Below are 43,862 nucleotides of genomic sequence, written 5' to 3' on the forward strand. Positions count from 1 at the left end.
CCGGAAACTGGCGGCCCAGGAACCGGGGAATATCGAGTTTCAGACGGATCTCATTGTCAGTCTTGTGCGCTTGGCGTTCGCCGGGGAACGACCCGAGAAGCATTATTCCGAAGCACTGGCGATCCTATCGGATTTAAATGCGCGCGGCCTTTTAAGCGCGGATCAAAGCACTTGGGTTCCTGCGGTCACGGCGAAACTGGCTGAATTCTATGGCAGCCAAGCCTACGAGGCGCTTTTCGATAAAGATTTTACCGGTGCCGAGCAGCGCGCAAACGCGGGGTTAGGGCTCGATGCCCGTCTCGATTGGATCAAGAGCAACCTTGCTCACGCCCTGATGTTTCAAAACCGGATTGCCGAAGCGGATGCGATTTATCTCGGCCTAAGGGGGACGGCGGTTCAGGGCAAGCCCTGGGAGCAACTCATTGAAGAGGATTTTAAGGCTCTGCGCGACAAAAATATCCAGCATCCCCATATGGCAGAGATCGAAGCGGCCTTTCGCAAGCGGCGGTAATACGGTCGCTGACCCGAACCGCCCAACCCGTGCGCCTAGGCTTTGGGGCGCTCCTCCTTCAGCCACAGCGCCTGCCAACTCTTGGTTTCGGCCGCGATTATGGCTTCGGCGGCAGCGGCGATTTCCGCAGCACCCGCCTCGGGGGATTGGGTTGCCTTTAAATGGGCGAGCCGCCGGGCTGTGATCCGGTAACTAATTATCAGCGCGTCATAGCGTGCCGCTTGGCCGTGGGCGAGAACCGTTCCGGCCACCGTCGTGATAACGGCGGTCAAGGCCGCCAGATCGAAGCCGCCTTTCGCCGTAGTCGCAGCGACGGCTGTAATAACGGCAGCGGCCCCCGCCAAAAGAAATTCAGCACGATGTAAAAGCCGTGACGGCAAGGTCAGGCGGTCGGCGGTCTTGCGATAAAAGGCAATCTGCTCATCTACCCGCGATGTCATGTATGCTGCCGCATCGAGAAAGCCGCGCGGACACGTGCCGGTTCCCTGCGCTTTCTGCTCCTGAAGCGCGAGGCCTTCGGTTGTGATTTCGACCGCTTCGATGCGGTCGGCAAGAAGCTGATCCCGCGTGCTGCTCTCACTATAAGGGTCGGCCCCGGTTGCATAGAGGAAGGCTTCGCGTTTTAACGCCTCGGAGGCCATGCGCGCGGTCACATGCTGCGCGACCGCGTCCTGCCCCAACATGCGGGCGGTCAAGAAAGTTCCCAGCGCCAGCATACCGGTTGCCGTCCAAGTCAAACCGGCGCGGCCGGCATCGCTCGGCAAGCCCCCCGCAACCGCTGCCAGTGCGGCCCCTGTGATCGACAGCCCAAAGCAGGTGAGACGTATGCTCTCTAACCGCCGTTTCAAATGATTGCCCGTTGCCGAGAGTTCGGCTTGGCGCTCGGCTAGCCGATCCAAAAGGGGAATAATGCTATTCGTCATTGTGAACGGGCCCACCGACCGTAGGGTTGAATGAGATAAGAGGCGTCGATCTGCATCAGAGGGTCACGTGATCGTTAACCGAACCCGCCCGCGATTATTCCCGTAAAAGCCCCAAGCATCATTGGCGTAGGCATAGAAATATCCCGACTCGAGCGGGGTATAGGTCACGGGGCCGCTTCCGATGCGAAAACTCTCGTGCGGGATGATCTTCTCTTTCTCCACCCTGCCATTGCCAATCGCGCCGACCAAATAGAACCAGGGCCAATCGTGATGGCGGCGCGAAAAGCGGAAATCGGCGTTTTCGTTGCCGGTGAGGCGTTTCAGGAGGGGTTCGATCCGATCCCCCAAACCGCCTACGCCCTGAAAAAACCGCCCCCAGGTTAAGCGCCGGTCGAGCGGCCCATCAGGGGAGCAACGCATCTCGGCGTCCAGCCACTCGCCTTCGGCGCTGAACGTATAAGGCTGACCGGCGGTGAGATAGACGCCGGTATCGTTCCACGGTTGATTGGCATAAATCTCGAGCGTTAGCGGGCTGCCCGGCGTGAAGGGCGCTGTCGGTCGATAGGGAGCCTGGGTTATCGGTGGTGCCGCCCTGCGTTGCGCCACCGAAGGGTGCAGATCAGGGCTGCCAACCACGGGCACGGCGCGTGGCATCGTGGGGAGAGCCGAGAAAATCCCCTGGTCTGAACGGTGCTGAACATCCGACGGGTTGGGATGGATTTGCGCGGTGAAATGGGGATCGAAGGCCAAGCCTGCTGCACTCGCCTCCTGGATCATCCACTCTAGGGGGCCATCGGACAGGCCGGTTTCCTTATAGCCGCCGCCAACATCGGCGTGGCTGCCGGGGAACCAAATTTGTTTGACGTCCCGCCCCTCAAACTTGGTCCAGAGGGTTGGCTGGAAGCTTTGTCGCCGCTCGTCCATCGCAACCGCGTGGCGGGCGGTGCGGACATTTTTGCCCAAGTCCGTATCGTGAAAATCATGGTCGCGCGGATTATCGAAAATATTGGCGACGGCCAGTTCGTCCGGCACGCCCAGGGCCCCGACCGTATCCCAAACGCCGATAAACCGGATGGGAAGGACCACCTGCCCCTCGGGAAGGGGTAAGAATGTCCACCCCGACTGCGCCGCCCATCCGTCGCGTTTTTTCCGGTATCCCTGATCGAAGGCTTCGCCAATGCGGCGCCAGATTTCGCGATCCGCCAGCCCCGTGAGGTCCAGCAGCCCGCAGCGGCCCACGAAACCGCCGAGGCTGCGCACGGTATAGGCCCCCCGGCTGAACCCGAATAAAAAGATATCCGTGCCAGGGGTATAGTGATCACAGAGCGTTCGGTAGGCGCTCATAATATTTTGATCGAGCCCAAGGCCGAGCGCGCCGCCCCAAACCCGCCGGACCAATCCCGCATTCGTGCCAACGCCGGGATGGTAATGGCTTTTCTGGGGGACCCCTGCCCCATCACTGGCGGCCACGGAATTATGCAGCCGAACTACATTGGTGGGTGATGGCACGCCGCGATCTTCCATATCGGGCGTATTCCAGGTGCCATCACAACAAATAATCAGGCGCTGGGAGGGGCTCATGATCTTAGTCTCCGGCAAGAGGGGTGCGGGCGGGCTAAAGTTTCCAGTCTTTCAAATCTTTTGCGGCTCTTGCTTCGAGTTTGCTGAGCAGCGCCTTGGTTCCAAAGCCTCTGGCCAGGGCAATGAGCAGATCACTGAACCAGAAGTTCAGCGCGCCACCGGCGGTATGCGTAATAATCTTGTTCACGCGCTGATCGAGGGTGTCCGAGATCGACTTCGCCGTCAGTTTATTCGCGGGCCAGTCAACCGTCTGATCCGGCGTCGCCACCTCGTCTATCAGCGGAATGATCGGCAGATAGCCATCCTTGGCCTTTCTCTTGAAGCGGACCTTCTGCGCCTCGGTCCAGCGTCCGTGCTGGAACAGCGGATTGCCCGCGTGCAGCACGAATTCCTCTTCTAGGAATTTCAGGCAGTTGGCGCGGCCCAACCAATAATCATGGTTGCGGAAATCGCGGTTGAAAAATCCGATGAACCCCGCAAGCCCGCCGCTCGCCAAGGCTTTTTCGCCCGTGATGTCACGCCGGACGGGGCTAACCAGAAAGCGGCTAAAGACATTCGGATCGGCCATCAACAGCAGGTCGCTGCTGGCAAAGCGGCTGTGCTGCATAAACCCGTCGAGGGTGGTACGGCCTTGATCGAGCGCATTCCCGGCCTGCGTTTCGCCCAAAGGCACGACGTCGGCCAGCGGATCGACCAGAATCACAGCGCGGTCCGATTTATCCCCGTCGCGCGGGTTGCGCCCGGTTAGGCCGGATAAATAGGTGCGCGCAAGTTCAATCGGTTCGTTATTGAACATGCCGCCATCGACCGCATTGAAGGAATAGTCTTTGGCCTCCGGGGTCGTCCATTGCGGGCACAGCGGCAACGCGCGGGCGCGGCCTTCCTCGCCGGGAACGACGACGGCGCGATAATCGTAATGGGCGCGCGGGCGGGTCAGCGAATAGGGCGGCAAAACCAAGGGAAAGGCGCCCCCGGCTGCGGCATAGGTGGCGAGCGTATTCCATTCCGTGCCCGCCGCTTCGAAGAATTCGTCGGGGCGCGTATAGGCGTCCAGCTTCGGGGCGCCGTGCCCAGAAATATCGCAGGCAAAGCGGGCATAATCGGCCTGGGCGCGGGCGCTGAAGGATTTACCGCCCTCGAAGGGAATGGCATAGGGCACGCCGGTCAGATTGCCCAAGGTGACAATTACCCGAAACGGATTATCGACATAGGGCCGCTGATACCACCCGTGGGGCAACGGCAGCGGCGCGCGCGGCAATGCCGCTGCCGCCGCCGTCGCGGCCTTAATCGGGGCACCGTTCAACAGGGATTTAGGGGTTTGATTGGGCTGCAGGTCCGAGAGATCGACCATGCCCCTGATATCCAGCCGGTTGACCCAGGTGTCATAGAGCAGATGCGCCTTGCCCACATCCTCGGTCGAGCCGGGCCGGACCGGCTCGATCCCATGGGCCAACATCCGCGCCAACAGTGCCGCACTTACCCCGCCCCCCGACGCCCCAGTGGCGACGCGCAGCCGCACCTCGTGCTGGGGAACATCCTCTCCCTTGGTCTTCGCGCCATACCAAGCATCCAGCGCCTCGATCAGCTTATCGAGAAACCCCGCCGTATAGGCGCCGGTGGAGGCAGTTCCCGCCAGCACCAAGGCAACCTGAAACCAGCCATCCAGCGGCGCCTGGACGGAACTATTCAACACAGCAGTGACTTGATCGGCGGACGGCTGGGTCATGGCGGGTCTCCGGGGAGAGGAAGATCGAGGAGGCGGGCGGTGTTCGTCAGGGCGTTCTGAACGTCGGCTTGTGGGATCGTGGGGATAAGGTGGAGAGTGGGGGCGAGCAGCGCGCGGGCGGCGGGAAGGTCGCCGAGGTCGGCGACGGTGCGCGCAAGGTTGGCGATGCAAATCAGTACTCGAGGATGTTCTTCATTTAAACTCTTCCGCAGAGACGACAGTCCTTCTTCGAGGAGTGCCCGCGCGGCGGAGTGATCACCTTGAGCGCAAAGAATTGCCGCTAAATTATTCATGCTTGTAAGTGTGTCAGGATGAGCCGGTCCTAGACGACGGCGGCGAGTTTCAAGCGCCCCTTCTTGAAGCGCTCGCGCCTTGGACAGGTGGCCCTGGTCGGCGAGTGTCCCTGCTAGATTGTTTTGGCTTGTGAGTGTAGCCGGGTGCTCCGGCCCTAGGGTGCGACTGCGCACCTCGAAGACCTGTTCTTGAAGAGTACAGGCGCCCGCCAAATCGTCTAAGGCGCCGAGTACTCCCGCTAAATTATTCATACTGATGAGCGTGTCGGGATGCTCCTCACCCAGGCGAGAACGGCGAAGTTGCAACACGCTCTCATGTATTTTTCGCGCTTCATTCAGTTTATTCTGCGCAAAAAAAGTATTTGCTAGATTATTCATCACAGTTAGAGTGTTAGGGTGTTTCGATCCAAATTTTTTCTGAAAAAGTTCTAGTGCTTTTTCATAAAGCTTCTGAGCCCTTGTGAGATCGTTCTGCGCACGGAGAATCCCCGCCAGATTATTTATAGTTATGAGCGTGTCGGGGTGAGCCGGGCCTAGAGTGCGTTGTTGAACCTCAAGTACCTGTTCTTGCAGCACCAGCGCCTTCGGCAAATCCCCACTTTTCCACAATGTCTGCGCCAGGTTATTCATACTTGCAAGCGTATAGGAGTGTTCTTGACCATGAATGCGAAGGAAAGAAATTACTACTTCCTCCTGCAATGACTGTGCGGCCAGTAGATTTCCTTGGGCGGAGAGAGTAACTGCAAGATTATTCATAGAGGTGAGTGTATCGGGATGTTCCGGTCCCAATTTGCACCGGTCTACTTGTAAAGCGTATTCCTGTAGGGCCCTTGCGCCCGCTAAGGCACCGACAAGATGCAATGCTTGCCCTGTTACCGAGCCTAACCCTGCTTCCCGTTGTGCCAATCCTGCCTCCGCCCGCTTTATCGCATGCGGTAGCAGCCAACCGCTGACGGGGTTACTCCGATGGTGGCCGGCATTTGCGTCAATCGCCTGCATATCCGCCAGCAGGGCCGAATCAATCGCCTCCAGCCACCCCGCCACGGGCGCGGCGTCGGTGAATCCGGGCAGCAGGGTTACCACTTCAGCCAGCAGAGGATGCAAACTGAGGACCGGCACCGCTTCTCCCCCTGGGAAGGCCGCGCGCGTGTCGCGGTCGATCAGGCCCAGGCTGTAGAGTGGACGCTGGGCGGCGGCGAGGCCTGCTTCTCCCAGGGCTTGCTGCAAGAGTTTGACTGGCACGGGTGCGGCGGCGAGATGGGGCAGCAGCCCGAGCAGGGTGCGGCTGGTGCCGGGCGGTCCTTGCGTCGGTAGGCGGTCCAGAGTCGTCCGCAGGGTGGCCAGCACGGGGCGAAACGTGTCCTCATCGGCCTCAAACTTTTCCATCAGGCTTTCCAGCCCGGCAACCGGCGTTCCTTTTACCTGCGCCAGCAGGGTTTCCGGCGTGATCCCGTCAGCCAGCGCATGCCCAAGCAAGGTCAACGATAGCGCGTGGCCGTGGACATGCTGAATCAGCGGCTCCAGCCGATCCGCCGGATAGATCGGCCCCTCCTGCGCTTCCGCAATCCGCTTGAGCAAGCGCAGCGCATCGGCGGGGCGCATCCGGTCGAGCGGATAGGCGGCGATTCCCGGCAGCCGGGCGCGGGCGGTAAAGAGCGTCGTCCCCTCCCCGCTTGGTGCGCGCAGGGCGGCAATCTGCGCTTCGTTCGCCCGGCTGGGCACATTATCCACCAGCCAGAGATAGGCCCCCTTGCCGTTGAAATAGTGAAACAAGGCGCCGCGAACCTCATCGCGCGCGCCGGTCCCCGTGGGCAGGTTGCGGCGTTGGGCGGCGCGCAATAGGGCCGTATCGATCTCCCGGTCAATATCGGCTTCGCTGACGGTATCGCCCGGCAAATTGAGGCGCAGCAAACCGCCCGGGTAACAAACAGCGAAGCGGCGCGCATATTCCTGCGCCAACTGGGTTTTGCCCTGGCCGCCGAGGCCGGAGACCAGCGCCTGCGCCGCCCCCTGCCCTTCTACCCCCGGCGCGTCGGCCCAAAGCTGGGCGTGGAGTTCCAACAGTTCCCGCGCCCGCCCAACGAAACGCGGGTCGGCGGCTTCATCACTGCGGGCGACGCGCAGGCCCATCGCCCCAAAACTCTGCACCTTGTCGTGCGCGGCGATATGGGCGCACAATTGGTCCGCCAGCGTGTCCAACGCCGCATCGCTGGGATCGGCGGGCAGGATCGGCAGTTTCACTGCCTTCAGCCGCCCCAAGGCCGCGTCGGACAGAATCGCCTCCGGCCCTACAACCAGAATTTGCCCTACCGCCGCCTGGGGCTGGGCCGAAGCGAGGGCGGTGATGAGTTCGAACTGACAGGCGACCGACGCGCCAAACTCCCCGAACCACCAGGCCAAGAAAAATGCGCTGGACCGCAGCCCGTCGAGAACCTTCTCAGACAGCGGCTCCAGCGGTTCGATTTCGCGCTCATCCAGCCAGACGCGAAGATCGGGCCTTTCCAACCGGGCCTTCAAACGCCGAATAGTGGGCTTTTCGGCAGAATGGTGGCTGAGGAAGATCTGCCGCGAGGTCATAACGCCCCCGCTTTAGGCTTGCGATTCGCGGGTGATATCGACGTTCGAAATCCAGCCCAGCATCGGCTCGGTCGGGATGCCGGACCGGGTCACGATCACATCTTGGCAGTTGGGCACCGCCGCCATCGCCGCCTTCGCATCGGCCAGCGAGCCCGCCTCGCCAACGAAGGCAAGGGTGCGGCTGAGGAAGGCGCTCCACGGGCCGGTGCCGCCCGGTTGGGATTGGTCGATGAGGGCGGAGAGGGGATCGGCCTTCAGGTCAATTGATTTACCCGGAGCCTGATAAACCTGCGCCAGCATCTCGTTCCAAATCGACCGGTGCAGGACGGCGGCGCAACTACCGTCGGCGCGCAAAAACAGCAGGCGATTGATGCGCTGCTGCTGCGGTGTGAGCGTCTCGAACCCCGCCACAACCTGTGCGCACATTAGATCGCCCAAAACCCCGCTCGGCCCCAGGGTGACGGCAATCACCGAGGCTTTCGGCATCATCACATCGCGCAACTTTCTGCTAGCAAGCCGCGCGCTGACGGCTTTCACCGCATCCAAGGTGCCTTGGGAGGCCGCGAGGTAATTCTCCTTCGAATAGAAAAACGCCAAAATCGTCCCCACCCAGGCCGAGACAACCGGCAGAATGGCGGTGAGCAGCAGCTTGCCGGTATCGAGGAAGTCATTTGGGTTCCCACTGCGGGCCGCCGCCCACAAAAGCCCGGTGACAAGCACTGTCATCAAGCCCGCGGCGATGCTCATTACGGTGATGGCAAGCTTAAACTGCGGGGAATCGGGTTCAGCCATCGACGGATCTCCGGGGAAGAGCGATGGAGGCAGCCCAGGACGCGGCCTGCCGCAATTGGACTTAGTGAATGGCAAGATAACAGCTTAGAGAGGTGTTAGCCTGACTGAAGCGCGTTTTAGGCGAAAGCGCTCTTTAACCCTTTTGCGGTATTCGATAGGCTAATTGGCGAGGTTCCAGGTTCGGATGCAGAATGGCCCAGACGCAGATTTTCCTCAGTCACCGCAGTTCGCAGAAAGCCTTTCTGAAAGCGCGGTTGATCCCGAAGCTGGAGCCGACCTTCAAAGTCTGGCTGGACGAGCGCGAGATTGACCCGCTGGAGCCGATTACCGAGGAAATTCGCCAAGCTATCGCCGAAAGTCACCTGTTCTTGGCTTGGTGGTTCGACGGCTATGAAGAGTCCGAACCCTGCCACTTCGAACTGATCACTGCCCTCGCCCACTGCCGGGCGGAAGGGGAGCATAGCTACCAGCAGCGGGTGTTTTTCGCTGGCCCAGATGCGGCGCGCAACTATGCCGAGGCAGGGATTTTTAAGGGGTTGCTCGCCGCGCCCCTCTCGACCGAGCCGACCGAGGCGGAGCTTGACACCCTCGTGAACGCCCTCAAAAGCCGCGCCGGGGATGCCCTCCAGCCCTTCGGCGCGACCAAGCTGGATAAAGCGAACCGCGAGGCCATCGCGCCGAATACCAACTTCGTCGGTCGCGCTAAGGAGCTGCTGCAGCTTTTTGGGCGGATGCACGCCGGGCGCGCTGGAACCGAGGGGGGCGGCGATGCCGTAACCCTCGTGTCGGGCATGGGCGGCGAAGGCAAGACGGAACTCGCCAAGGAATTCGCCCGGCGCTTCAGGGCGTGGTATCCGGGCGGCGTCTATCGCATCAATCTGCCCGGGGATGCGGGCGATTGGGCGGCCAGCGGTGCGGCGCTCGATCAAGCCCTCGCCGATATTGCCGATGATTTCGGCATTCTCCGCCCGGAAAATGCCACGCGCCGCTTTGTGCGCGGGCGGATCGGCGAGAAGCTGACGACGCCCTACCTCTGGCTGCTCGATGATATTCGCGGCGGCGTTTCAGTGGAAGATTTGGCGGATTTTCTGCCGCCCAACGGTCACGGAACCTGCCTCTTGACCAGCCGCGCCAAGGTCTCCGGCATGCCGGAGTTTGACTTGGAGCGTCTATCGCCCAGCGATGGGCTGCGGCTGCTAAAACGGCTTAGCCCGACATTGGCCGACGATATGGCGGCAAAACTTGTTGATCATGTCGATGGCCACGCCCTCGCGCTCAACCTGATCGGGCGCGGCGTTCACAGCGGGACGGACCCTGCGGCCTTCCTCAGCAAAACCGGGGCGGCGCTCGCCCCGCTGGAACAAGTGGCCGCGCGCTTAAAGCTCGGCGGGGCCAAGGTGCGGCCCGTTCTGGCAACGCTGCTCACCAGCCTTAGCCTGATTCCCGCCGATCATTTTGCCCGTCCCCTGCTGGGCTTGCTGGCGCGACTGGCGTCCGCGCCGGTGCCCGTCGCGTTTCTTCAGCGGTTTATCGGACCAGATAGGCTGGTTCCGGCACTAGAATGGCTCACAACGCAGGGGTTGTTGCGTGAAACGCTTGCGGGCGGGCTAGATTGCCGCCGCCTGCATCCCCTGATGGCCGAGGTGGTGCGTGAATTGCCCGAGGCGTTTGGGGCCGCGGAAAGCCTGAGCGAGGGGCTGACGGCGCTGGATGGGGTTTTGCGCGCGGAGTTGCAGGCAATTATCGACGATGCGGGGCATTTCCGCCGCAACGCTCTCGCAACCATGCTAATGCCGCACGCACGCCACCGGGCGGCGGTGGAACTGGAGGAGGCGCGGCCCGATTTCGCCGCTGATCTCGGATCTGCCCTCTACGCCCTTGGCGACCTGCCCGGCGCACGGGCGCTGGAGGAGCACGTTCTCGACATCCGCCGCCGCTTTCTGGGGCCAGAGCATCCCGACACGCTCACCGGTATGAATAATCTGGCGGAAACCCTCCGCGCTCAGGGCGACCTGCCCGGCGCGCGGGCGTTGCAGGAGCAGGTGCTAGACGCCCACCGCCGCGCCCTAGGGCCGGAGCATCCCCACACGCTTATCAGTATGAACAATCTGGCGGAAACCTCTCGTGCCCAGGGCGATCTGCCCAGCGCTCGGGCGTTGCAGGAGCAGGTGCTAGACGCCCGCCGCCGCCTTCTGGGGCCGGAGCATCCCCACACGCTCAACAGTATGAATAATCTGGCGGGCATCCTCTCCGATCAGGGCGACCTGCCCGGCGCGCGGGCGCTGGAGGAGCGGGTAGTGGAGATCCGCCGTCGTATCCTCGGGCCGGAGCATCCCGACACGCTCACCAGTCTGAGTAATCTGGCAGGCACGCTCCACGCTCAGGGCGATTTCTCCGGCGCGCGAGCGCTGCAGGAGCAGGTGTTGGAAGCGTACCATCACACTCTAGGGCCGGAGCATCCCGACACGCTTACGAGTCTGAGCAATCTTGCGGGCACTCACCAGTCGCAGGGCGACCTGTCCGGCGCGCGGGTACTACAGGAGCAGGTGCTGGAGGCCCGCCGCCGCCTTCTGGGGCCGGAGCATCCCGACACGCTCATCAGCATGGGCAATCTGGCGAGCACGCTCTCCGCTCAGGGCGACCTGCCCGGCGCGCGGGCGCTGCAGGAGCAGGTTCTCGAGATCCACCGCCGCACCCTGGGGCCGGAGCATCCCGACACGATCACCAGTCTGAATAATCTGGCGGCGAACCTATATCATCAGGGCGACCTGCCCGGCGCGCGGGCGCTGCAGGAACAGGTGCTAGAAGCCCGACGCCGCCTTCTGGGGCCGGAGCATCCCGCCACGCTCGGCAGTATCAACAATCTGGCGGTCACGCTCCTCAACCTTGGCAAAACCGCCGAGGCGCGCGAGCTGCTGCGGCCCATCCTGCCGCTGCTACCGACCCTCGCCCATGCCCAGGCGCGCACCGCCCTCACCGACTTCGCCCGTCACCTCAAGCTGCTCCCGCCGGAGGCCCCGTGATTCGTTCGTCGCCGTTGATGCTGCATTTTATCGTCTCCGACCATCCGTTTGCCCGGCGGGCGATGGCGGATTTGCGGAAGCGCTTAGCGTGGGAGCAGGAGCCGTTTGCCGTGCGGGTGTGGGGGCCGGGGGCGCAGGTGGGGGCGGTTACGGCGGCGCTGAAGGGGCCGGACACGCGGCATGGTGTGATCTTTCTGGTCGATGCGGCGCTGTTCCCCTTGCTCTATGCCCCCCCGCCCTGGCTGGTGCCCCTGCTGCAAGCGAACCGGACCCAGCTTATCGTGCCGCTGGAGGTTCCGAAAGCCGTGCTGCCGCGCGATTTAGCCGCCGTGCAGCAGGTGGGCTGGGATGCGCCCTGGCTCGATGCCCTGCATAAGAATAGCCATGGGCCGAACGACCGAGAGCCGCCTGCCACCCATACCGAAGTGCGGGTGCTGAATGCGCTGCTCGATGCCCTCCTCGGCCCGCGCGCGCCGGAGCGCTGGTTCGTCAGCCACGCCAAGGCCGATGGCGACGCCTTTGCGGTAACCGTGCAGCATAAGCTGGCCGATTATGGGCTGGCGGCGTTTTACGACGCCGCCGCGATCAAAGCCGGGGAGGATTGGGCCACCTCCCTGCGCCAGAACGCCGGGCGGGGCATGCTGATCGTGCTGCAGTCGGACGCCTACGCCAGCCGCCCCTGGTGCCAGACGGAGATGCTGACCGCGAAACGCCAGGATTTGCCGATCATCGTCGGGCTGATGCACCGCCGGGGCGAAAGCCGCAGCTTTCCCCATAGTGGCAATCTGCGCACCGTCGCGCTGCCGCCATCCCCCGGCGCGGCGGACCACGCGGCCCTGATTCTGATTGCGGCGGCCTTGCGCGAAACCCTGAGTCTTGCCTGCTGGCGCGGCAGCCTCGACCCCGCCCAGACGGCAGGCTATACAATCCTGTCGCGCCCGCCCGAACCGGCGCGGCTGGTGGGGGGCGAAGCGCTTTCGCTGGCCTATCTCTACCCCGACCCGCCCCTGGGGGCCGACGAATTGGCCATCGTGCAGGCGGTTGCCCCAAACGCCTGCTTCAAAACCCCGCAGGAGCTTCTGTGATGCCCCGCCCCCGGATGCAGCTTTCGATTTCGGAAAGCCCCGATCTAGCCCCCTTGGGGTTAACGGAAGCCCATGTGCGCGCGGCGCTGCTGGATATCGCCCGGCTGCTGCTGCGGCGCGGCTATGACCTCGTTTATGGCGGCGATTTGCGCCGGTATGGGTATACCGAGGACTTGGCAGCACTGGTGCGGCGCCAGCAGGAGTTTCCGCAGGATAAAGAGGCGCGGCTGATCTGGCCGGTCGTCCCGGGGGCGAATGCCTCCGCCGATGAGGCGCAGCACTTTGTGATGGCATGGTACGGCGAGGTGACGTTGGAGCCTGTCCCGCCCCCGGCCTCGGGCCTCGACAAAGCCGCTCTCCTCACCCACCTGCGCCAGCATATGGCGGAGACAACCGCCGGGCTGGTTGCCATCGGCGGCCAAACCAGCGGTTTCAGCGGCCCCCGCCCCGGCGTGGTGGAGGAAATCAGCTTGCAGGCCGCAGCGAAACGCGCGGTCTACCTCATCCCCAGCTTCGGCGGGGCCACGGCAGCGGCCGCCGCTGCTTTGGGGGTGAATCTGCCCGAGTATCTAACGCCGTCGCTGCGCTTAGACCCGATGGGCACGCTACCGGCGCACCTCCAGAGCTTTGCCGAACAAGCCGCCCAAACCCCCGAACCTGCGGGGCTGGTAGCGCTGTTGGCGGGGGCGCTTAAGGGGTAGGGGTGGTCCTCCCTCGCCGGGCGTCGAGGATCGCTTGCCAGAGCGCCCGCGCCCCGGCAGCGTCCCCCAAGGCTTTCCGAACGAGCGCTAGTTTGGCCATTCTATCGAGCGTGTTGGGATGCCCTGGCCCCAGGGTGCGGCTCAGGGTGGCGACCACCTGCTCCATTAGCGCCCGCGCGCCGGGCAAGTCGCCTTGGGCGCGGACGGTTTCCGCCAGATCATTCATGCTTCTAAGTGTCTTGGGATGTTCCGGCCCTAGTGTGCGACAGCGGACTTCCAGAACACTCTTTTGCAGCGCCCGTGCTCCGGGGAGGTCTTCCTGAGCCTGGAGAGTGCCCGCCAAATTGTTCAGACTGTTTAGCGTATGGGGATGTTCCGACCCCAGGGTGCGGCGGCGGGCCTCTACCACCTGCTCTTGCAGCGTCCGCGCACCGGGCAAGTCGCCCAGGGTCTGGAGAGTGCCCGCAAGATTGTCCAGACTGGTGAGCGTGTCGGGATGCTCCGGCCCCAGAAGGCGGCGACGGATTTCCAGCACCTGCTCCTGTAGCACCTGTGCGACGGTAAGGTCGTCCTGAGCTTTGAAAGTGAGAGCCAAATTGCTCATGCTGCTCAGCGTGTCGGGATGCTCCGGCCCCAGAATGCGGCGGCGGGCTTCCAGCGCCTGCTCTAGCAGCGCCCGCGCGCCGGGCAGGTCGCCCAGAGCGCGAAGGGTTTCCGCCAGATTATTCATACTGGTGAGCGTGTTTGGATGCTCCGGTGGCAGGGTGCGCTGATGGATTTCCAAAACCTGCTCCTGTAATACCTGCGCGGTGGGTAGGTCGTCCAGGTCGTGGAGGATGCTCGCCAGATTACCCATGCTGATGAGCGTTTTGGGATCCTCCGGGCCCAGTATGCGGCGGTGAGCCTCCAGCACTTGCTCCTGCAGCGCCCGCGCGCCGTGTAGGTCGCCCTGGTCTTGGAGGGTGCCCGCCAGATTACCCATGCTGATGAGCGTTTCGAGATGCTCAGGCCCTAGCAGGCGGCGGAAGGCTTCCAGCGCCTGCTCCAGCAACGCCCGCGCGCCGGGCAGGTCGCCCTGAGCGCGGAGCGTGCTCGCCAGATCATTCATGCTGCTGAGCGTGTCGGGATGCTCCGGCACCAGGGTGCGGCGCCGGGCCTCCAGAACTTGCACTTCCAGTGCCTTTGCGCTGGGAAGGTCGCCGATCCAGTGGAGCGCCGACCCGACCCAACTCCCTAGCGTGGTTTCACCCCGTGCCAGTCCAACTTCCGCCCGCTGCCTCGCGTGGGGAAGCAGCCAACCGCTGAGCGGGTCGCGGCGATAATGACCGGCGTCTTTGTCAATAGCCTGCACATCGGCCAGCAAGGCGAAAACAATTGCACCAAGCCACTCTGCCACCTGCGGGGCATCGCCGAAGCCCGGCTCCGCAAGGGCCAAATCGGCGAGCAGCGGGTGGAGGCGGACAAGTTCGATCGCCTCGGCGGGGGTGCCGGAGGGTTCGACCGAAAAATCCAACAAGCCGCCCAGCTCGACCGCATCGCGGGCATCGGCCATTGCAGCGGTGCCGAGGGTGTCGCAGAGAAAGCGCCAAGGCACAGGGGCGCGGGCGAGGTGGGCGAGCAGACCGAGAAGTGCCCGCGCCTCCCCGCCTTCCTCAAGAAGATGAAAACTGCTGACCAAGGTTGCATAGACACCCTTGGTTAGATCGGCCCGGCGCAGGGCGGCCTGCGTGGCGAAGGCTTCCAACCCTTCTAGCGGGGCCTGTTCCAGCGTCGTCAATATCTCCGCTGCATCGCCTGTGGCTTTCAGACGAAACGCCAAAAGCCGCAGGGACAGCGCGTGCCCCTCGACGGTATCGATCAAGCGCTGTAGGTCGGCCGCAGAGCCTCGATCCCCGGCGATCGTCCGGATCAGACGCTGCGCATCGGCATCGTTAAGGCGCTTCAGCCGAAACGCCCCGACCGTCGGTAATTCATAGCGGCTGGTGAAGAGCGTTGCCGCCTGGTCGGTGGGGGCGCGAAGAAGTTGAACCTGCTCAGCGGTGATAAACTCCGGCACATCATCCACCCGCCATAGGTAGGGCGGCGCTGTTTGAAGCGCGCGCGCCAGCGCCCCGCGCAGCGCCGCCGTAGTGGCGTTGGGATCAGGGGTTAGGCCGAGGGTTTCCGCCTGGGTGCGCAGCAGGCTGTTGATCCGCCCATCGAAGCCCGCTTCCGTCTCCCCGTCGCCTTGTAGGTTGAGCCGAAAGGTGCCGCGCGGGTAGCTGCGGGCAAAGCGGCGGGCATATTCATCGGCCAGCGCCGTCTTGCCCTGACCGCCCAGCCCGGCGACCAACGCCTGCGCGCTACCGGTGCCCTCTACGCCCGCCGCATCGGGCCAAAGGGCGGCGTGAAGCTCCAGCAACTCCCGCGCGCGCCCAACGAAATCCGGGTTCGACGGCTCGGTTGGCCGGGCCGGATCGGCGTCGGTCAGTCGAAAGAACGTCGTTTCGAGCGGCTGGAGTTTTGCGGCGAGCTTTGCCGCGAGCGCCGCAATCTCCGTTGCGGTCGGTGGGGAGTGCGGGATGATTGCAGCCCGCTCGGCCTTCAATCGGCCTAGAATCGGGTCTTTCAGCACCCCCTCCGGCGCGACCGGGAAAATCCGCGCCGGGGTTCCGGGAGCGCGGGCGGCGGCGACCGATGCTAGGGCCGCCGTTAGTTCAAACTGGCACGCGCGCCGAACGTCATACTCGCCATACCACCAGACGAGACAGGCGTGGCACGACCAGAGGCCGTCGAGCACGGCAGGCGCGATTGTGTCGAACGTGCCGACCTTTTCCTGATCGAACCAAACGTCGATGTCGTGCGGTTCGAGCGCAGTGGCAAGCTGCGTCATGACCTGCTTTTGCGAGGATTCATGGCTCAGAAAAAGCCGCCGTCGTTTCATGGTCTCAGCCGCCCCGGTCTCTACAACTTTAGGCAATCACTATTGCATCGCCGGGTGCTTCAGGACATCCGGTTTTTGAGAGTGAGATACCTCCACCGGGTAGGCAGGCCGGCGCCTCTGCCCTGGATGCATTTCACAGTGAACAGTGCCGCCCCAATCCGGTCTATTCCGGTGTCTATTCGGGTGACTAATCCGGTTTAATCCGGTATGTATTCCGGTGCATGAAGACTGAGACGATTCAGATCACGCCGGAAATCTTGGCGTTGATCGCCGAAATTGATGAGTTCAAGGGCGCCTGGCGCGCCCTGGGCACTCTGGCGCCCGAGCGCCTGAATGCCCTGCGCCGGATCGCGACCATCGAGAGCATTGGCTCTTCGACCCGCATTGAGGGCAGTAAGCTGACCGATCACGAGGTCGAGCATCTTCTGGCCGACCTCGACATCAAGCGTTTCTCTAGCCGTGACGAGCAGGAGGTCGTCGGTTATGCCGAGGTGATGGAAACCATCCTTCACGCGTGGGCCGACATTCCCATCACGGAAAACCACATCCGACAATTGCACCGCGACCTTTTGCGCCATAGCGAGAAGGACGAGCGGCATCGGGGCGACTATAAGAGCGTTCGCAACGACGTCGCGGCCTTTGACGCTAGCGGTCGAATGATCGGAATTGTGTTTGAGACGGCCAGCCCCTTCGACACCCCCCGCCGAATGCAGGAGCTTCTGGCGTGGCTGACCGAAGCCCGCGAACTGGCGCGGCTTCACCCGCTGCTGACGATTGCCGTGTTTATCGTCGCCTTTCTGGCAATCCATCCATTTCAGGACGGCAATGGCCGCCTCAGCCGGGTCTTGACGACGCTGCTTATGCTGCAGGCGGGGTACGCCTGGGTGCCCTATTCCTCGCTGGAAAATGTGATCGAGACGAGTAAAGAGGCCTATTATCTGGCCTTGCACCAAACCCAGGGTACCCTTCGCAGTGACAGTCCGGATTGGCAGCCTTGGCTGGTTTTCTTTCTGCGTGCCGTGCAGCAGCAGAAGCGGCGGTTGGCGGCAAAGGTGGAGCGCGAGAAGAATGCCGTCGCGGTTCTGCCGGAACTGGCCGTCAAGATTCTCGATTATGTGCGCGACCACGGGCGCGTCACCACCCGCGACATGGTGCGTGAGGTCGGCGCAAGCCCGAACACGCTCAAAACCCTCTTTGCATCCCTGGTCCAAAAGGGGCTGCTGGTGCGCCACGGGGGCGGGCGCTCGACGTGGTATAGCCTCCCCTAGCGCCTTAAGGGCTGGGTGCATGCCTCGGCGGAGATACCCTTTGGGCCCGAGCGCGGCTCTGGTCCTCGCCGTTAATTAAGCCCGCTTACTTTTGGCCTATGGCAAATTAAGGAAAACGCCGATTGTTTAATGAAGGATCGCAAGCACACGGACCTCGCGGCAGTTGGTCGGCCCCTACTGTGCGTCTGAACGGGCAAGGCTGCAAAGCACTGGCTGTAGGCGGGAACGGTGACTGTCTTATAACTTGCATTATGTGGGGTTTTGTTAAAAAGTGTTCTTTATGGGGCCGCGCCTATTTATTCATGGTCTGACGCCGCCAAAAGCCGACAGCGTCGGCCAGGGCGTTTGTTGCCTCCGGATCGGCCCAGCGATCCCAAAAATCAATAGTACCACTCAGCGGCTCGTTTTTGGGCTGGGCAATGCGAATCCGGGTTGGAAGCAAGATCGCATCTCCAACTACCAGCGCCTCGCCGGTGTCGAGAACAGGAAGAAGGTCGCCAAAGCCACCCAGGCTGTCCGGCAGCAAGCGCCGAACTACTGCCTGGTCATCACCATTGGTCAAACGCATGGCGATCAGGTTGCTGCATTGACTGACGACTGTGCGACTGACTTCCGAAGGTCGTTGACTGATGACGACGAGGCCTACACCGTATTTGCGGCCTTCCTTGGCGATCCGCTCGAACGTCGCGATTGCGTTTTCAGCCGCTGCCGAATTGGCCTCTTGCGGTATGTATAGGTGCGCTTCGTCACAAAACAGCGCCAGTGGATGGCGCTGCCCCGGCGGGCTCCATTGTTGCACCGAGAAGGCTAGGCGGCCGACCATGCTAACAATCAGCGGTAAGATATCAGAAGGTACTTCGGAAAAATCGATGATCTTCACGCCGCCGGTGCCGCCTTTGGCCGAACGTCCCGCCAGGAGCGCCCTTACTACATTGTCCAGCCAGTCATAGGTGTCGGCGACTCCATCGGCAGGAAAAAGGAACCCGAGGCGCCGATCACCCTGCTTAGCTTCAAGGCGCTGGATAAGTCGGCTGAGCTTACCGTGGAAATCACCCTGCTTATCACGGCCGCTCGAACCAGCTACAATCTCGACATTCAAGCGATCCAACTCCCCCAGCACACTCTTCATGGCGAAAGGTACGGGGCTGTCGATCGTGAAATTGGCGAGCACATCATCGTGCTTTCCGACTGTCAGGAATGTCTTCTTTGCCTCGACCACAGCGCGCGAAATTACCATCGCCTGATTTGGCGAGTTTTGGTCAGTGCGGTCGACGAGCATTGAGGTTAGAGCCTCGTAGCTCATCAGCCAATAAGGCAGGTGCAGCACTCCGTCGTCTAGACCACGACCGGCTTCGATGTCGCCAGGACCGGCGACGCGGAAGTGGTGAAAGCCATCTCCTGCCATCGAAGCGTACTCGCCGTGCATGTCCAGCACGATGGCATTGGCCGCGCCCAAGTCGGCGATCTGCTCGAGCATTCGCGCCGTCGTCCATGACTTACCCGATCCAGTGCTGCCGACCACGACGGCGTGTCGTTGGAAGAGCTTGTTGCCATTGACGAAAGCCTCTGCGTTCTCGTCGAGCGTATAGCTGCCCAGTGACAGGCGCTGGCCCGCGCCAGTCACTGCGGAGATGACTCCCATGAAGCGGGTCAGACGTTCGCCTTCCAAGGCAAAGCAGCGCGCATCGATTTCTGGCACCGTCTCCAGCGTGCGCCGAAAAACGTTAGGCCGCTCGCCGACCAGATCAAGCAACGTCCCAATCAGGGCGATCCGCACCAGATTAAGCTCTGGATAGGCCTGCTCGCCCTGGTCGACGTCACCGATTTTGGCGTCCTCGACGGCTGTACGGGTGATTTTCTGGATCACGCCAATCAGGCGCTGGCCTGCCATGCTGCTCTGCAGAGCCACCAACCGATTGACCTGCAAACCACGCAGGGACTCGACGTCATCGATGCGGACGACCACGGTGGTCGTGTCGACCGATTGCACACGGCCCAAGGCGTCGTCGTCAGTAAAATCGAGAATGCTCATGGCTTCACCCCAATCGTCATGTCGAGGAACTTGTCGAGGCTCCAGATCGGCTCGCCTGGGATGTCGAAACCAGCGGGTTGGTCGTGCGTATAGGCCCTTGCGCCGCCGCCCCCCTCTTCGAGAGCCAGATAGCGTCGGCAGCGGCCGCCTTGCAGGAAGGCCTTTGCCGTCGGCGTAAGCTCCTTGGTGATCACGAGAAGCGGAACAGCATCATGCTCGCAGCGCTCGATCATCTTGGTCTGCACATGCACGTCGTTGAAACCGTAACCGACGCAAAAGTAGGCGCGAGCCTCTTCTAGCGCCTTGTCTGCGTAGGCGAAGATGGAGCGGAACGGCTCATCGTGCGCGAGGCGGTACTTGTCGATCCCTGGTGTGATCATCAACGGCGTGAAGCCGGCCGGTGTCTCTCCGGCCGATCGGACACCGACGATCTGGCTCCCGCCCTGGAACCAGTCTAGGGAGCCGTGAACCTTCCAGACGCAGACCGTGCGAGGCTGATCCCTTCGAGCCGCCGCGCCACGGGACCCTTCCTGCCTTTTACGTGTCTGCACATGGCCTTGGGTAAAGCCAGTGAAGGTTGAGTAATCGGCTACGTCCGCTGCGTACTCAGCCAGCCGATCATAATTGGGCGTCACGACATGCACCGTTTGGTGCGTGCTCGTCGAAAGGTGCTTGAAAAGACGCGATAGCGGCAGGCTGCGACGGTCGAGCAAAAGCGCTGTAAGAACCGCAAGATCGGACGGTAGGAGAAAGGATCGTGTCTCCTCAGCTACGAAATTGGTCTGCCGGTCGGTTAGGCGCACGGCTTGGAGCGCGCTTTCCAGATCATGGCCAGCCGTGAGCTGGGCCAAAAAGCGAGTCCATTCAGCCGTTTCGTCTAAGGCCCAAACGTGCGGTGTCACCGAGGCTGCCAGACGCCCGGCCAGAGGCCCCATGCCCGGCACACCGTGGGCGGCTGAAGCACCGCTGCCCAATATGATCACTGGCGTGGTATTGAGCGCCCCTTGCGCGAATTCGCGCGCCACCTCGAAGTCTGTCTTGACCGCCATGTCTCCACCCAAAAGGTCAGATTGTAATTCTATCGCGGAGATGACGTTGGTGTGACTGCTATCTTAACTAGCAATGAACTTTGCAGATCACCTGGAAGTATCAAACTAGGATCGGGAGACCGGCGAGGTTAAGAAGCATACCGACGTAGCCTCTACATGCCCGCTCCTACCCCACTTTCAGCCGCAGCTCACTCGCCCCGCCGCCCGTTTTCACGACCTCAATCTGAACCGGAATTCGGTCTTTCATGGCCTGCACGTGACTGATCACGCCAATCATCCGTCCTTGAGCCTGGAGCCGCTCAAGCGCGTCAATCGCGAGATCAAGGCTATCGGCGTCTAATGAGCCAAAACCCTCGTCAATGAAAAGGGTACCGGCAATCGCGCCGTGGGTGCCCATGCCCGATAATGCCAGTGCGAGTGCCAACGAAATCAGGAAGCGCTCGCCGCCTGAGAGCGATCGGGTAGCGCGCCGCTCGTCCGCCATGTCGACATCGATCACATGGAGCGCTAGGTCGGATGGGGCGACTTCAAGCCTATATCGGGGCTTGAGGTCGCGAAGATGGACGTTGGCCCGCTCAACGAGCAAGCCCAAGGTTACCGCTTGCGCGATCTGGGCAAAGCGATCCCCATCCGCAGCCCCAATTGCCTGGTTTACCGCGAGCCATGTCTCCGAGACGCGGCGAGCCGCGTCGATTTCCCGTTGAAGATCGGCAAGGTTTGCTTGGGCCTGGGTGTCCGCTGATTGCCGCTGTAAAAGCCCGCCAATGTCTTCACTGCGCTTTCTGATCGATGCCTCAAGCGTTCCATGGCGGTTTTTCAGCTCATCGCGCGGGGTGGTTGGTAGCCCCGCTTTTTCAAGTGCTGTCAACGTATCCAGTCGCTCCTTGAGAGCGCCTTCAGCTTCCGCTTTATCGGTTTCGGCCCGCTTCGTCCGCTGCTGGCGCGGAATGACTTCATCATCTGTCGCAGACTGCAGTTCGATAACCCGCGGCTGGGAAAGACCGGCGGCAGCGCAGGCGCTGGTTAATGCGACCTCGGCGGCCTCAAGACGGGCTTTCGCCGCCGTAAGCGTTTCCACCGCAGCAATGCCTTGGCTCTCTAAACCGCTCAGCTTCGCCGTCTCTAGACTCAGCCTTTCCTGGGCCGTTTCAAAGGCAGTTTGAGAATCCTGCCGAGCTTTATTGTGGCGCGAGCGATGACTGTCGGTGGGTTCACCGCCGAGCAGCATTTTTCTCTGATTGACGATAGCCGTATGAGTAGCCTGCCGCACGTCGCGATCCCTAACGGCCTCGGCCAGCGCTTTCTCCTCGTTTGCGAGGTGGGCGGCGCAACGCGCAATTTCAGTTCCGAGTACGTCGAGGGTTTTCTGATCCGAAGCAATTTTATCTTTTGATTGTGTCAGCGCCTTGATCGTTTGGCGGAGTTCTTCGAGTCGGTCCAGGGCGGTGTGATCGAAAACCTCAACCGCCAAGCCCGCTTCCGCAAGAAGGGGGGCAACGCGGAGGTCAATCTGCGCAAGGCCGTTTTCCGCTTCGAGGATCCTATCCTTTAATGCGGTAAGGCGCGCTTCCGACTCCGCGACCCGATTTTCGATCTCCCGCAGCAGCCCTTGCAGCCGGGTGATCTCTCGTGTCTGCTCCTCTATGGCTTCACCTGCGCCGCGATGCTGCTTCTCGAGTTCTGTAAGCCTGTCCCGGTCTGCCTCAAGCTTCCGTCGCCATTCGGCCACGGTATTCATCAGGGCACCGAAAGCCTCCTCCGGGCTATCGATATCTTCGGGAACCCGGTCAGACAACGGCCCCTTGGCGAGGGTGTTGCGCGCGGCGTTAAACGCCCCCACGGCCTCGGATAGCCGCGCCTCCAAATCCCGAGCGATAAGGCTTTCTTGGGATATAGCAACCTCTGCCGCCATACGGTCCCGCTCAGCAGCCTGGGCTTGATCGAGAGCAGCGTCACGCGCTTTAACGGCGGCCTCGAACTTCTCGCGGAGGGTCCGCGCCAATTCGGCGAGGGCCGCGTTCTCCATGACAGGATGGTCTGTTGACCGGCAGACGGGGCATGGTTCGCCGGGGTGAAGGTGTTGTCTCAGGTGCGCGGCTTCGTGCGATATCGCAGCATCCGCTGCCGCGACGGGTTGTTTTAGAACCTCAATCTGCAGGTTGAGCTTTTCGGCTGCCGCCGTCGCCTGGGTCTTATCGAGGCCAGCGCGCGCGATTGATGCCTCTGCTTGGGTCAGCCGCGCTCTGCTGTGGGCCAAGGCCGTGCGCGCAGACCGGGCATCGGTACTCGCGTCACGAAGATGTCTCAGATCGCTTGTCGCTTGGGAGAGGCGATCGAGGCGGTCGGTCGGCGCGGCGTCGGCGAGGCTCGAGCGCTCAGGCGCGATCTGATCTTGATAGGCTTGAGCCGCTGCAATTTTTTCTTCGGCCACTCCGATGGCCGTTCTGGTATCCGTCTTTTGCTGAAGATCGCTCGCTATGGTTTGTGTGAGAAAAGCAAGCTCCTGCTGCCACGTTAGCTTATTGGTGGCAGCGTCTATCCTGCTTTGCAGACGGTCCTCAAGCAGTCCCCAGTTAGCCAAAAGCAGGTCGTGCCCCCGAACGCTCGCGAGCCGCGTTATCTCAGCGTCAATATTGGTTTGAAGGGTCTTTTTCCGGAAACCAAGATCATCACTTTCCCGCTTGGCGTCTGAGACGCCATGTGTGGTGACGTTTACCCGATCTTCGGCTTTTTGGACCTCAGCCATCGCCGTTGCGACTTGTCCATCGAGTGTTGTCGCCCTCGACCAATCCTCAGCAAAGCCCTTGAACACCGCTTCAGCGTCATTGCGCTTCAATAGGGCGGCGTCGGCCGCGGCCTTTGCTGCCGCTGCAATGTCCTTTTGCGCGGCGAGGTCGTTTGAAAGGGTGACTTGGGCCTGTGTGGCGCTGTTGACGGCCAAGGCCGCTGCGTCCCTCTCCTTCACCTCGCCGCGAATGGCGCGGGCGGCATCCCATTCGCGCAACCATGCTTGATCTGCGCTGCAAGCCTCCAGTTCTTGAGTTGCTGCCTGCAGGCGGGCTTCGGCCTTCGTCCAGTTTGCGCGGGCTTCTTCCAGGGCTAAATAAGTCTGAAGGTCGGCCGTAATCCCGCACATCTCAATATCTTCGGCCTTCTGGGTGGCCTGGAGAGTTGCGATCTCGTTGGCGAGCGCAATCCGCTCTTCCGGCGTCAGGAGGTGGTGTTCGCCGCGGCGGGCCTCCAATGTTTCAAGGGCTTGCTTTGCCACGGTATGGCGGGCATAGACCCGGCGCGAAATATCCCGGTAAACCTCGGTTCCTGTTACTTTTTCGAGGATTGCAGCGCGGTCAGCGGTTTTGGCGACGAGGAATGCATCAAAATCCCCCTGCGCGAGAAGAATGGTCCGGCGAAACTCGTCATAGGTCAGCCCGGTCAGCGCCTCGACACGCTCGTTAACGCTCGTGATCTGGCTTGCAAGGACCTGGTTATCGGAGGTGCGTTTGAGACTGCGCTCGGCGTTTTGCAGCTTCCCATCGCGCCGATCGCGCGCGCGCCGTACGGCCCATTCGGCTTCATAGGTCGCCCCGTCTACTCCCCGAAACCTGACCCGCGCGACGGCCCTCGCCGCCCCTCGGCGTAACACCGTTCGCGGGTCGGTCGTTCTGAGCTCTTGGCCCTCGACATCGGCGATGTTCTCCCGCGTACCGTCCCCAGACAATCGTGGGCATTGCCCGTAGAGGGCGAGGCATAGCGTATCCAGCAGGCTCGATTTACCGGCGCCCGTCTCGCCGGTGATCGCGAACAGGCCTGCGGTGGAAAGCGGTTGAATATCTAATTGAAGATGGAAGGGTTCAGCGAGGCTAGCGATGTTTTCGCCGCTGATCGACAGGATCTGCATGCTCTAACCCTCCCCGGCTACATCGCGGAAAGCTGCAAGATGATGGGCTTCTGGCGCGGCGCCATGACAGCTGAGGAAGGCTTTAACGAAGAGGTCTTCGGGCTGCGTTTCTTTTAGGGAAAGGGTGGGTGTTGCAGCGTGCGTTGTCTCGTATTCCACGGGCAGCGTTCGATGGATTCGAATCCCGGCGGTTCGGACGGGCGCGTCGCGCAGGAGAGCCTCGGCCTTGCCGATGATAACGGCAGGGACTTCCTTAGTCGCCGTGAGCTCAACATAAACGAGCGGTCTTAGCGAAGGGTCCGGGCTGTCAATGATGAGGGAGAGGGCTTTCTCAAGCTCTTCCAGGGTCATCGTTCCGGTCTCGGGGAGACGCAACACCTGTGCAGGCCAAGGGATTTCGCGATGGCGGCTGGTCACAGTCCGCCCCTGAATTTCAAGGATTGTGACCCCATGCTTATAACGAAGTTCCGATGCCGACATTGGAAAGCAGCTCCCTGAATAGCGCACCCTCCCGTCAGCAAGGCTTTGTGGCCGGTGCAAGTGGCCCAGGGCAACGTAATCCAAGCGTTCAGGAAAGATGTCGGGGGAAACCGCATGGGATCCGCCGATCAAGATACGGCGCTCGGCCCCCTCACTCTCAAGCCCGCCGGCACAATGGAGGTGTCCTGTTGCAATGAGGGGTAAGTCGCCAACGACATTGGTGACGGCGGCAACAAGGCCAGTGTGAAACTTCCGGGCGGCTTCCATGATGGTTAAACCATCGTCCGCTTCTGCAAACGCCACGCCCGGTAAGTCGGCGGCGCGCAGAAAGGGAATGGCTAGGACATAAAGCGCCGGATCCCCGTTGGTATCGGGAACGGGGATCAGATGGCTGTTGGCATCGGCTGTTGCGCCTGCCCGGCGGACCGTTCCGATCGCATGGATCCCGAAGCCTTGAAAAAGATCATTGGGCGCTTCTAGGCGGAGTGCCGGGTCGTGGTTCCCGCCCGATATCACGATGATGAGATCCGGTCGCCGCTGCCTGAATTCAGCGAGCGCCTTATAGAGTAGCTTCTGGCTTTCACCAGACGGGTTAGTGTTGTCAAAAACGTCCCCAGCGATGAGCAGGAGATCGATTTCCTCCTCGACGAGGATATCCGCAAGCTGCCCGAAAAATACTTGATGTTCGGCCTCACGAGACCAACCATTTAAAGTCTGACCGATATGCCAATCTGCAGTATGAAGCGCGCGCATTTATAAAAAAACTCCATAGAGGCAGTGTTTATTTCAATTGCGATACCAGGAAACGCCTTCGTTTAATGTTCTCAAAGCAGGAATTTCTTCCTGTCGCCAAGCGTGATTATGCAGTCGGGTTGCACTATTTCAAGAAGAAGGTTGCCTTCGTTCGTAGGTGCGACGGGGTATGGCGCTCCCGTTGATAGCGCGGCGACGGCGCAGGGTGGCGCTAATTAAGTCGGCTTACTTTAGCACATCCGCTAATTAAGCGAATGGCCGATTGCTTAATTAAGGCCGATGGCTCACTCTTGTCGCATGTCCGAACATGCTTCCAATCGTCGGCTTGGCCGCTTTATCGAAACGCCTGTCGCGGGTGAAACTGTGCGGGCCTTCGTGCCGCCCGCCCTGCCGCCTCATCCGCCTATCGATGTTTTGGCCCTCCTCGATCGGTTGGGGCAGGCCGAGCGTGCTCTCGGGCTGCTGGATGGTATCACCATGTTGCTGCCGCGCCAGGAACTGTTTCTCTATATGTATGTCAGGAAGGAAGCGGTCTTATCTTCCCAGATCGAAGGCACTCAATCGACCCTCTCGGATTTGCTGCGATTTGAAACCGAGGCGCAGGCTGGCCAGCCGATCGATGATATTCGCGAAGTATCGAATTACGTTGACGCCATGATGTACGGCCTCGATCGGCTGCAGGAGTTACCGCTATCGCTGCGTCTCATCCGCGAGATGCACGAGCGTTTGCTGCAGAGCGGGCGCGGCGGAACCAAAAGTCCCGGCGATTTTCGGCGATCCCAAAACTGGATTGGTGGGTCTCGCCCCGGCAATGCTCTCTTTGTCCCGCCGCCGCCGACAGAAATGGAGGCCTGCCTCGACGCTCTCGAGCGCTTTATGCACGAGGATGAGTCCCGTTTGCCTGCCTTAATTAAGGCGGGCCTTCTGCATGTTCAGTTTGAAACCATTCACCCCTTTCTCGATGGAAATGGCCGGATCGGACGATTGTTGGTGACGCTATATCTCTGCGTAAACGGCGTGTTGCATAAGCCCTTACTGTACCTGAGCCTCTATCTCAAAACGCATCGGAACGATTATTACCGGCTCCTCCAGGAGGTGCGTGAGCATGGCGCCTGGGAGGCCTGGCTCGAATTCTTCCTGACCGGCGTTGCCGAAACAGCAAATCAAGCGTTCGACGCCGCAAGCCGAATAGTTGATCTTTTCAAGGTCGACCGGGAGAGGATCACCATGGAGAGCGACCGAGCAGGCTCGGCCCTTCGACTACATGAGCTCTTTCAGCAAAACCCCTACCTCACGGCCAATCAGCTCGTCGAGAGGACGGGGCTCTCCCCTCCTACCGTCAACGCTGCGCTGGCTGATCTTGAGCGCTTATCGGTGTTGAAGGAGGTCACCGGTCGGAAGCGAGGGCGGGTCTTCAGCTACTGGCGCTATCTGGCGATCCTCAGCGAAGGCACGGATCCGTTGCCGCACACAGAGTGAGAAGTTGTGCTTTTAGGCGGTTAAGGCATTGATTTGCATTAAAGAAACTCCCTGAGCGAAATTTTTTACTGATCTTAGGGAAATAGTCTCTAACAAGTCTAGAAGCGGTAGGCGAGAACGAAGGTAATCCTGACTGCTGCCAACTAACCATTTGCGCCATGATTTGGCTAGTTAGTGTCCTACAAGATGGATGGTCGCCGGCCATTCGTAAAGGAGGCAGAAAACCTGGTCCCGAAGACTGGTACTGCCGGGGATCAGCCGCGCCAGAGCCGGCCCGTTCGCCCGCTAGAGGAATGGGAGGCGGGTCAGGAGAAACGAGCTCAACCTATGCCGTGCACTGTCAGCGAAGCAGGTTAGGAAATTAGACTTTAAGTTTTTGCATTCGTATGCAAGCCTGAGGCGATGACATTTCCTTTGGTGAGAGGTTAATCATGGGCCTCAGTATCCGTCTTAAACTCTTCACCACGCTTGGCGGCCTATCGCTACTAACGCTAGCGGGCAGTCTCCTTGCGATTGTGGCGTTGGAACGCGTCGGACGCGATTTTACCCGTCTTGGGGCAACGGGCGTTCCTGCGCTCATCCGCTCGGCGGATTTGAAGGCGGAATCCAATGGGATTGCTGCTCTTGCCCCCAGCCTTGCCCAGGCAGGAACGGTGATGGAGTTGGACAATGTTAGCCGCGCCCTGCTCGGCCGACTCACGCTGCTGACGGCCCTTGCCGAACAGCAAGATGCCACAGGAGAACTCCTAAGCCGGGTCAACGGCCTCAGCGAAGGCGTGCGTACCATAGCCGATCAGCGGAAAGGATTTTTGGAATCCCAGGCAGAGCTGACCTTTGCCGTTACGGGAATTTATCGCCTTTGGGAAGCCTTGGTCGCCCAAGAAGCCTTGCTTTCCTCTCAAATTCTCGATCGCCTAGCCGCACCCGTCGGGGTGAGCGACGCGGAGCGGGTGAACTTATTGGCGGCGCGTGCCACACTCGCGGGGCTGGCGGATGATCTCACTAAACTCGTGCGGGTTCTACGGCAGGTTGAGGCTCCGAGCAGCAATGCCGGCATCGTGGCAACCGCCCGCGGCGAAATCGCAAATTTGACGGCGTCGCTCACTCAACGCACGGCGGCACTCACCGGCGTTGAGGGCGCCAACCGCCTCGCAACCTTGACCCAACGATTGGAAAGGCTGGTTACAGCTGAGCGCAGCAGTGTTTTTTCCGGCCTCGAGAGACGGGCAAAGCACACGGGCGGAGCGGAGGATCGCGTCAGCGCGCTTCAACAGGATGCAATCGCCCTGTCCAGCGGGGCCGACCGCGCCGCCGTCGCCATCGCAGCGGAGGTCGAGCAGACGGCAGCCCAGACAACTGCTCGGATCGAAGATGCGTCTGCGACGCAAGCGGCGGGGGCTGTGATAAGCTTCCTCCTTTCGCTCGCCGTTGCTTGGTTGGTAGGACACCGTGCTATTACCCGCCGCCTGGGCCTGTTGGCGCAAGCGATGGATGCGGTGCGAAGCGGTGACCTCAATGTGACCATTCACGCCGACGGGCGCGACGAAATTTCGGATATGGCCCGCGCTTTGGAGGTGTTTCGCGCCAACGCAGTCCAAATGGAGCGCGTGCGCGCCGAGGCCGATGAAACCCGCCGTACCGCCGCCCGAAGCCAACAAGCGAGCCTTTTGGGCCTAGCCGATACGTTGGACGCTGACATCTCGGACATCGCCCATAAAGTTCGCTCGACCGCTGCCCATGCCCATGGCCTTGCGGAAGGGATGGTCCAGACCGTGGGCGAGACGGCAACCCAGACGCAGGCCATCGCTCAAGCCTCCAGCCAAGCCATGGCCCACGCTAACTCTGTCGCCGCGGCGGCGACGGAACTTTCGGCCTCGATTGCGGAAATCAGTGCGCAGGTGGGGCGCTCCGCCAGCGCGACCGAAGCCGCCGTGGGGGATGTGAAGGCCGCAACCGACCAAGTAGAGCGGCTCAATCACACGACCGCCCGGATCGGTGAAATCGCCCATTTGATTGATGGTATTGCCCGTCAAACCAATCTGCTGGCCCTGAATGCGACGATAGAAGCCGCGCGGGCCGGAGAGGTTGGGCGAGGCTTTGCGGTGGTAGCGGGTGAAGTCAAATCCCTTGCCGCTCAAACCACCCGCGCGACGGAAGAGATTGCCGGGCAACTGGCACAGATAACCACCGAGTCGCGCGATATGGCTGTTGCTATTAGCCATGTTGAAACCACCATCGCCCGGCTACAAACGATCGCGGCCGCCATCTCCGCCGCGATCGAACAGCAGGATGCCGCGACCGCCGAAATCGCCCGCAGTGCTGCCTTGGCGGCCCAATCGGCGGAAACTTCACGCGACCAAATTGCAGCGGTGGCGCTTAGCGTCGGCACGACGGGGCAGGCGGCGCAAACGGTCTTAGGGGCCGCCGAAAGCCTTGCCGATCAGGCGTAAGGGCTGGAAACGCGAGTAGACCATTTTCTGTCATCACTTCGGGCAGGGGCCACGCTGACTGATCATAAAGCGGCATGATTATCCTTGCATACGTAGTCAAAAGCTCGTAGCGTTTAGGAGTGGCTAAAACGGCGGTTAAGATTTTCCGCCCAAAGGGCACCGGGAAACGGTGCTGAGTTTTCTGAACAGGGACCCAGTCTGCCCCCTATGGGGGACTAACCGGAGACAGTTTCATGCACAGAGTTTCATTTTCCGCCCTCGTCTGCGGGGCGGCGCTTGGCCTTCTCACGATCAGCCCCGCCTGGGCGGAGTGCGGCTTTTCGGGCCGGACCGGCACCGTGAACGTGCTGGCCAATTCCTTCCCGGTGCTAGACCATATGGCCAGCGCCATGAAGGCTTGCGCCAAGGACGGTCTGACGGTGAACGTCAAGCTCACGTCCCAGCTCAAGGAAGAGGTGGAACAAGCGTTCAACTCTGGCGCCTCGCCTTTTGATCTGGCCCAGGTCGGCACCGGCTCCTTCACCACGTTGGCCGCCAACGGCAGTTTGCAGCCGATCACCGACCTCGTGCTGAAGTATAAGGCTAAATACGATATTCAGTATCCGATGCTGATCACCATCGGCAAAGAAGTCTACGGCATCGCCTTCCAGACCAATCTTCAGCATCTGTTTTACCGGAAAGATCTGCTGGAGCAGCATAAGATCCCCGTTCCGAAAACCTATGCCGAGGTTCTGGCCGCCGCCAAAAAGCTAAAGGAGGTGGGCGCGGTCGAAAACCCCTTCTCCGCCGCTTATAAACCCGGCTGGGACCTGGCCAATGAGTTCACCAATATTTATCTCTCCGAAGGCGGGAAATTCTTCGCCGATGGCTCCGCCGAGCCGAAATTCCAAAGTCCGGAAGCGTTGAAGACCTTAGCGACGATGAAAGATCTCGTAAGCTATATGTCGCCGAACGCTTTGGGTCTGGCCACGGGGGACGTGACCACCGCGTTCCAGCAAGGCACCACCGCCCTTGGGATTCTGTGGGCCACACGCGCCGCTGCGATGGATGACGCCAAGGTTTCGAAAGTCGCTGGTAAAGTCGGCTTTGCCGCCGCCCCCGCTGCCGATATCGGCGCCCCCGCAGCGACGACGCAGTTCTGGGATGCTTTCGTCATGCCGCGCAGCATGAAAGGCGACCGCGAAACCGCGTTCCTGCTGCTGATGGAGGCCACCAAGCTGGAGACGATGAAGGCCGCGCCCGACCTTGCCAATTGGCTGCGCCCGGGTATCTCGACCAGCGACTATGCCAAAGGCGTGCAAGAATCGGTGGCGGCGCAGGCCCCCGGCTTCCCGACCGAACCATACTTCTCTCTGGCGCTGGCCGCGCTCGGCCAACAGGTCGGCGATTATCTCGCCGGGCGTAAAACGGCCGAACAGGCCTTGGCCGAAGCAACCCGTGCCTATACTCAGTCGGCGAAGGAAAAGGGCTTCTTGAAATAGGCGTGGCGTAATCCTCCCTGACCCGCGTCTCCTGGGGAAGGCGGTTTCCCCTGCCGTCTTCCCCGCTTTCTCCTAAGCTCGAAGCGCTCCGCGCGGCGAGAAATACGGGATGCGCGCCATGCGCCTAAAAACTCTCCTCGGTTTCGTCTTGCCCTCGGTCGTGGCGATGGTCCTGCTCATCGCGGTGCCCTTGGTCGGCGTTATCGGCCTTAGTCTCTGGAATTCGTACACCAAGACGGAAATGGTGCGGATCGAACAGAACACACCGACGGGCACGATTGTCCGAACCCAGCCGCGCCCGGTGGTGGATGAAACCGGCAAGCCGGTGAAGGTGTGGGAATTCTATGGGCTTAAAAACTTTCTCTCGGTTCTCGATGTCGATGGAATAGAGCGGGCGTTTGCCACTGACCGTCGCATCAATCCCGTGACCGGTGCGCCGCAGTCCTGGCCTGATCGCTTCGCGGGCGTGTGGGGCGATATTGCCAATTTGCCGTTCTGGGGCGCGCTCAGTTTTACGCTGATCTACACAGCGATCACGACGCCCCTGATCTTGATTTTCGGTTTTCTCATTGCCCTTGGCGTCCACGCGGTGGTGAGACCGCTGAAAGGCCCGCTGATTTTCGCCTCCCTATTGCCCTTCGTCATTACCCCCGTTGTCGGGGCGCTATCAATCAAATGGCTGTTTCTCGACAACGCCGTGATTACCGTGGTGCTGCAATCTTTGGGTTTCGGGAAGATTTACTTTCTGCAAAATGCTTTCACCACGGGATTTCTGGTGATCCTTTACGGGCTGTGGCACGTGGTGCCCTTCGCTTTTATCGTCCTGTATGCGGGTTTACAGACCGTGCCGCTTGATTCGGTCGAGGCAGCGGTGGTCGATGGGGCGTCGCGCTGGCAAAGTGTGCGCTATGTGATCATGCCGCATTTGGCCCCATTGTTCAGTTTCATCACCCTCATTCATGTGATGGATGCCTATCGGGTATTCGAACCGATTTTGGTATTTTCTGCCGGGCAAGGCGCGAGTTCTTTGCAGTATCTCACTTATTATCTGCTGAACGGCGAGCAGAACTTTCATAAGGCGAGTGCTGCCGCGTTGCTGACGGTCGTGGGGATTCTGCTGCTGCTGATCCCGCTCATCCTCCGCACCTGGCGGACCCACCGGGAAGGAGCCTAATCATGGCACGCAAATCCAGCCGCTCCCTGGCCGGCTTGCTTACGGTCGGTCTCGGACTGTGGGTGATCCTCGCGGCTTTCCCGTTCCTGTGGATGGCGCTCATTTCGGTGCGCGTGCCGGTCGATGCCTTCTCCGTGCCGCCGCAACTTTTTGCGCCGTTCACGCTGGAGAATTATCACGAGCTTTGGGTTGTCGATCAATTTTACGTGAAGTTCTTCAACTCGGCGATTGTCACCCTGGGGGTACTTTGTGTCTCCCTTAGCATCGGCTGCCTCGCGGGCTATGCCCTGTCGCGCTACCAGGGCAATTTGGGGTTCTGGCTATTGATGGTGGCTTTGGTGTTCCGCGCCTTGCCCCATTCCACCTTGCTGCCCGGCTACCAGTTGGCTTTTGCCGAGCTTGGCGTTTGGAACCGATACGAGACGTTAATCATCGTTCTGGTCGCCATCAATCAACCTTTTACCATTTGGATGCTCCGCAGTTTCTTCGCCAATATTCCGAAGGATTTGGATGAAGCAGCCCTGGTGGATGGTTGTACGCGGGCGGGTGCGTTCTTCCGCGTCATTGTACCCGTAATGTGGCCGGGGATTGTAACGACCGGGTTGTTCTCCTTCCTGCTCGCTTACAATGATTTCCTGATTTCGTCGCAGTTAATGAATGCCGATAAGCAGACGATGACGGCTGCCTTGTCGGCCTATATCAATGCCGATGACGACGCCTATAAGCTGATGCAGGGCATCGCGGGTGCAGTCTCGGTCACTATTCCGCTGATTTTCCTTGTGCTGTTCTTCCAGCGTCAGCTCGTGTCCGGGTTGGTGCAAGGCGCGGTCAAGGGTTAAGGAGCGCCATGATGGCATCGATCCGCTTTTCCAATATTACGAAACGCTGGGGTTCTTTCGTGGGAGTGGATAATCTCTCGCTCGATATTGCCGACCGCGAGTTCATCGTGCTACTCGGTCCCTCCGGCTGCGGTAAGACCACCAGTATGCGGATGGTGGCGGGACTGGATGACCCCACTCTGGGGGATATTTTCATTGGTGACCGCCGTGTGAACGATTTGGAGCCGAAAGACCGCGATATTGCGATGGTCTTTCAATCCTATGGGCTCTACGCGCATCTGTCGGTTTATGAAAATATCCGCTTTCCGTTGAAAGTGCGCGGCATTCCCAATGCCGAGCATGACGCCAAAGTGCGCGCCGCTGCGGCGATGGTGGAGTTGACCGAGTTTCTGGAGCGCAAGCCGAAGGCGCTTTCGGGGGGGCAGCGTCAGCGCGTCGCCTTGGCACGGGCGATTGTGCGTCAGCCCAACTGCTTTTTGATGGACGAGCCGCTGTCGAACCTCGATGCGAAGCTACGCATTTCCATGCGCGCCGAAATCAAACATCTGCACCATCGGCTGAACGTCACCACCATCTACGTCACCCACGATCAAGTGGAGGCGATGACCCTGGCCGACCGGGTGGCCGTCATGGAAAAGGGTCGTATCCGGCAGCTCGGCACGCCGACCGATATTTACAACAACCCCGCCAATCTGTTCGTCGCCGGGTTTATCGGCTCGCCGCCGATGAATTTGATCGAGGGCGATATCATCGACGGCCAATTCCGTGCCGAGGGGGTGAGTGTGCCCTTACCGTTCGCCGGGTCCCGCACTGATGTTGTCCTAGGTATCCGCGCCGAAGATTTACGCCTTACCGACCCGATGTATGGGCATTTCCGGCAAAAGGTTTACTCGGTGGAGCTTTTGGGGGATGCGACGTTGGTCAGCCAGCGCATTGGCGCGCGCTTGATCACGGCGCGAGCCGACAAGGGCTTCCGGATCGAGATGGGTGCGACCTCTGCCTTCGAGGCGGTGCCCAGCGCCTATTATTTGTTCGACCGGGTGAGCGGTGATCGTATCGCCCTGCCTGCGTAAAGGAAAACTCGATGACCAGTTTTGATCCCGTCGCCGCGAAACGCACGATTGTTCATGGCTATGCCCAGCTTCTGGCGCGCGAGAACCGGAGGCGTGCCGCCATCGATCCTGCCGCTTTCGCACCGCTGTTTGATGCCGATATTCTTTGGCACGCCCAAGCCCCCACCGATGACGTGCAGGGCCTGACCGCGTTGCACCGCGACGTTTGGCAGCCTTTGCTGATAGCCGTGCCCGATCTGGAGCGGCGGGACGATTTAGTGCTGGCGGGCAGCTATCAGGGCCATGATTTCGTCTCGGCCAGTGGTCATTATCTCGGTACCTTCACGGCCGACTGGCTGGGAATTCCGGCGACCGGATCGCCCGTCTACATCCGTTTCGGCGAATTTTATCGCTTCGAGGGCGGGCGCGTGGTGGAAGCCTATATTCTGTGGGATCTGCTGGAAGTGATGCGTCAGGCGCGCTGCTATCCCCTTGCCCCGCAATTCGGCATCGCCGGCCCCACCCCCGGCCCCGCCAGCCGGGACGGTGTGATGCTGGCCCCCACCGATCCCGCCGAGGGAGCCGAAAGCCTGCGTTTCACCGAAACCATGTTCGCGGGCCTTGGCAGTTACGATGGCAAATCCCTCGCCTCGATGGGGATGGAGCGCTACTGGCATCCCGATATGATGTGGTACGGCCCAGCGGGCATCGGCACCACGCGCGGCATTACCGGCTTTCAGAGCTTCCACCAGGGGCCGTTCCTCAACGCCTTCCCCGACCGCAAGGGCGGCAACCATAAGGCCCGGTTCGGCGAGCGGCAGTATGTTTGCTCGACCGGCTGGCCCAGCGTGCGCGCCACGCATACCGGCAGCGGCGTCTTGGGTCTGTCGCCCATTGGCGAACCGATCACGATGCGCGTGATGGATTTTTGGCGGCGCGACGGAGAGTTGCTCGCCGAGAACTGGGTGTTCATCGACATGATCGATCTCGCGCGCCAAATGGGTGTGGACGTATTGGCCCGGATGAAGGTGCTGCTGCAGGGCAGCCGCAACCGCGCAGTCTAATTTTGGGGAGATGGCAGCATGGCACAGTGGCTTAAAACCGGGGCGCAAGCATCGATCCAGCAGCGCGCGGAATCGGACGCCAAAGTTCGGGCGACCGTTGAAGAGATCATCGCCGATATTCAGGCGCGCGGGGATGTGGCCGCGCGAGAGCTTTCGGCCAAGTTCGACGATTGGTCCCCGGCGCAGTTTCGCCTGACCGAACGGGAAATCGAAACGGCCCTGTCAAAAGTCAGCAAGCGCGATTTGACCGATATTGCCTTTGCGCAGGAGCAAGTACGGAACTTCGCCAAGGCCCAACGCGCTGCCCTTCAGGATGTCGAGGTGGAGACCCTTCCCGGCGTGATCCTTGGTCATAAGAATATCCCGATGAATGCCGTCGGGTGCTACGTGCCGGGCGGCAAATATCCCCTGGTGGCGAGCGCGCACATGAGCGTCGTCACCGCGAAGGTCGCCGGGGTAAAACGGATTGTGGCGGCCGCCCCGCCGTTCAAGGGAGGGCCGCATCCGGCGATTGTCGCGGCGATGCATATGGGCGGGGCCGATGAAATTCTCGTGCTGGGCGGTGTGCAGGCCGTCGCTGCAATGGCGATCGGGACCGAAAGCATCGCCCCGGTCGATATGCTGGTTGGCCCCGGCAACGCTTTTGTTGCGGAAGCGAAACGGCAATTGTTCGGGCGGGTCGGCATCGATCTGTTCGCTGGTCCGACCGAAACCATGATTATCGCCGACGACACCTGCGATGCCGAACTCTGCGCGACCGACCTATTGGGTCAGGCCGAACACGGCCCCAACTCCCCTGCCGTGCTGATCACCACCTCCGAAAAACTGGCGCGGGCAACGATAGCCGAGGTCGAACGGCTGCTGACCATTCTGCCCACCGCCGATATCGCCGCCCTGGCGTGGCGTGACTATGGCGAGGTGATTCTTTGCGACTCGGTGGATGAAATGGTGCGCGAAGCCGATCGGATTGCGTCCGAGCACGTGCAGGTCATGACGGCAGACCCGGACTATTTCCTAAAGCATATGACCAATTACGGCGCGCTGTTCCTGGGGCCGCGCACCAATGTTGCTTTCGGCGATAAAGTGATCGGCACCAATCACACTTTGCCGACGCGCGGCGCGGCGCGCTACACGGGGGGGCTGTGGGTCGGTAAATTCCTGAAAACCTGTACCTATCAACGGGTGCTGACCGATAGCGCCAGCGCGCTGATCGGCGAATATTGCTCGCGTCTGTGCATGCTCGAAGGGTTTGCCGGTCACGCCGAACAAGCGAATGTCCGTGTGCGGCGCTATGGCGGCCGCAATATTCCCTATGCCACGGCGGCTGAATAAGGAAACGCTTTGATGATCGCTTTGCCCCAAACCCCCTCCTTCCGTCTGGATGGCCGCCGCGCGCTCGTAACTGGGGCGGGGCGGGGGCTTGGGTTGGCGATTGCAGCGGCATTGGCGGAAGCCGGGGCTTTTGTGACCTTGGTGGCGCGCACTGAAATCGAGATCGCGGCCGCGGCCGCAGCCCTGACCGCGCGCGGGGACCAGGCCGAGAGCTTGACGCTCGATGTGGGCGACAGCGCCGCAGTGGCAGCGGCCCTCGCGGCGCGACCCGCTTATGATATTCTGGTCAATAATGCGGGCACCAACCGCCCAAAGCCCATCGGCGAGGTCACGGCAGAGGATTACCGAGCCGTGATGGACTTGAACGTCGAAGCTGCTTTTCGCCTTACTCAAAGCGTGACCGGACGGTTGCGGGCAGAGGGGAAAGGCGGCACCATCATCAGCATTTCTTCGCAAATGGGCCATGTGGGGGCGGTCAACCGGGCGCTTTACTGTGCCTCGAAACATGCGATTGAGGGCATGACCAAGGCGCTCGCCGTTGAACTCGGTCCGTATGGGATTCGGGTAAACAGCATTGCCCCGACCTTCTTCGAGACGCCGTTGACCCGACCTTATTTCGACGATCCCGTCTTCAAAGCCTCGGTCTTGAGCAAGATCAAACTGGGCCGCCTTGGTCAACTGGAAGACATTATGGGGGCGGTCGTGTTTCTGGCCTCGGATGCCGCCGCGATGATTACCGGTACGTCGCTTCTGGTCGACGGCGGATGGACGGCGGAATGACGGTAAAACGGCCCGATAGCCCGAAGCGCCGGGTAACCTCGACCGATGTGGCGGCTCTTGCCAACGTGTCGCAATCGGCAGTATCCCGCGTTTTCGCTCATCACCCCAGTGTGTCTGACAAGATGCGCCGGGCGGTGTTGGAGGCGGCGCGCACCCTGGGGTATCGCCCCAATGCAATCGCCCGCTCGCTCATAACTCAACGCTCGCGCATCATCGGCGTGGCAATGGCCTATCTCGACAATCAATTCTACCCGGAAGTGCTGCAAAGCTTGTCGCGCGCGCTCCAAGCCTATGGTTATCAGATTCTCCTGTTCACGGCCGATGAAACGGGGGCGGCCGATCCAATGCTGGAGCAAGTGCTGTCTTACCAAGTCGATGCGCTGTTGCTCGCTTCCGTCTCGCTCTCGTCCCATATCGCCGAAGAATGCGAGTTGGCGGGCATCCCTGTGATTATGTTCAATCGCACCAGTTCCACCCCGGGGGCAGCGAGTGTCACAGGCGATAATTTTGCGGGCGGGCGGCAGGTAGCGGAATTCCTAGTGGCGGGCGGGCACCAGCGCTTCGCCTATATTGCCGGCGCTGCAGAAAGCTCTACCAACCGCGACCGGGAAGCAGGATTTTGCGCAGGCCTTGCCGCCCTGGGGATGGCGCAACCGATGCGGGTTCCCGGTCAATATGATTGGCAGAGCGCCCAGGCCGGCACGCGGCTGCTGCTAGGGCGCCCTACCCGCCCCGACGCGATTTTCGCGGCCAGCGATCTGATGGCGATTGCCTGCCTCGAGGTTGCCCGCACCGAATTCGGCCTGTCGGTTCCCCATGATCTGTCGATTGTCGGGTTTGACGACGTGGGTGTGGCGCGCTGGCCAAGTTATCAACTCACTTCTTTTGCCCAGCCGGTGGAAGCGATGGTCAGTGCTGCCGTTACGCTGATTCTGGAGCGGCTGGAAAGTCTTGCCGCCCCGCCGCGCCCCATTGTGATTCCCGGGCGCCTGATCGTGCGCCAAACCACCCGCCATCCCGCCCAGGGGCTTGTTGTCGAAGATGGGGAACGGGTGTGGCGCACGCCGTCTGAAACGACCGAGGGACCATGACACAGCCTAACGATCTGATGCAGGGGTTCGACCCGGCCTTCCGCGACCCCGCCCATTATATTCTCGATATCACGCAGCGGATCTGGGAAGGGCGCGGGCTGCCGTTGATTCGCGATTGGTATGCGCGTGACTGCCCGGTTCGCACCCCGCTGTCGGAAACCCGCGACGTCGACACCGTCATCACCGGCACGGCGGCTACCTTGGCGGCTTTCCCGGATCGGGAACTCCTGGCGGAGGATATAATTCTCGCCTCTCGGTCGCCGGGGTTCTACTCCTCGCATCGCATTTTTTCGCCTATGACCCATATGGGCGCTGGCAGCTTCGGCCCTCCGACCGGGCGCAGCCTGCGGGTTCGCACGATTGCCGACTGCCTCTGCCGCGATAATCGTATCGTCGAAGAATGGTTGGTACGCGACCAAGGCGCGATCGCCCGTCAGATCGGGCTTGATCTGCCGACCCTCGCCCTCAGCCTTCTCCGCCCTGGTCCCGATGGCGGTGCCCCCGGGCCGGATGCGTTGATCGCCCGTTGGACGGAGCCGGGGGAACCGATCCAGGTTGGCGATGTCAGCCTGCTCGCAGTGCTGCTGGAGGCGCTCGTTCGACTGTGGCAGGACGGGGATTTCCAGCAGATCGTGCGCCTCTATGACCGTGCTGCCAGCGTTTACGCGCCGGGTGGGGAAGAATGGGTTGGTTATCGCGCCATTGAGGTGGGCTGGTTGAGTTGGTTAGCGGCGCTGCCGCTTGGACGCTTTCGCCTGCATCACTTAATCTGCCGCACCGATTCAGGGCAACCACTGCGGGCCGCGTTGCGCTGGTCATATCACGCCGCCCACAGGGGCAGTGGCCGCTTCGGCTCCGCGAGCCAGCGGCCGATTGTGCTGCTCGGCCTCACCCACTGGGAGGTGATTGACGGCCGGGTACGGCGCGACTGGACGTTGATCGACGAGCTTTCGGTTTATGCTCAAATTCTCGCGCCTCACAGCGCGGGCTAAGGAGGCGCCCATGTTGCGCGATATCGAGTTTCTCGACCTCTCCCCCACCGCGATGGCGCAGCGTTTGGTGCGCTATGCCGATCTGGTCCCCTGTAGCAACGCCTTTGTCGATACCCGCACCCCTGGGTCCGACGCCAAGGAGAATTTCACCATTATCGGACCAGGCGTCGCAGAAAATCCCGACCAATTCGTGCATATCCGCGAACCGCACGGATTTAATATCGGCGGGGCACGACAGCCGGAAAACTGCATCAACTCCCAGCATAGTCACGAGACGGCAGAGGTCTTTGTCGTCCATACGGGACGTTGGCGGCTGATTTTCGGCCCCAACCGCGAGGATGGCACATTGGACATCGGCCCCGGCGATGTGGTGTCGGTGCCGACGCGAATGTTTCGCGGTTTTAAGAAGATCGATGCGGGGACCGGATTTCTTTGGGTCGTGCTGGGCGGCGACGATCCGGGCCGCGTGCGCTGGGCACCGGAGGTCTTCGAGTTGGCTGAGCGCTACGGCCTGAAACTACTGAAATCAGGCCTGTTGTTTGACATGACTAGCGGCACTCGCCCCCCAGTCGAGGCCGAGTTCGAAACTCCGCCCGCCGCCGACGAAGTTGCTGCGCTTGCGACCCCACCGCGCGCGCGACTGCTGGAGTGCTATCTTCCTGCTGCGGCGGTTCAGTCGAACCCCGCCTCGCTTCTCACGGGCAACGGGGTGGACGAATGCGGAGTGATCGGGCCGCGGGCGAGCGGCGACGGGTTCGCGCCGGGCCCGATTGTCGGTTGGTGGCACCATGGTTTCACGCTGCGGCGGCTCGACCTAATTCCCGGCGGTGCCACCCCCTGGCATCGCCGCGCCGAGGCGGAGGTTCTGTTCGTGCAATCGGGCAGTCTCGAGGTGGCGTGGCCCAATGGGACCCTGACGCTGGCGGCGGGCGATACGCTAACCCTGCCCGTCGGCCTTACCCGGCGCTTTGCCTCGCCCGCCGAAACCACGCAGGTGTTCATCGTGCGGGGCGGTGATGCGCCGGCTGCCGCCGAGCGGATCGCCGGATGAGCGACCGCGAACCGCTGCTACTGTTGTCTGGTCAACTGTGCACGGCGGATATTTGGGTACCGCAGCGCAGCGCGCTCGCGCGCGTTGCCGACTGCCGCGTCGGCGACTTGACCCAGGACGCGACGATTGAAGGTCTCGCGGGGCGTTTGCTCGAAACTATGCCCTGGCCCTCTTTCTCCGTTGCTGGACACTCGATGGGCGGGATCGTGGCAATGGAAATGGTCCGGCAGGCGCCCCACCGCGTGCGGCGGCTGGCCCTGATCGGTACCAATCACCGCGCGGAAACCCCGGAGCGGCGCGCGCTGCGCCAACCGCAGATCGATGAAGCGCGGGAAATAGGCATCGGTCCTTATGCTCGGGCCAAACTGATACCGCCTTATGGCGCCAAAGATCGCCCGCCGTCCGCCGCCACTACGGAATTGGTCGTATCCATGGCAGAAAGCCTGGGCCATGCGGTCTTCCACCGCCAGTCGATAGCGCTGCGGGACCGGCTCGATCAAACCCAAACCCTGGCGGCATTCACCGGGCCTGTACTGTTACTCTGTGGCTCAGAGGACCAACTCTGCCCGATCAGCCGCCATACAGATATGGCGCAGTTGCTGCCGCAAGCAACCCTGCGCGTAATCCCTGGCGCAGGACATCTTCCGACATTGGAAGCCCCTGATGCCGTTGCCGAAGCGCTGATCGCCTGGCTCGCCCAACCGATTGCCCCCGTTTTAGGAGAGTGTGATGATCCCGCCTAATTTGCTGGCCCGCTTGCGCGCGACTGATACGCCTACTGTGTGTAATGCGCTGGAACTGCTGCTCGGCGGTCGCCGGGCGACGGGGTTCACCAAGTTTCCGGTCGTAGCAGCCGATCCTGGATTGCCGTCGATGGTCGGCTATGCTCGTTGCGTGAAAATTCGCGCGGCCTCCCCACCCACCGAGCCGCCAGAAACCGTGCTGGCACGTCGGATGGCCTATTATGAGTATGTCGCGGGCGGCCCGACCCCGTCTCTCGTCGTGATCGAAGATACCGACTGGCCGCACTGCGTCGGCGCGTTTTGGGGCGAGTTGCATGTGGCGGTTCACAAAGGGTTGGGCCTCGGCGGCACGCTGACCAACGGGCTGCTGCGTGACTTGGGGCAACTCGATCCCGGTTATCAGGTGATCGCGGGTGCAATCGGTCCAAGCCATGCCTTTGTTCACGTCACCGATCTCGATGTACCGGTCGCACTGTTCGGTCTGCAAATTGCACCTGGGGATTTGGTCCATGCCGACCGCCACGGCGCAACGGTTATCCCGGCAACTGTTTTGGCGGGGCTGAACGATGCCATCGATACAGTCATCGCCAAGGAAAAAATCATCCTCGATGTGGCCCGCGCCCCCGGGTTTACAGTGGAGGTGCTGAAAGAGGCTTGGGGCCGCATGCTGGTAACATGAGAATTAATTATGGCGCCGCACAAGAAATGGCATCGATACTGCCCCGGTGGGCCTTAGGATAGCACAATACGCTACGAAACAGCGTCATATTATGAAAATCCAGAAAGACAATCTATCGCTGCCGGATGTACGGTATCGTTGGCGTTGAGGCGGAGTCAGGATGTAAGCTTTAATCTTATGACGAATACACTCTCATTTACAGCCAACGCTGATACGATTCCGAGCCTTGTCGTGGAGGCTTTGAATGAGTGGCATACTTTTCCGGCTGAGCGTTGAGCAGTTTTTACGGCTCGTGCCGCATTTCCTGTAGGACAAACGGGGAATAGCATGGGTGGATGACCGCTGGGTGATTAGCGGTATCATTTATGTGTTGAGGCGAGGTATCATTGGCTAAGTCTGCAGTCGATTTATGGTCCGCGCGAGACGCTCTATAATCGCTTCGTCCGCTGGGGTGACAAAGGCATCTGGCAGGGGATTTTTCAGGTGTTTTCCTCGGCGGGCGGGCCGCAGGCGGAAGTGTTGATCGACAGTTCCGCGGTGAAAGCGCACCGCTGTGCTGCGGGCGGAAATGGGGGGAACGGGCGCAGGCGATTGGTCGCTCGCAGGATGGTCCGCCAGTGAAAATCCATGCGCTGACCGACGCTTTTTTGTCGCCCCATCGCTATCCCACTGACTGGCGGTCTGGTCACTGATTGCACTGCCGTCGACACTCTGCTAAACGCCCTGCTGGAACCGTGCTTTTACATCGGGTTGAAGGCTATAACATCAAAGCCGTTCGCCGAAAAATCGAGTGCAAGGGGACGGCTTCAAACATCCCGCCAAAGCCAAGCGGCGCTAGAAAAATTGCTTCTCGCCAGCCCTTTACCGCAATGCTATTGAGCGGACGTTCTGGCGCCTCAAAGCTTTGCGCCGTCTGCATTAGCGCACTCTCTAGTCATTGGTTCTGAGTCAGAAGCCTAATCTGCGGCGAGGATGTTGCGGCCGGCAGTCTTGTGGAAATCGGTACAACCAATGTCGCGCTAGAACCTTACGTCTTCATCACCCGCCGCGACCGCTGGGACGAACCGGCTTTGGTCCGCTTTCGCCGGTGGCTGTTGGCGGAAATCCACCTGGAGACCCAGCCGCGCCCATCAAGAACGACCGCATAAAATAGCCGTCAGCCCAAGCCTATCGTTGGCGCGGCAGGGGCCAGGCGGTTGGTGATTTGACTTCCTTTAGGGTAAACGTCGTCTGCATAAATTTAATGCCCGGCAAACGCCGAATAACCGTCATGGCAAAGTCTGCGTAAGTATCCAGATCCTGGGCAACAACCTGTAANACCTGGAGACCCAGCCGCGCCCATCAAGAACGACCGCATAAAATAGCCGTCAGCCCAAGCCTATCGTTGGCGCGGCAGGGGCCAGGCGGTTGGTGATTTGACTTCCTTTAGGGTAAACGTCGTCTGCATAAATTTAATGCCCGGCAAACGCCGAATAACCGTCATGGCAAAGTCTGCGTAAGTATCCAGATCCTGGGCAACAACCTGTAACAGAAAGTCGGATCGACCAGCCACGCTCCAGCACGCAATGATTTCGGGAAGCGCCGCAACTGCCCTTTCAAAGGCACGCGCCTCTTCCTCGCTATGGTCGTCAATGGATACATTCACGAAGACCAGCACGCCCCACCCTAAGGAACGCCGCCCCAGAACGGCCCGATACCCCTCGATAACGCCCTCCTCCTCCAGGCGTTTTACCCGCCGCCAACAGGGCGAGGTTGATAAATTAACGATCTCGGAGAGCGCGGCCGTCGTCTGGCGGGCATCCTCCTGCAGGGCCGCGAGCAGTTTTAGGTCTGTCGCATCTAAGGAAACTGAAGGCATATCATACCTCACATAAACATTTTGAGGAAATTATATACCCTAAATCAGCCACGTCTTGGGAAAGATAGAAAAAAACCTCCCATTCCCTTCCCCTATCATGGGGGCTGTTTCCAACGATCATCGAAGGCTGTCTCGTCAGATGGTCACCTCGAATTACCGTGCGTTTTGCCGTAGCGAGAGAA

32 protein-coding genes are annotated in these 43,862 nt (G+C 61.0%); 20 read left to right on the forward strand and 12 right to left on the reverse strand.

Translation table 11 applies throughout. The features are described from left to right. On the forward strand, positions 1 to 511 hold a 511-nt coding region (locus CHR90_RS19365; RefSeq protein ID WP_170941241.1), incomplete at its 5' end, for a hypothetical protein. Between the two features lie 35 nt (positions 512 to 546). Here CHR90_RS19365 and CHR90_RS00880 read toward each other — a convergent pair. The 5 genes from CHR90_RS00880 to CHR90_RS00900 all read right to left on the reverse strand — a co-directional run bounded on the left by CHR90_RS00880 (position 547) and on the right by CHR90_RS00900 (position 8,403). Continuing rightward, positions 547 to 1,434, reverse strand: coding sequence for a DUF4231 domain-containing protein (locus tag CHR90_RS00880; RefSeq protein WP_094406777.1), 888 nt, complete (start codon positions 1,432 to 1,434; stop codon positions 547 to 549). 63 nt (positions 1,435 to 1,497) lie between these two features. Then, positions 1,498 to 3,015 carry a DUF2235 domain-containing protein gene (locus tag CHR90_RS00885; protein WP_094406779.1) on the reverse strand — a complete coding sequence of 506 codons (1,518 nt, stop codon included), beginning with the start codon at positions 3,013 to 3,015 and terminating at the stop codon, positions 1,498 to 1,500. A gap of 34 nt (positions 3,016 to 3,049) precedes the next feature. After that, positions 3,050 to 4,741, reverse strand: coding sequence for a patatin-like phospholipase family protein (locus CHR90_RS00890; RefSeq protein ID WP_094406781.1), 1,692 nt, complete (start codon positions 4,739 to 4,741; stop codon positions 3,050 to 3,052). Beyond that, a complete protein-coding gene (locus CHR90_RS00895; RefSeq protein WP_094406783.1) occupies positions 4,738 to 7,611 on the reverse strand; it encodes a tetratricopeptide repeat protein in 2,874 nt (957 codons plus the stop codon). Before CHR90_RS00895 ends, CHR90_RS00890 begins: the two co-directional genes overlap by 4 nt. A 12-nt stretch (positions 7,612 to 7,623) precedes the next feature. Next, entirely contained in the window at positions 7,624 to 8,403 is a 780-nt protein-coding gene (locus tag CHR90_RS00900; protein ID WP_094406785.1) for a hypothetical protein, read from the reverse strand. Between the two features lie 191 nt (positions 8,404 to 8,594). Between CHR90_RS00900 and CHR90_RS00905 the strand changes: the two genes are divergently transcribed. Genes CHR90_RS00905 through CHR90_RS00915 form a run of 3 tightly spaced genes read left to right on the forward strand, consistent with a single transcriptional unit; the run spans position 8,595 to position 13,212 of the window. Continuing rightward, entirely contained in the window at positions 8,595 to 11,426 is a 2,832-nt protein-coding gene (locus CHR90_RS00905; protein WP_094406787.1) for a tetratricopeptide repeat protein, read from the forward strand. Continuing rightward, the gene (locus CHR90_RS00910; protein WP_141210834.1) at positions 11,423 to 12,511 is read left to right on the forward strand and encodes a toll/interleukin-1 receptor domain-containing protein; all 1,089 of its coding nucleotides are present in this window, start codon (positions 11,423 to 11,425) and stop codon (positions 12,509 to 12,511) included. Before CHR90_RS00905 ends, CHR90_RS00910 begins: the two co-directional genes overlap by 4 nt. Beyond that, on the forward strand, positions 12,511 to 13,212 hold the full coding sequence (locus CHR90_RS00915) for a hypothetical protein (RefSeq protein ID WP_141210835.1): 702 nt from the start codon (positions 12,511 to 12,513) through the stop codon (positions 13,210 to 13,212). The genes CHR90_RS00910 and CHR90_RS00915 overlap by 1 nt, the downstream gene beginning before the upstream one ends. Here the strand turns inward: CHR90_RS00915 and CHR90_RS00920 are convergent. Continuing rightward, a complete protein-coding gene (locus CHR90_RS00920) occupies positions 13,202 to 16,135 on the reverse strand; it encodes a toll/interleukin-1 receptor domain-containing protein (RefSeq protein WP_094406791.1) in 2,934 nt (977 codons plus the stop codon). The two genes, CHR90_RS00915 and CHR90_RS00920, sit on opposite strands and share 11 nt — an antisense overlap. Positions 16,136 to 16,356: 221 nt before the next feature. Here CHR90_RS00920 and CHR90_RS00925 point away from each other — a divergent pair, with 221 nt between their 5' ends. After that, the gene (locus tag CHR90_RS00925) at positions 16,357 to 17,403 is read left to right on the forward strand and encodes a Fic family protein (protein WP_094406793.1); all 1,047 of its coding nucleotides are present in this window, start codon (positions 16,357 to 16,359) and stop codon (positions 17,401 to 17,403) included. A 292-nt stretch (positions 17,404 to 17,695) separates the two neighbouring features. On the opposite strand, the gene CHR90_RS00930 is transcribed toward CHR90_RS00925, so the two are convergent. The 4 genes from CHR90_RS00930 to CHR90_RS00945 form a co-directional block, all read right to left on the reverse strand. Continuing rightward, complete coding sequence (locus CHR90_RS00930) at positions 17,696 to 19,435, reverse strand: ATP-binding protein (protein WP_094406795.1); 1,740 nt, start codon at positions 19,433 to 19,435, stop codon at positions 17,696 to 17,698. Beyond that, on the reverse strand, positions 19,432 to 20,484 hold the full coding sequence (locus tag CHR90_RS00935; protein ID WP_094406797.1) for an SIR2 family protein: 1,053 nt from the start codon (positions 20,482 to 20,484) through the stop codon (positions 19,432 to 19,434). Before CHR90_RS00935 ends, CHR90_RS00930 begins: the two co-directional genes overlap by 4 nt. Positions 20,485 to 20,650: 166 nt before the next feature. Then, a complete protein-coding gene (locus CHR90_RS00940; RefSeq protein ID WP_094406799.1) occupies positions 20,651 to 24,382 on the reverse strand; it encodes an AAA family ATPase in 3,732 nt (1,243 codons plus the stop codon). 3 nt (positions 24,383 to 24,385) lie between these two features. Then, positions 24,386 to 25,615, reverse strand: coding sequence for an exonuclease SbcCD subunit D C-terminal domain-containing protein (locus CHR90_RS00945; protein WP_094406801.1), 1,230 nt, complete (start codon positions 25,613 to 25,615; stop codon positions 24,386 to 24,388). A gap of 297 nt (positions 25,616 to 25,912) precedes the next feature. Between CHR90_RS00945 and CHR90_RS00950 the strand changes: the two genes are divergently transcribed. From CHR90_RS00950 to CHR90_RS19370, 15 genes are all read left to right on the forward strand, one after another. After that, positions 25,913 to 27,094, forward strand: a complete 1,182-nt coding sequence (locus tag CHR90_RS00950) for a Fic family protein (protein ID WP_094406803.1) — start codon at positions 25,913 to 25,915, stop codon at positions 27,092 to 27,094. 431 nt (positions 27,095 to 27,525) lie between these two features. After that, positions 27,526 to 29,544, forward strand: a complete 2,019-nt coding sequence (locus CHR90_RS00955; RefSeq protein WP_094406805.1) for a methyl-accepting chemotaxis protein — start codon at positions 27,526 to 27,528, stop codon at positions 29,542 to 29,544. Between the two features lie 233 nt (positions 29,545 to 29,777). Continuing rightward, complete coding sequence (locus tag CHR90_RS00960) at positions 29,778 to 31,025, forward strand: ABC transporter substrate-binding protein (RefSeq protein WP_094406807.1); 1,248 nt, start codon at positions 29,778 to 29,780, stop codon at positions 31,023 to 31,025. 118 nt (positions 31,026 to 31,143) lie between these two features. Continuing rightward, positions 31,144 to 32,199, forward strand: a complete 1,056-nt coding sequence (locus CHR90_RS00965; RefSeq protein WP_170941243.1) for a carbohydrate ABC transporter permease — start codon at positions 31,144 to 31,146, stop codon at positions 32,197 to 32,199. A gap of 2 nt (positions 32,200 to 32,201) precedes the next feature. Next, positions 32,202 to 33,038, forward strand: coding sequence for a carbohydrate ABC transporter permease (locus CHR90_RS00970; protein ID WP_094406811.1), 837 nt, complete (start codon positions 32,202 to 32,204; stop codon positions 33,036 to 33,038). An 8-nt stretch (positions 33,039 to 33,046) separates the two neighbouring features. Continuing rightward, positions 33,047 to 34,111 carry an ABC transporter ATP-binding protein gene (locus CHR90_RS00975; RefSeq protein ID WP_276526794.1) on the forward strand — a complete coding sequence of 355 codons (1,065 nt, stop codon included), beginning with the start codon at positions 33,047 to 33,049 and terminating at the stop codon, positions 34,109 to 34,111. 11 nt (positions 34,112 to 34,122) lie between these two features. After that, complete coding sequence (locus tag CHR90_RS00980; RefSeq protein WP_094406813.1) at positions 34,123 to 35,154, forward strand: ester cyclase; 1,032 nt, start codon at positions 34,123 to 34,125, stop codon at positions 35,152 to 35,154. Positions 35,155 to 35,172: 18 nt separating this feature from the next. Continuing rightward, positions 35,173 to 36,486 carry a histidinol dehydrogenase gene (gene hisD / locus CHR90_RS00985; protein ID WP_094406815.1) on the forward strand — a complete coding sequence of 438 codons (1,314 nt, stop codon included), beginning with the start codon at positions 35,173 to 35,175 and terminating at the stop codon, positions 36,484 to 36,486. 12 nt (positions 36,487 to 36,498) lie between these two features. Then, positions 36,499 to 37,266, forward strand: a complete 768-nt coding sequence (locus CHR90_RS00990) for an SDR family NAD(P)-dependent oxidoreductase (protein WP_094406817.1) — start codon at positions 36,499 to 36,501, stop codon at positions 37,264 to 37,266. Then, positions 37,263 to 38,357 carry a LacI family DNA-binding transcriptional regulator gene (locus CHR90_RS00995; protein WP_094406829.1) on the forward strand — a complete coding sequence of 365 codons (1,095 nt, stop codon included), beginning with the start codon at positions 37,263 to 37,265 and terminating at the stop codon, positions 38,355 to 38,357. The genes CHR90_RS00990 and CHR90_RS00995 overlap by 4 nt, the downstream gene beginning before the upstream one ends. Further along, positions 38,354 to 39,349 carry a nuclear transport factor 2 family protein gene (locus tag CHR90_RS01000; protein ID WP_094406819.1) on the forward strand — a complete coding sequence of 332 codons (996 nt, stop codon included), beginning with the start codon at positions 38,354 to 38,356 and terminating at the stop codon, positions 39,347 to 39,349. Before CHR90_RS00995 ends, CHR90_RS01000 begins: the two co-directional genes overlap by 4 nt. 10 nt (positions 39,350 to 39,359) lie before the next feature. Then, entirely contained in the window at positions 39,360 to 40,400 is a 1,041-nt protein-coding gene (locus tag CHR90_RS01005; RefSeq protein WP_094406821.1) for a cupin domain-containing protein, read from the forward strand. Beyond that, the gene (locus tag CHR90_RS01010; RefSeq protein ID WP_094406823.1) at positions 40,397 to 41,143 is read left to right on the forward strand and encodes an alpha/beta fold hydrolase; all 747 of its coding nucleotides are present in this window, start codon (positions 40,397 to 40,399) and stop codon (positions 41,141 to 41,143) included. Before CHR90_RS01005 ends, CHR90_RS01010 begins: the two co-directional genes overlap by 4 nt. Beyond that, the gene (locus CHR90_RS01015) at positions 41,130 to 41,822 is read left to right on the forward strand and encodes an RraA family protein (protein WP_212668580.1); all 693 of its coding nucleotides are present in this window, start codon (positions 41,130 to 41,132) and stop codon (positions 41,820 to 41,822) included. The genes CHR90_RS01010 and CHR90_RS01015 overlap by 14 nt, the downstream gene beginning before the upstream one ends. A 992-nt stretch (positions 41,823 to 42,814) precedes the next feature. Continuing rightward, positions 42,815 to 42,970: a hypothetical protein gene (locus tag CHR90_RS19370; protein WP_170941244.1), complete on the forward strand. Its 156-nt coding sequence runs from the start codon at positions 42,815 to 42,817 to the stop codon at positions 42,968 to 42,970. Positions 42,971 to 42,989: 19 nt separating this feature from the next. Here the strand turns inward: CHR90_RS19370 and CHR90_RS19890 are convergent, their stop codons facing one another. Together CHR90_RS19890 and CHR90_RS01025 are read right to left on the reverse strand one after the other, a co-directional pair. Then, the gene (locus tag CHR90_RS19890) at positions 42,990 to 43,154 is read right to left on the reverse strand and encodes an Lrp/AsnC ligand binding domain-containing protein (protein WP_141210836.1); all 165 of its coding nucleotides are present in this window, start codon (positions 43,152 to 43,154) and stop codon (positions 42,990 to 42,992) included. Positions 43,155 to 43,200: 46 nt separating this feature from the next. Beyond that, entirely contained in the window at positions 43,201 to 43,680 is a 480-nt protein-coding gene (locus tag CHR90_RS01025; RefSeq protein ID WP_094406825.1) for an Lrp/AsnC family transcriptional regulator, read from the reverse strand. Positions 43,681 to 43,862: the final 182 nt, after the last annotated feature.

This window comes from Elstera cyanobacteriorum (genome assembly GCF_002251735.1).
Taxonomy (GTDB): Bacteria; Pseudomonadota; Alphaproteobacteria; order Elsterales; family Elsteraceae; genus Elstera; species Elstera cyanobacteriorum.

Coding starts and splice junctions, on each gene's coding strand:
- CHR90_RS00885 (WP_094406779.1), bottom strand. CDS start 3,015: ATGAGCCCCTCCCAGCGCCTGATTATTTGTTGTGATGGCACCTGGAAT.
- hisD (WP_094406815.1), top strand. CDS start 35,173: ATGGCACAGTGGCTTAAAACCGGGGCGCAAGCATCGATCCAGCAGCGC.
- CHR90_RS01000 (WP_094406819.1), top strand. CDS start 38,354: ATGACACAGCCTAACGATCTGATGCAGGGGTTCGACCCGGCCTTCCGC.
- CHR90_RS01025 (WP_094406825.1), bottom strand. CDS start 43,680: ATGCCTTCAGTTTCCTTAGATGCGACAGACCTAAAACTGCTCGCGGCC.
- CHR90_RS00905 (WP_094406787.1), top strand. CDS start 8,595: ATGGCCCAGACGCAGATTTTCCTCAGTCACCGCAGTTCGCAGAAAGCC.
- CHR90_RS00890 (WP_094406781.1), bottom strand. CDS start 4,741: ATGACCCAGCCGTCCGCCGATCAAGTCACTGCTGTGTTGAATAGTTCC.
- CHR90_RS00995 (WP_094406829.1), top strand. CDS start 37,263: ATGACGGTAAAACGGCCCGATAGCCCGAAGCGCCGGGTAACCTCGACC.
- CHR90_RS00980 (WP_094406813.1), top strand. CDS start 34,123: ATGACCAGTTTTGATCCCGTCGCCGCGAAACGCACGATTGTTCATGGC.
- CHR90_RS00990 (WP_094406817.1), top strand. CDS start 36,499: ATGATCGCTTTGCCCCAAACCCCCTCCTTCCGTCTGGATGGCCGCCGC.
- CHR90_RS00940 (WP_094406799.1), bottom strand. CDS start 24,382: ATGCAGATCCTGTCGATCAGCGGCGAAAACATCGCTAGCCTCGCTGAA.
- CHR90_RS00960 (WP_094406807.1), top strand. CDS start 29,778: ATGCACAGAGTTTCATTTTCCGCCCTCGTCTGCGGGGCGGCGCTTGGC.
- CHR90_RS00895 (WP_094406783.1), bottom strand. CDS start 7,611: ATGACCTCGCGGCAGATCTTCCTCAGCCACCATTCTGCCGAAAAGCCC.
- CHR90_RS00915 (WP_141210835.1), top strand. CDS start 12,511: ATGCCCCGCCCCCGGATGCAGCTTTCGATTTCGGAAAGCCCCGATCTA.
- CHR90_RS00920 (WP_094406791.1), bottom strand. CDS start 16,135: ATGAAACGACGGCGGCTTTTTCTGAGCCATGAATCCTCGCAAAAGCAG.
- CHR90_RS00950 (WP_094406803.1), top strand. CDS start 25,913: ATGTCCGAACATGCTTCCAATCGTCGGCTTGGCCGCTTTATCGAAACG.
- CHR90_RS01010 (WP_094406823.1), top strand. CDS start 40,397: ATGAGCGACCGCGAACCGCTGCTACTGTTGTCTGGTCAACTGTGCACG.
- CHR90_RS01015 (WP_212668580.1), top strand. CDS start 41,130: ATGATCCCGCCTAATTTGCTGGCCCGCTTGCGCGCGACTGATACGCCT.
- CHR90_RS00930 (WP_094406795.1), bottom strand. CDS start 19,435: ATGAGCATTCTCGATTTTACTGACGACGACGCCTTGGGCCGTGTGCAA.
- CHR90_RS00955 (WP_094406805.1), top strand. CDS start 27,526: ATGGGCCTCAGTATCCGTCTTAAACTCTTCACCACGCTTGGCGGCCTA.
- CHR90_RS00925 (WP_094406793.1), top strand. CDS start 16,357: ATGAAGACTGAGACGATTCAGATCACGCCGGAAATCTTGGCGTTGATC.
- CHR90_RS01005 (WP_094406821.1), top strand. CDS start 39,360: ATGTTGCGCGATATCGAGTTTCTCGACCTCTCCCCCACCGCGATGGCG.
- CHR90_RS00965 (WP_170941243.1), top strand. CDS start 31,144: ATGCGCCTAAAAACTCTCCTCGGTTTCGTCTTGCCCTCGGTCGTGGCG.
- CHR90_RS00945 (WP_094406801.1), bottom strand. CDS start 25,615: ATGCGCGCGCTTCATACTGCAGATTGGCATATCGGTCAGACTTTAAAT.
- CHR90_RS00970 (WP_094406811.1), top strand. CDS start 32,202: ATGGCACGCAAATCCAGCCGCTCCCTGGCCGGCTTGCTTACGGTCGGT.
- CHR90_RS00880 (WP_094406777.1), bottom strand. CDS start 1,434: ATGACGAATAGCATTATTCCCCTTTTGGATCGGCTAGCCGAGCGCCAA.
- CHR90_RS00900 (WP_094406785.1), bottom strand. CDS start 8,403: ATGGCTGAACCCGATTCCCCGCAGTTTAAGCTTGCCATCACCGTAATG.
- CHR90_RS00975 (WP_276526794.1), top strand. CDS start 33,047: ATGATGGCATCGATCCGCTTTTCCAATATTACGAAACGCTGGGGTTCT.
- CHR90_RS00935 (WP_094406797.1), bottom strand. CDS start 20,484: ATGGCGGTCAAGACAGACTTCGAGGTGGCGCGCGAATTCGCGCAAGGG.